This window comes from Flavobacterium branchiicola, assembly GCF_018383905.1.
Lineage (GTDB): Bacteria > Bacteroidota > Bacteroidia > Flavobacteriales > Flavobacteriaceae > Flavobacterium > Flavobacterium branchiicola.
This window is the reverse complement of sequence record NZ_JAGYWA010000001.1, coordinates 795,217-844,973: the sequence shown is the minus strand read 5'-3', so window position 1 is coordinate 844,973 and position 49,757 is coordinate 795,217. Positions and strand designations below refer to the sequence as shown.

Here is a 49,757-nt window from a genome sequence, read left to right as displayed (position 1 = left end):
CAAGCTCATTTGCAAAATCAAGTAAAATTGAAAACATGGAAAAAAATAAATCGGAACAAAAGCAATTCTGTTCCGATTTAATTAATTTTATATTATTAATTCAGTCAACCTTTTTCAGGATAACTCAATTGTATAACAAAATAAAAAATAAATGGGATATCAAGAACAACTAAACTTTAGAAATCTATGGCAAGCGGATTTATAGTATTTAAAGATGGAAGATGTTTTGGAAGAAGATGGACTGGTTATGATGAAATTTTGAAAATCGTAATTAAAGAGTTGTTATTGATTAAAAATGGGGAGGAATTAGCTAACTGGTTAGAAACTCAAATTCCAGATTTAGATGATGAAAGTGGAGAGTGTGGTTGGGGATTTTATAAAACAAGTACTGATGAATTTATAAATAGATCTTTCGATTTAAGAAGCCTTACAATAGATAATCAAAAACTATTTGGAGAAGCTATTGTAGTCGGCAGAGCTAAATTATTAGATTTCGGAGAAGAGTATTCCTGTTTAAATATTGACTTTTTTGAAATATTCTTTAAAATGTATTTGCTTTCTGAAAAGGGTGATCCGCCTTTGGAATTTTCAGATTGGGGGAGTATTAAACCATGTGATGAAAAAAATGGGCCTGGCTGGAATTGAAAAATTAAAGCTTAATTGTTTTCGACTTTAATATTTTTACAAAATGTTTAATTTATAACATTTTGTTATTTTTTGTGAATCACATTGTTTTCATTTGTATTATACTTATTTTTGCGGTACAAATTTGATTAAAGAATTATTTAAAGATATAAAAATGAGAATAGCAGTTGTAGGTGCTACCGGAATGGTTGGCGAAGTAATGCTTAAAGTTTTAGCAGAAAGAAATTTCCCTGTTACAGAATTAATTCCTGTTGCATCTGAAAGATCAGTAGGAAAAGAAATTGAATATAAAGGAACAAAATATAAAGTTGTAGGATTGCAAACTGCTGTTGATATGAAGGCTGATATTGCAGTTTTCTCTGCAGGTGGAGATACTTCATTAGAATGGGCGCCAAAATTTGCTGCTGCCGGAACAACTGTTATCGATAACTCATCTGCATGGAGAATGGACCCGACTAAAAAATTGGTTGTTCCAGAAATCAATGCTTCAGTTTTAACTAAAGAAGATAAAATTATTGCAAATCCAAACTGCTCTACTATTCAAATGGTATTGGCTTTGGCTCCTTTGCACAAAAAATACAACATTCAAAGAGTTATTGTTTCTACTTACCAATCTATCACAGGAACTGGTGTAAAAGCGGTAAAACAACTAGAGAATGAGTACGCTGGAATTCAGGGTGACATGGCTTACAAATATCCAATTCACCGTAATGCAATTCCACACTGCGACAGTTTTGAAGAAAACGGTTACACTAAAGAAGAAATGAAATTAGTTCGCGAAACTCAAAAAATCTTAGGTGATAACACCATTAGAGTTACAGCTACTGCAGTTCGTGTGCCAGTTGTTGGAGGTCACAGTGAAGCAGTAAATGTTGAGTTTACAAATGATTTTGATGTAAACGAAGTTCGTGAAATACTGCACAATACTGATGGAGTAGTGGTTCAGGATAATTTAGATACATTTACTTATCCAATGCCATTATACGCAGAAGGTAAAAATGATGTTTTTGTTGGAAGAATCCGTCGTGACGAAAGCCAGCCAAATACATTAAACATGTGGATTGTTGCTGATAACTTAAGAAAAGGTGCTGCAACAAACACCATTCAAATCGCTGAGTATTTAATTCAGGCAGGTTTGGTATAGTCGAGAGATTAAAGAAAATTGTTATAGAGAAAAGACTGTAATTGCAGTAATGTAATTACGGTTTTTTTGTGACTAGTTATTAATATCAAGCCTGTTGGTTTCGATAACTTAATAACGACAAATAAAAAAATCCAAATTCCGATAGAGCATATGATGCTTTTTGGAATTTGGATTTTAAGATATTGTAATTTATTTTTTAATATTCTGGAGCCAGTTCTAATTCCAGTCCTTCTAAATCTGTGGTAATTGGTATCTGACAGCCTAAACGACTATTAGATTTAACATAAAACGCTTCCGAAAGCATAGCTTCTTCTTCATCTCCCATTTCTGGTAATGCAACATCATTAAGAACATAACACTGGCAGGAAGCACACATGGCCATTCCGCCACAGGTTCCTTCAACAGGAAGTTCGTATGCCTTGCATAACTCCATTATATTCATTGCCATATCAGTTGGAGCCTGTAACTCGTGTATAACTCCTTCTCGATCTTTAATCTTTATTAATACATCCATTTTAAATTTTGGAATTTTATTGTGGGGATTTAATAAACGTGAAAAAATCCCGGGTTTAATATTAGCTTGCTGATTTTAAGCTGAAAGCGTATTCTTTTCTTGCATTATCTTTAAGATGCATTTTTACACCAATCATATTACCACCTTTTTCAAGTAATGTTACTGAAACTAGTATAGCATAATAATCTTTGTCTGCCTGAAAGACCAATGTTCCTTCGTAAGTTGAATTGACTACTCCTTGTTTGTCTGTTGTAACAGAAATTTTTCTCGGACGTGAAAATTCAGCAGTGCTGTAAGTGGCTTTGTTTGCAAACTTAGCTTTGCCTTCGGCGAAATCATATAAAAAATCATAATTTCCAATTCTTAAACTGCCTTCTCCGGCAAGTGTATTCGTAGAAAAAACAATTTGACCTGCATATTGAAAATCCGACCATTCTTCAGATTCGTTTACCCAGGCTTTGTCAACAATAAGCGATTGCGTTTGTTGTGCGTAATTTGCAGTAACGAAAAACAAAAATAAAAATAGAGTGTAAAATTTCTTCATAGTTATAAGATTTAGGGTTATGTTACAAATTTAAGTTAAATCTGTATTAATTCATTAACCAAAACTCTTAAAACTTTATATTGTTTTTTGTTAAATCCGCAAAAACATATACTATTTTGATTGTTTTTATGAAAACATTGATGTTAAACAATCAAAAGAACTATTATTCCTGTTAATACTTTAGTCTTGCAAAGGCACAAAAAGCACTTTCTTTTCTACATAATATTAACGACAGTTTCGATCTGTGGAGCGTACTTTTTAATTGTCGTTTCAACTCCTGCTTTCAAAGTCATTTGGTTTACGCTGCAGCTAATGCACGCGCCTTCCAGACGAACTTTTACATGCTTGTCTTCATCAATAGAAATTAGCGTAATATCTCCGCCATCGGATTTTAAAAACGGCCTGATTTCATCTAAAGCCAATAATACGTTATTTGTTAATTCTTCTGTTGTCATAATTTAATGTGTCAATTATGAAAATGTGCCAATCAGATAATGTTTAAAATTTTCTAATTGGCACATTATCTCATTATCTAATTCTTTTTTACTGCTGAACAACCTGCCATTGTTGTAATTTTTATGGCTTCTGTTGCAGGTAAGCTTTCGTTTCTGTTTACTGTTTCCTGTACAACGTTTCTGGTGATTTCTTCAAAAACCGTTTCAATTGTAGATGCTGTTTGTAAAGCTGCCGGACGACCGTAATCTCCTGCTTCACGAATAGACTGTACAATTGGAACTTCTCCTAAAAACGGAACATCTAAATCTTCTGCCAGGTTTTTAGCACCTTCTTGTCCGAAGATATAGTATTTATTATCAGGTAATTCTTCTGGTGTAAAATAAGCCATGTTTTCTATAATTCCCAAAACAGGAACATTTATATTGTCCTGCATAAACATAGCAACACCTTTTTTAGCATCGGCAAGTGCAACAGCTTGTGGAGTACTTACTACAACCGCACCTGTAATAGGTAATGATTGCATGATAGAAAGGTGAATATCTCCAGTTCCCGGAGGTAAGTCAATTAACATGAAGTCTAATTCTCCCCAATCTGCATCAAAAATCATTTGATTTAATGCTTTTGCAGCCATTGGCCCTCTCCAGATTACTGCCTGACTTGGAGCTGTAAAAAAGCCAATAGAAAGAATTTTAATTTCATAACTTTCAATTGGTTTCATTTTTGATTTTCCGTCTACTGTAGTCGAAATTGGTTTTTCGTTTTCAACGTCAAACATAATTGGCATAGAAGGTCCGTAGATATCAGCGTCTAAAACTCCAACTTTAAAACCCATTTTTGCAAGTGTTACAGCAAGATTAGCCGTAACAGTAGATTTTCCTACACCACCTTTACCAGAAGCAACGGCAATTATATTTTTGATTCCTGGAATTGCACGACCTTTGATTTCGTTTTTCTCAGGAGTTTCCACTTTTATATTGACTTTAACTTTTGCGTCTGCCGATATTAATTCGTGAATTGTTTTTTTAATATCATCTTCCGCTCTTTTTTTAATATGCATTGCAGGTGTGTGTAAAACTAAATCTACCACAACTTCGTCACCAAATGTAATAACGTTGGCAACAGCGCCGCTTTCAACCATATTTTTTCCTTCTCCAGCTATAGTGATAGTCTCCAGAGCTTTAAGAATCTCTTTTCTGTCTAATTTCATTTTTAATGTAGGGTTTTCTATTGATGAAATTTGCTTATGAACTATATTTATTTAAACTCATTTCAGACTGCAAAGATAACAGTTTATGTTCGGATTCGTACTGTTTTTAAATCGTATTTCTCGATATTGAAATTATTCAAAATGATACTGTTGCCATTTTTTACAAAGTGAGATTCAAAAAGAAAAATTGTTAGCCTTTAATTTTAAAAAAGAAAAGCAGAAATTAAATGAAAAGTATGAAAAAAGAAACCCGCCAAATACGCGATTTGGCGGGTTTCTTTAAAAAAAATGGTCTACAAGTTTATTCGTATTTTAAATATTTCAAAATATCAATTTTAGTTACCTGATAGGCTTTTGTTAAAACAATTACCAAAGTAAGAACTAACAATGAAACCAGCGCAACGCTAAACGGAACCGGAGAAATATTTATTCTAAAAGCAAAATCTTCCAGCCATTTTTGCAATAAGATATAAGCCGGTACAATTCCAACAGCAAATCCCATTAAGCAAAAAAGGATATATTGTTTTGATAATTCTTTCAATAAAATATCAGTTTCTGCACCAAGCGTTTTTCTAATGGCGATTTCTTTAAGTCTTCTTTCCATTGAAAAAGAAGCTAAAGCAAACAATCCAAAAACGGCAATAATAATTACAACTAAGTTTAGAATAAAGAATAGATTTTTTTGTTTAACCTGCTCTTCATAAGTTTTTGCAAATTCTTTGTTTACAAAATCATAGTCAAAAGGATAATCCGGATTTACGTTTTTCTCCCAATAAGCTTTTAATCCTGCAAGAGTTTCAGGCAAATTATCGGTAGAAACTTTTACAAGAACCTTATTAAAATTATTCCACTTCAGTGTTTTAAGATTGATAAAAATCATTGGCGAAACCTTGTTTTGTAAGCCGGTCAAATTAAAATCTTTTACAACGCCTAGAACTTTAAATTTCAAATTATCGCCGTCTCCAACACTCCAGCCCGACGTTATCATTGTGTTTACCGGATTTTTAAGATGTAAAGTCTTTGCAAGTGTTTCGTTTATAAGCATTCCGCTCACAGTATCTGACGCAAATTCAGGAGATAAATCGCGTCCCTGAAGGACTTTAATTTTCATCATCTCAAGAAAACCAAAATCCATTTCGATATTTTTAGGCTGAACAAAAATACCGTTGTGTTTAAAGCCTGAACTAGAACCTGAGTTGCCACCAAAAGAGCCTGCAAATGTTGTAACGCCTACAACTCCGGGTATTTTTTTGATTTCTTGTTTATCAGTCAGATATTCATCTGTTCTTTTTAAACGATCTTTTGTATTGTAAGTAACCGAAATTACCTGATCGCCGCTAAAACCTAAATCTTTGTTCATCATGTAATCAACCTGCGAATTAACAATCAGGGCGCCAATGATAAAAAATGCTGCAATACCAAACTGAAAAATAAGCATAGAATTACGAATCCAGATTCCGCTTTTGCTTCTTGAAAAATTACCTTTTAAAACTTTTAAAGTTTCAAAATTTGAAATGTAAATGGCTGGAAAAATACCCGCAAGTATGATTACTAATCCAAAAATAAATAAGAGCTGCAGATAAAATTCGCTGCCATTCATTGTCAAAGTTTTTCTTAAAAAGATATTGTAATAAGGTAATGAAAGCTCTACAATGGCAAGAGCAAACAAAATAGACATGGTTACAATTATAGCCGTTTCAAAGATAAACTGCATTATGATTTGGTTTTTTGATGCGCCTACAATTTTGCGCACGCCAACCTCTTTTGCACGTTTAATAGCCGATGCAGTGGCTAAATTAATGTAGTTTACCAAAGATAAAACTAAGATAAGTACAGATAAACCACCCATAATATAAAGTAACTTTAAGTTACCCGCACCTTCAGGAAAATCTTGTCCGCCTGAGCTTTTTGTACCATGTAAGCGAGATGTTTTCAATTGATCGAGAATGACTTTAATCTCGCCATTTTCTTTCAAATACTGTTCTACAGTCATACCGCTTGCTTTTGCATCTTTTACAGTTCTGTTTACAAAAGTTACATTTTGCATTTTCTTTAAAAGAGCGCCAGCATCAGTGCCATTTTTGGTTTTAATCATTAAGGCATAATTAAAATTTCCCCATTGAGTTTTATCACTTTCTCGCTTTATACCACTGAAAATATAATTTGGCTCAGCAGAAGACGGTCTGGTAATGCGATAAACAGCTTTTACCGTATATGTTTTATTATCGTATGAAACGGATTTTCCGATAGGATCGTCATTTTTAAAAAGAAGTTTCGCCTGATCTTCAGCTACAGCAACACTGTTTTTGTCCTTCAAAATATCTTTTTTGGCACCTTTGATAATTTCAAAAGGAAAGAAATCAAAAAAGTTTTCATCAGTAATTGTAATCTTTTTATCCAGTACAATTTGATTTTGATACTTTACAACACCTTCATCGTACCAATTATACAGAAAACAGATTTTTTCAATTTCAGGAATTGTGGCTTTACAGGTTTCGCCAAAAGGGATAGAACTGGTGGCCCAGATATCTCCGGTTGTCCCAATTTTATTCAAAACCATGTAGGTGTTTTCTTTATTGGGATTCCATTGATCGTATGCGTGTTCATTGTTCCAATACAAAATAGCGAAGATTACGCTGGCAATCCCGATGCTTAATCCTAAGACATTCAAAAACGAAAACAGCTTGTTTTGCTTTAAATGATAAATAAATATTTTAAACCAATTAGAAATCATGGTGTATGTTTTTTATAGTTAATTCAGTTATTTTAAACTGATTGTTTTTAAATAATTGCGAATACTCTGCAAACAAATTCTACCAGAATTACGATTGCAGTTACGATAAATTTTATCATTTTTTCATTATTTAGCGTCCATAAAAACATCAACATTTCGTTGATTTAATTTCTCAGAGAATATTACACCGTCTTTCATATGAATAGTTCGTTGCGAAAACGAAGCGTCATAATCAGAGTGGGTTACCATCAAAATTGTAGCGCCTTTTGCATGTAAGTCGGTCAAAAGTTCCATTACTTCATTACCGTTTTTACTATCTAAGTTTCCGGTTGGCTCATCGGCAAGAATAATTTTCGGGTCATTTACCAAAGCTCTTGCAACGGCAACCCTTTGTTGCTGACCACCTGAAAGCTGCTGCGGAAAATGTTTTAAACGATGTGAGATATTTAATTTCTCTGCAATAGCTTCAATTTTTTGCTTTCTTTCTGATGCTTTAACATTGTTGTAAAGCAAAGGCAATTCGATATTATCATAAACAGAAAGCTCATCGATTAAATTGAAATTCTGAAAAATGAAACCAATATTTTCTTTACGAACCTGAGCTCTTCCTTTTTCTTTTAGACCAATCATTTCCTGATCTAATAATTTATAACTTCCGTCTGAAGCACTGTCCAGTAGACCAATGATATTTAATAAAGTAGATTTTCCACAACCTGAAGGCCCCATGATAGTTAAAAAATCACCTTTTTTAATGTGTAAAGAAATACCGCTTAATGCTGATGTTTCTACTTCTTCTGTTCTAAAAACTTTGGTTAAATTTTGAATTGTTATCATTTTGTAAAGGTGTTAAATGTTGTTAATTACGTTTTTTGATTGATGATTGAAATGATGATTTTTTGTTTGTTTCAAGTTTCAGGTTTCAGGTTTTCTGTAACTTGAAACTTTAAACCTGAAACTAATTTATTCTTTGCTAAGCGAAAGCTCCTCAACGTCTTTGTAGTCAGAATAGGATGAGGTAACTACAGATTCACCTTCTTTTAATCCTTCCAGAACTTCATAATAAGACGGGTTTTCTCTTCCTAATTTTATAGCTCTTCTTTCGGCTTTATTTCCTTTTACTACAAAGATCCATTTTCCAGCTGTTTCCTGATTAAAACTTCCTTTTGGCAGCACTAATATTTTATTTCTTTCAGATAAAATCAGTTTTACACCAAAACTTAATCCGTCTTGTAAAGCAATATTTTCTTTAGATGTAAAAGCCAATTCTACAGTAAAATGACCACTTTTTACTTCCGGAATTACTTTGGTAACCAAAACTTCCAGCGTTTTACCTTTAAACTCCACCTGACCTTTTAAGCCTTCGCGCAGTTTTTCTAAGTAAAATTCATCTACTTCTGCAGTAAGTTTGTAGCCGCGTTTGGAATCAATTTTTCCGATGCTTGCTCCAGCCTGAAATGTTTTTCCTAAAACAGGCTCAAAAGAAGTTAATCTTCCCGTTTCCGGCGCAGTAATTAAAAAGTTCTTTTTGTTGTTTCTCAAAATATCCAAACTTTTATCCATCGTCTGAATCGAACGGTTGATTTGAGAAATTTGTAATTGATTGGACTGTTTTTCTTTCTGAATACTTTGTTGAATCGTTCTTTTGCGCTCTTCCTGAAAACGAAGACTTTCTTTAAAAGTATTCCAGTCATTTTTCGAAATCACATCTTTCTCATACAATTTCGAATTCATATCATAAAGACGTTTGGCATCATTATAATCGTGCTCGATTAAAACCAAGTCTTTGTTTAAATTCAGTTCCTGATTTCTGATGTTTAATTTTCCGGTATTCAGGTTATTGATTTGCTCAATAATGGCTGTTTCCTGAGTCAGATAATTCAATTCTGTATTTGGGTTGTACAAACGTGCCAGCGATTGCCCTTTGGTAACCATTGCACCGTTTTCTACAAAAATCTCTTTTACAGATCCTCCTTCTGTAACGTTTACAAGCATTACGTTAAGCGGTTCAACTTTCGCCTGAAAAACAACAAAATCTTCAAAAAAAGCCTTTTCAACTTTCTGAATTGAAAGCTCTTCGGTTTTTACATTTAGACTTCTTTTAGTGTTAAACGAAAAAAAGACGATTGTAGCCAAAGCTAAAAAAACTCCAATTGCTATTGTGAGATATCTAAATTTTCTATTTTTACGAGGAATTACCTTGTCCATTTTTTAAATAATTTACTGATTACCAATAGGTAAATACTGTGCCATAAAATTTATTTTTTGCAAGGCCTTGATTTTAAAGAGACTCTAAAAACGATCCAAAAAAAGAGTGTTCGATAATGAACAGTTGACCGTTCAAAATCGGACAAAAAAGAACAGCATGAGAAAAAAGCAAGCTCAAATATTAATTGTTGACGATCAGGAAGAAATTCTGTTTTCGGCAAAAATGATTCTTAAAAAACATTTTGAGACCATTTTTACCGAAAATAGCCCAAAAAAAATCATTTCGACTTTAAATGAAAATGAGATCAATGTGGTTTTATTAGACATGAATTACCGAATTGGTTTTGAAGATGGACGCGAAGGAATTCATTGGCTAAAAGAAATTAAAACACTTTCTCCAAATACAATTGTGATTCTGATGACCGCTTTTGGTAAAATTGATACCGCGGTTGAAGGAATTAAAATGGGTGCTTTTGACTATGTTTTAAAACCCTGGAATAACGAAAAATTGCTTGAAATTATTGATAAGGCTGTCGCCGAAAGCCGAAAACACAGCAAAAAAACAGTTGTTGAAAAAGCAGAAAAAAGATATTTTACCGGAACTTCTCAAAAAATAAAACAAGCTTATTCTATTGCCGAAAAAGTAGCCAAAACCGATGCTAATGTTTTAGTCTTAGGAGAAAACGGAACCGGAAAGTTTGTTTTTGCCGAATTTATACATCAAAATTCAGAAAGAAAAAAAGAACCTTTCGTACATGTCGATTTAGGTTCTTTGAGCGATAATTTGTTCGAAAGTGAACTTTTTGGTTATGCAAAAGGCGCTTTTACCGATGCGAAAGCAGATACACCGGGAAGATTTGAATCGGCACAAAACGGAACTATTTTTCTGGACGAAATAGGGAATATTCCACTTCATTTACAATCTAAATTATTGCACGTTTTGCAGACCAAAACGGTAACTCGTTTGGGCGAAAGCAAAGCAAGACCTTTGAATGTCAGAATCATTTCGGCAACCAATAATGATATTAAAGCTGAGGTGAAAAATAAAGTATTCAGAGAAGATTTGTTGTACAGAATTAATACAATGGAAATCAATCTGCCGCCTTTGCGTGAGCGAAAAGAAGATATTGTTCCGATGGCGCATTTTGTTCTGGATCAGGTGGCGGAAAAATACAATCAGAACAATTGGCGTTTTGAGGAGAATGTTGCGCCGTATTTAGAACGTTATCCGTGGAAAGGAAACGTAAGGGAAATGGAAAACAAGATCGAACGTGCTTTGATTCTGGCCGATAATAATACAATTTCTATAAACGATTTAGATATTCTGGACTTCGAAGATATTCAGGAAAACGATGATAATCCGTTATCTGAACTGGAAAAAACGGCCATCGAAAAAGCACTTTTTAAAAATCATGGAAACATAAGTAAAACCGCTGAAGAATTGGGTTTGTCGAGAGCTGCACTTTACAGAAGAATTGAAAAGTACGACTTAAAGAATTAAAGAAAATGAATAGCGTCCAGCTTTAGCTGGATGTAAATAATAAGGAAAGATAGGAGGCTTTAGCCAAACATAACATTTTGGCTAAAGCCCTGTTTCTATAAATAATTTTATCATTCCGCCAGCTAAAGCTGGAGGCAATTCAAATCAAATAATGAAGAATTGGAAGTTTTATAACGCTTTATTTGTGAGAGTCTTGTTTATCATGATTCTCTTTTTCTTTTGCGTTTTTCTCATCTATAAAGCCTTTTATTATAATGCACTTTTGGTAGGCTCTTTCGTGTTTATAATGCTGGCCGAAATGTATTTTTATGTAAAAAACCGATTGCAGTTTTATGACAGAACAATGCTTTCGATTTTGCAAAATGATTTTTCGACCAATTTTCCCGAAGAGAATAAAAAAGACAATTTCAAAAGTTTATATCTTCTTTATGAAACTTTAAAAGAGCGCCAACAAGAACAAATTTCTAAAGAGTTGATTTATCGTTCCCTTTTAAATAATATTGATACAGCAGCTTTAATCCTGGAAAAAGACAATGAAGACTGGAGTATTTTTTTAATGAACGATTGCTTTTCAGATTTGTTTAAAGTGCCAAAAGTAAGTCATTGGAAATACCTTAAAAACTATCTTCCGTCGCTTTGTTTTGAAATTGAAAAGACGGAGTTCAGCGAATTAAAATCGGCGATTTCTATAAAAATTGAAGAACAGGATTTGCAGACTTTTATGTTGCAGACTTCAAGAACTCAAACCTACAATAAAGAATATTTTATTGTTTTACTGGACAGTATTCAGCGCGTTATCGAGAAAAAAGAAAAAGAAGCGTGGATTAATTTAATGAAGATTATATCGCATGAATTAATGAATTCCTTAACGCCAATTCGTGCGCTTTCGCAGAATTTGCTTCATATCGTAGATCAGGATCAATTGGAAGAAGACGATTTTGAAGATATTAAAAGCAGTATTTCGACGATTATAAACAGAAGCGATCATTTGCAGGTTTTTGTTGATAATTACCGAAAACTCGCCATGCTGCCAACGCCAACAAAAGTGATGACGCCAATAAATGCGTTGTTTGATGATTGTTTGAGAGTGATGAGTCCGATTTTGAAATCAGAAAACATTGAACTGATAAATGATCTGCACAGTTCGCGTTCTATTTTGATTGATAAAAGCCAAATGGAACAAGTGATTATAAATCTGATAACCAACAGTATTTATGCTTTAAAAGAGAAAAACGACAAGAAAATGTTCGTATCCAGTTATACCGAAAATAATCGCTTTTTCATCACTATCTCAGACAACGGAAAAGGAATAGACAAAGAAATTCAGGACAAAGTATTTCTGCCATTTTTCACCACAAGAAAAGACGGCGCCGGAATCGGATTAACGCTTTCAAAAAACATCATCGAAGCGCACGGCGGTTATTTAAGCTACCAAACTGATGAAGATAAAACCAGTTTTGTGATTTGCTTAATTTAATTTATCGCTTTCCTGCAAGGTTTTCAAAACCTTGTAGGTATGTGAATAAAAGTATCTTTTGAGATTTAATATTTACTAAATCGAATTGTGTTATTTACTTGACTTGACAAATTGAGTAATCAAAAATTCACAATTTTTTAGTTTACGATAATGTCACCCTGAGCGGAGTCGAAGGCTTTATCGTGCAAAAGGGCTTCGACTCCGCTCAGCCTGACAAAGAAGAAATTTTAAAACTCAACTTCTGGTTGCCAGAAGTGTTTTTCGAGATCTACAATTTGATTGTTGACTACTTTAATGCCTTCACTTTCTAAAAGTTGCTGCATTAAATTGGTTCCGTCAAAATGATGTTTTCCAGTCAAAAGACCTTTTTGGTTTACGACTCTGTGCGCGGGAACATCATCCATATTATGACACGCATTCATCGCCCAGCCCACCATTCGCGCAGAGCGTGCAGTTCCTAAAGCTTTTGCAATTGCGCCATAAGAAGTAACTTTCCCATACGGAATTTGTCTGGCGACTATATAAACTCTTTCGAAAAAATTTTCTTCAGCCATTTTTAAAAATATTTTACCATTAAGATATAAAGTTATATTAAGATAAAAGCTTAATTTTTCTTAATTACTTAATGGTTAGTTTATTGCCCGAAATAGTAATTCAAAATATTAAAAAGCGTTGCAAGAGCAACTAAACCGGTGATACTACCAATAATAGTATTCATGTTACGCAACAGATAATCAGTTTTCTTTTCGATTTTTCCGAAAAAAGCAATGTAACTGTATAAAGCAGCAAACGAACCCAAAACAGACCCTAAAACAAACGTAAAAATAGTGTTGTTTTCGAATACAAAAAGATGATAAGTTGCCAAAGTAACACTTACAACAACATAATATGGAATAGGGAAGAAGTTAAGGCCAGAAAGTAACATTCCTAAAAAGAAGCGGCTTTTTTTACTGCTCTTTTTAATTTTTGCTTTTTTCTTGGCTTTTGGCTCTTTTGCAATAAATAAAAAATAAATGGTGAGGATCGAGAAAGTAACAAAGCCAATTTCTCTTAAAAGCGTTACAACATCAGGACGATTGTCGATTACTCTGGCGAATAAAACCGCAACATAAACCTGAAAGAAAATAACCAAAACCGCTCCGATTACAAACCAAAGTGCATTCTTTTTTCCTTCTTTAAGGTTTATTTTGGCTGCCGTCATGTTGATTAAACCCGGAGGAATAATCCCAATTGCAGCAGCAATAAAACCAGAAAGTAATGGGGTAAGTAATGCCATTCAGTTGTATGATGGGTTATGAAAAACGTGTTTTAAAATTAAATTATACCATTTACATTTATGTTTTAACCGAATGTTTTCTGGTATAATGCCGATGTAATATGAAAATAGTACAATGTAATTGGACTATATTGAATATATAATCGGTATTAGTCTTTAATTTTGAAACGAATATACGTAATTGCCTTGTTAATTTCTAAATATTGTTTTTCATAAAAAGTCTGAAAAGCAGTAACTTCTTCAGGACTTCCTTCATTTTTGTATACATTATGATTAGCGTATAAAACCTCGTGTCCTTCACCATGAAGCAAACCAAGCGTATAACCGTGCATAAATTCACTGTCCGTTTTCAGGTTTACAACACCGTCTTTTTTAAGGATTTTTTTATACAATTGTAAAAACTCAGAATTCGTCATTCTGTGTTTTGTTCTTTTGTATTTAATTTGAGGATCCGGAAAAGTAATCCAGATTTCATCTACTTCGCCATCAGCAAAAATATGATTGATCAATTCGATTTGAGTTCGAACAAAAGCAACATTGTGCAATCCGTTTTCAACAGCGGTTTTTGCACCTCTCCAGAAACGCGCACCTTTAATGTCAATTCCGATAAAATTTTTGTTGGGATATCTTTCTGCCAGTCCAACAGAATATTCACCTTTTCCACATCCTAATTCTAAAACTAAAGGATTATCATTTTTAAAGAAATCAGAATTCCATTTCCCTCTCAAAGGCATTAGGTTGCCTACAACTTCTTCTCTGGTTGGTTGAAAAACGTTTTCAAATGTTTCGTTTTCTCTGAATCTCTTAAGTTTATTTTTACTTCCCACTTGTACAAAAATTTTTTGCAAAATTAAGGAATATAAACGAATGAAAATAGCGGAATTGCGTTTTAAAGTTTTCCAGCCACGAATTACACGAATTTGCACTAATTTCTGTCTTAATAAACATATTAGCTATGCTGATATGCTACAAAATAATTAGTGAAAATTGGTGTAATTCGTGGCAAACCAAATATTACCCGTAATGCGGTTCTGTAATTGGTTTTGATTTTGGGTCAAGGGTTTCGTCGTGTTGCGATAAATCCAGTCCCATATGTTCTGACTCTTCTGAAACTCTTAGCGGAATAATGAAATTTGTTACTTTAAATAAGAAATAAGCCCCGAAGAAAGTGAAAATCGAAACAAGTACCAACGCCATCATATGATGTGCAAAAACGTTCCATCCGCCATGTAGTAAACTTGCGTTTTCACCATGCGCGAAAATGGCAGTTAAAATCATTCCCATGATTCCGCCCACACCATGACAGGCAAAAACATCAAGAGTATCGTCAAACTTTTTAGAAAAACGACAATTTACAGCAGAGTTTGAAACTAAAGCCGTTATAAATCCGAAAAACATACTTTCAGGAACTGATACAAATCCGGCTGCCGGCGTAATGGCAACTAAACCTACAACGGCACCGATACAAGCGCCTAAAGCCGAAACTTTTCTGCCATTCATTCGATCAAAGAAAATCCAGGTTAACATGGCTGCGGCCGATGAAGTTGTGGTTGTTGCAAAAGCCATTGCAGCAGTTCCGTTGGCTGCAAGCGCAGAACCAGCGTTAAATCCGAACCAGCCAAACCACAACATTCCTGTTCCTAATAATACAAACGGAATATTAGTTGGAATATGCTGACTGTTTTTTCTTTTGCCTAAAACAATAACTCCCGCCAAAGCAGCAAAACCGGAACTCATATGTACTACAGTTCCTCCGGCGAAATCTTTCACACCAAAATAACTTCCTAAAATTCCTGTTGGATACCAAACGGCATGACATAAAGGAGCGTATATAAAAAGGGTAAATAAGCTGATAAATATTAAATACGAAATAAAGCGAACACGTTCTGCAAACGAACCTGTAATAATAGCCGGAGCAATTATGGCAAATTTCATTTGAAACAAAGCAAATAACATAAACGGAATCGTGCTTGCTAATTTTTTATGAGGCAAAACGCCCACATAATCCATAAATGCAAAAGTCGTTGGATTACCAAAGAAGCTATAAAAATGATCTCCGGACCCAAAACCAATCGGATCTCCAAAAGCCAAACTAAAAGCGACTACAACCCATAAAAGTGTTACAACGCCCAAACAAATAAAACTTTGAAGCATGGTTGAGATTACATTTTTCTTGCCCACCATTCCGCCATAAAAAAAAGAAAGTCCGGGCGTCATGATCAAAACCAGACAAGAAGAAGTTAACATCCACGCCACATCTGCCGGAACAATATGATCTGTCGTACCAAATTCAGACAATACATAACTATTTTCGGTCATTGTTGGCCAAAAAGCACCCGTAATACAAACTATACTTATAATAATAAAGGAAATGATCCAGCGTCTTTCTATTTTCATTTTTCAAATACTTTATTGAACCCTATTTTTTTTGGGGTCAAAGTTAAAAAAAAATAAAGATTTTGATTTTTAGGGCTATAAAAATAGTGGTCAGTATTTTATTTTAGTCAATTTTGTAAATTATGGAGGCGTTTTTTGAGAGTATTTGATTTTGAACTTCCAAAATATGCCTAATATTGTCAATTGTGTTATAATTGTTTTGTTAATGACCTTTGTAAGTCGCTCTAAAAGTTAGGATTATAAGAATAAAACATGAAAATGTTTATTTTTTCTGAAGCTTTGTAATCAATGCGTCTTCAATTGGCGCTTTTATTTTGATCGCAGCTTCGACTTCATCATTCGGAATTGTCATCGATAAAACATAATGCTGAATTTTCCATTCTTTACCTACTTTCACCAAAACGCCAGAACCACGACAGATTTTCATTTGTGTATCAAGCAACTCATCAAACCACGCTATTTTTCCAGTTGGGTCAAAATATATATTACGTTGCAATGCTTTAAAATTCCAGGTGGTTCCTTTTTCGAAAAATGGTTTTGCCCAGGTATAAAAATCATCTTTAGACCAGTTTTCTGTTGCATCGGTTCCAATATAAATAGCATCTGGCGCGAGAGTATTAAAGTAAACGTCCATTTTTACTTCGGCGGCAGCCTTATGCCAGGTATCTAAAGTTTGATTGATTTTGTCTTTTTCGGCTTTTTGAGCATTTGCAAAAGACACAACAAATAAAAGAAGTAGAATTGTTTTTTTCATAATAGATCTGTTTTATGTTTAAAGGTATTAATTTTTTTAAACCAGAGATAATAGCACACGGATTTTACGGATAAAACAGATGAAACACAGATGGATTATTGGAAGTTTCTTTTTACTTTCTGAATAGCACAGCAATAAAAAAAATCTGCTCAATCTGCGAGAGGTAAAAAAGACTCCAAAAGAGAGAACATTCGTTCTATAAAAAAACACCACAAAACCAATACTTAAATTATCTTATATAACTTATATGGTAGAAAACCCAAAAACAAGTATATTTGAGTGCTTTAAAATACCACAATTATGAATTCAAAAATCCTTATAAGTTCGCTGGCCTTTTCTCTAGTTTTTATTTCCTGTAAAAAAGAGTTAGAACCACAAGAAACAACCGCAACATCTGAATTAGTAAGACTAGGACTTGCAAAAGACACCGCAAAAGTTGCTCCGGTTATGCAGGCACAACCTCAAACCAATCCAAATACGGTTTTAGGAGAAACAAAAGGATTAAATCCGGCACACGGACAACCGGGACACCGTTGTGATATTGCCGTTGGAGCGCCGTTAAATTCGGCTCCGCTACAACAAGGACAAGTTACAACAACTCAAACGCCGCAAATGGTTCAGGTAAATCCGAATCAGAAAAATGTGGTTACGACGACAACAGTTGCACCGGTAAAAGTTGGAAAAGGAATGAATCCGTCGCACGGACAACCGGGACACAGATGTGATATTCCTGTTGGAGCGCCTTTAAATTCTCCGGTTGCAAAAGCTGGTACAACAGCAACAGCGCAAAGCGGATCGACATCTCAAAGTTTTACCGTATCACCGCCACCTGCAAACAATCCTGTTCCGGCTTTATTAAGTACCGAAACAACTCAAACAGTAGCCGAGGGAATGAATCCGGCGCACGGGCAACCGGGACATCGCTGCGATATAGCCGTTGGAGCTCCGTTACCAAAATCATAAACACAAAAAAACCGAATACAATTTGTATTCGGTTTTTTGTTTAATAAAGAAATCAAAAAGAAATTTATTTCTTTGATATAGATAAGCTATGTGAATTAAAACAAGTGAAACGCCTTTTTGATTTAAACTGAACTATGTTTTTATGTGTTAAAATAGTAGACCCTAAAAGCTTCATCTTTATTCTATTTCAAAAACAGCCTGAATTTCTACAGCTGAATTGATCGGTAACGAAACCGCACCAATTGTAGCTCTGGCATGTTTTCCTTTTTCTCCAAAAACCAATGCAGTCAAATTTGAAGCCGAATTCATAAGCGCAGCATGTTGCGTATATTCCGGCGTAGTATTAAAATATCCTGTTAATTGCACACATTGTTTCACTTTATTCAAATCGCCACCGCAAGCTTCTTTTAAAACCGCAATTACATTTAGCATGGTTTGGTACGTTGCTTCTTTAGCCTGATCGTCTGTAACCGTTGCGCCAACTTTGCCCGGATTTAAAATCTTTCCGTCTTTTAAAGCTACCTGATTAATAAAGACTTTATGATCTGAAATCGTGTACGGAACATAATTGCCAACCGGTTTAGGCGCTTCCGGAAGTACAATATTATTGTCTTTTAGCATTTTGTAAACGTCGGTTTTAATTTCTGTCGAAGTTGTTTTTACCGTTTTTATATTCTCTGTATTTTTTAATCCCGATGCAACTCTTGCCAAAGCTTTCCCTTGTTCTTTAGCCAAATTCAATTCGCTTTGCGACGGACGTGTTCCTGTTGATCCCGCTAACGAAGTTGCTCCAAAAGGTGTATTTCCCTGCGGAACCGTTTTGTCTAAAGTAGCCGTCCCCATAATTCCTGTAGGCACGATTACCATTCCGTGAGAAGCTAGAATATTCCAGAAAGATAAAATTGCAGCTTCTTTTCCTGCTCCGGATCCTGCAGACATAAATACAGTTGCCGGTTTTCCTTCTAAAGCTCTCGATGTCCAAAGCGGAATACTCTGGCTGAAAAAGGAATTCATATCAGCGCTGATATTGGCAAAATGTACCGGACTTCCAAATGCGATTCCGTCGTAATTGGCCAATTCGTCAATGGTCGCGATGGGTAATTTTTCTACTTCGGCAGTAAGTTTTTCTTTCGAATTTATAGATGGAACCCTCTTTAAGATTGCTTTTGTATTTGGATATTCCTGAATTCCTTCAGCAATAGATTTTGCCATTTTGTAGGTTCCGCCGTTTTGAGAATAAATCAAAACCAAAACATTAGTTTCAGTCGATTTTACTTGTGCATTAACACCAAAACCTAAAAGAACTGCGATTAATAATACGAGTAATTGCTTTTTCATGAATGTAATTTTATGTGATATTGTAAATAATCCCAATCAAAACGCCTGAGTTTTTAAAGGTCAGGCTTCTTTTTTTGGGACTGCAAATTTACTTTTTACAATCCCGAAAAGCGTTATTATTATCTTAAATTCGGTTTAGTGTAATTGACGCAAGTTTAATTTTAGTGCAATAAAAAATGGCATTATCCTGATTAGAGATAATGCCATTTTTTTAAATATTGTATATCAATTAATACTCTTTGATTTTTTCGAAAGTAGTAGTCAATGATTTTTTAATTTTTGCTAAAGCGCCGCTAAAAGCTTTTTCAAGCGTATCGGCGTGTTCTGTTACGGTTATGGGTTGTAATTTTTGAGGGCGAACTTCGATTACACATTTTTTGTCCTGTAAGCTAAACTTCTCTCCATTTTCATCACCAAAGTGAACTTCTATACGGGTAATTTTGTCTTCAAAACGTGCTAAACCTTTTTCTAATTCTCCAGAAAAGTAGCTTTCTAATCTTGCATGTCCTTCAATGTTTTTGTCTGTGTTGATTTGAATCTTCATAATGGTTTACTATTTAATGATTGTTTCTCAAAGCTATCTTTTTTTGAATGAAAAGCCAAGCGAGTTAATAAAAGATTATGAAAAATTTAGAGCCATCTTAAGCATTTTTACGCTTTCGCGAAAGAAGAAATGGCTACGAGTATCTGTAGAAGAAAGAGAAGTTAAAAACAAAGAAAAGTACGCCCAAATTTTTTGCTTTTCGTATGTTTGCAGTCCTAAAACTTTCAGACTATGATATTAAAAATATTCTCCCGTGTGGTATGCTGGCGGTATTGGAAACAACCGCAACGCTCTGAAAGGCGTAGGACAGCTAACCTACGCGGGTTTTATATTATCCCTAACCTTTCAGATTATGAGTACAAACACCCTTTCAAAAGAAACAGAATTGAGATTAACTGAATTTTTCAACAATTCAATTGACTCCAAAAGCATGGCCAAATCAATTCGCCAGGTAAATTATCTTCTTGCCTTAAATGTGATGCGCGAACAGGAAACCCTGCAAACCGAAAACATCAACCTCGAAGACAATTTCTATTGGCTGAATAAATTAGCCGAAATTCTGGATCCTTATCTGGAGAATTAAAACTCAAAAAGCTACTGTAAAAAGTAGCTTTTTTTATTTTGTGGGTTGTCTTTCGTTTATAGCGTTTTTAAATAAAAACCCGACTATACTCCGTTGTTTTAAAGTCTACATTTTGCAATTTTTGTTAGTATGGATATTAAGCAAAAATTCGGACTTAAAATTAAGGAGCTTAGAAAACTCAAAGGATTATCTCAAGAAAAACTTGCAAATTTAGCGGAGATAGATAGAACATATTTGCCAACAATTGAAAAAGGTGAAAGAAATGTTTCTATTGAAGTTGTTGAGAGATTAGCAAATGCTTTACAAGTTAAAGTAAAAGACTTGTTTGATGAGTAGGGCTTATTATTCAAATTCCATTACCAATTTTATTATTGAAAAAAATAGTAGCATTTATGGAAAAATAGCAGGAAACTATGATTTAAGGAAATTGATTCTTCAACAATCAGATGCGTGGAAAATTCAAATTGAGATTCTAAAAAAAACGCTTCTAAATTTTCAAGGACAGATATATTTCGAATTTTCTATTCCACGAATGGGGAAAAGAGTTGATAATATTTTAATTATTGAAAGTTGTATTTTTGTTTTAGAGTTTAAAATTGGCTCAAAAACTTATGATAAATCGGCAATAAACCAAGCTTTTGATTATGGTTTAGATTTGAATAATTTTCATGAGGGAAGTCATAATAAAAACATTATACCAATTTTGATCGCAGAGAAAGCGATTAATTTTAGAAATTCTTATAGAAATTCGTGCGATAATTTATATGAAACTATTGTAGCAAACGAGAATAATCTAGTTGATGTTATATCGGAAACATTATTACATTTTAATAATTCTAACAAAATTGATGGTCAAAATTGGGAGAACTCCATTTACAGGCCAACGCCAACAATTATCGAGGCCGCTACAGCATTATATAAGAAACACAATGTTTCGGAAATTTCGAGAAGTGATTCTGGTGCAGAAAATTTATCTATAACATCGGCTTGTATATCTGAAATTATTGATTTTTCAAAAGATAAAAACAGAAAATCAATTTGTTTTATTACTGGAGTGCCAGGAGCAGGGAAAACTTTGGCTGGATTAAATATTGCGAATTTAAGATCTAATTATAAAGAAGAAGAGCATGCTGTTTTTCTTTCAGGAAATGGTCCGTTGGTAGATGTTTTAAGGGAGGCATTAGCTGAGGATAGATTTAAAACTGCAAAAGAGGAAAATTCAAGTATTAAAAAATCTCTAGCTAAGTCACAAGTAAAATCATTTATTCAAAATATTCATCATTTTAGAGATGCTTCAATAAAAGATGAGAAAGCTCCGATTGAAAAAGTAACTATTTTTGATGAGGCCCAACGCGCGTGGACAAAGGAACAAGCTTCAAAGTTTATGAAAAAGAAAATTCCAGATTTTAATAAATCTGAACCTGAATTTCTTATTGAAGTGATGGACAGGCATAAAGATTGGTGCACAATTATTTGTTTGATTGGTGGCGGACAAGAGATAAACACAGGAGAGGCTGGCTTAGAAGAATGGATTAGGCCATTTTTAAATAGGTTCGAGGATTGGGATATTTATTATTCCTCTAAAATTTTAGAAGATGAAAATTACATTAAAGATAAGGGTACGTTAGATATTTTGGATAGTAAAGAAGCGATAAAGAAAAATGAGCTTCACTTATCTATTTCTTTGAGATCATTTAGAAGTGCTCAATTATCTAATTTTATTCATAATGTGATAAATAATAATATTGAAAGTGCTAAAAGTTTATATGATGAATTTATAAAAAAAGATTATCCAATTAAGATAACTCGTGATTTAGATAAAGCCAAGAAATGGTTGAAAATGTCTGCTAAAGGTTCTGAAAGGATTGGGATTATTGCCTCTTCGGGTGGAATTCGTTTAAAACCTTTTGGGTTAAATGTAAAAGCTGAAATAGAAGCTCCAAAGTGGTTTTTAAATGGGAAAGACGATATTCGTTCTTCATGCTTTTTAGAAGAAGTAGCGACGGAATTTCATGTACAAGGATTAGAGTTAGATTGGGCTTGTGTTGCTTGGGATGGGGATTTATATTATGATAATGGTGAATGGAATCACAAAAAGTTTTGGGGGACAATTTGGAAAAATATTAATGATCCTAAAATTAAAAATTATTTAATTAATTCATATCGAGTTTTGTTAACTAGAGCAAGACAAGGAATGATAATTTATATTCCTCATGGAAACCATGAAGATATCACAAGGCCTGAATTTATGTATGATGGAACATTTGATTTTTTTATATCATTAGGAATTGAGGAAATTTAAATTATCTCATGTTAGTATTATAAAAATTCCCTAAAAAAGTTAAAGTTTTTGGGGAAGGTTTATGAAACAATTGTATTTAAATATCCTGATTTTCAGGATAATCAATAATAAAATAATTTTCAAAAGCCTTACAAAGTAGTTTTTTATCTATTTTAAATAATTCATTCCTAACATTCCAGTCTTTGATATATTCCTCATCACTTTCGCAAATTTCTTCGCCATAAAATTTTCTAGTTAAAATGTCGCTTAACAAGACATCATCACAATGATGATATTTTGGATAATATTTTTCAATGAATGACCAATAATCAAATATATCTTCATCTTCTTTTTCTGGAGTTATTTTTTCTTCGAATTCTTTAATTACTTCAAATTCAAGCCAGCCCATTGCTTCGCCGATTCCTTTGTAAAATGCATTTCTTTCTGCTTGTGACTCAAAACTGTATTTTTTTAGATTGATGATTTTTTCATAATCATTTAAAGGTTCATTATTTTGAAATTTCCTTACTTGATCTTTTCCAAATATTATTTCTGCTAAATATTTCATTTTTTGACAATGTATTTTGTTGCTATTTAAAAAAAAATTAAGTTCAAATTTAGCTTTTAGAGTACAATTGACCCGAGGACAATTGGCCTCATTGTTGTTAAAGTTTTCAACTTGATATTAACTGTTTAGATCCTTTTAGAAAAAAAAACGCCAATCATTTGTGACTGGCGTTAATAATATTTTAAAAATAATCTATTGAAACCAAATGCCCTAGCCCTGATGGGAGGGAAAATCCTTTTGTGCCGGTGTTTGGCATAAAAGATTTGGAAGGACAGCAGGAAATAGCTCCTTATCATTAAGGCTGGAAACTCTTCTCTCGAAGCTTCGGGATCGCTTAGAGAGACAGGTTGTAAACGTTATTTTTCTTTATCTTTCTTCCCACGCTTAATTTTCATCTTCCCATTCTCTTCAACGGCAACTAAATGCAGTACAATACCTTTTTCGCGTACAGCATCGCGTTCGGCTTTGGAGGTTAGTTTGGCGTCGTTTTTAGAATTTCGGAGTGGGATTGTCATGGCTAAATTGGTGCCGTGCCCAAAGGAATAAACGCCTTTGGCATCGAAATTTAAAACACTCGAACTTATAGTTAGTTTATTGACATCGACCATTTCGCCGCGCATTTTAAAATCGCCGGACAAATCGCTGAAAGTGATATTCTCAACATCACGAAACGGAAAAGCATATTTCCCGACTTTCATAATGGGTTCAAATTTTACCAAAGCGCCCTGATTGACATTAAAATTCAGCGTTCCGTGGATAGAATTGGTAATCAGTTCGCCATTGCTGTTGATAAAACCGGTTACATTGGCAGAACTGGTGAGTTTTCCGTGAATGTTATTTGGTGTAAATGATTTGATACCAAAGTTGTTGAACGATTTTAAAAAACTTGCAATATCAACCCGATTTACCTGCGCGTTAGAACCAACGGCAAAGTTTTTTCCGCTTGGCGAAACTTCGGCATTAAAAGCAATATTTCCGCCGGAAGTTTGAAGCGATCCGTTTTTTAGAATCAACTTCGAATCTATCATCTGAATCCTCACATTGGTATTTGTCGCCGTTAGTTTGTTGTACACTATTTTGTCGGCCTTAAAGTCGATTACTACAGCGCATTTTTCGATTACCGTGCGCAAATGGTTTGACATTGTGGGTTTCTTGTTGGTTTTGGCAACGGTTTTCTGTTTTGTAGAAGAAGCCATAACGCCCAAAAATTGCTTAACATCAATATTTGGACAATAAATATTCCAGTTTACGACCATTCTTTCTGGAGCATCATAATAGAGATTCAGGAAGTTGTCTATTTTTCCGTCTATAAAAATGGTGTTGTTTTTATGTTTGTAGGCAATTTTTTTAATAATTAAAGCTTCTTGGGTAAAGTTAAGCTGCACATTTACTTTTTCGGCATGCACATTTTTCGGAATAAAATGAAACGATGTATTGGTTACATTTACATCTCCGATAAATTTTGGTTTGTTGATATAAAGATCAACAATATCAAACTGAAATTTTAAATTGGCCGTGGCGTGACCTTCAGAAAACTGAATCCATTTATCATTGCTGATTTCGTTCAGTTTAGTCACATCAAAATCGGAGTTTACGGTTCCGGTTGCCAACGGTTTTTCGAGATTATTGATTGATAATTGCGGAATTTTCAACGGAATATTTTCATAATTGGCCGTAAAATGGGTTAGAATAACCGCAGAATTGGCATCGCTAAAACCTTCTTTTGGTTTGAAATTATTGGTAAAAATTCCTTTAAAACTACAATCGGTCAGTTGTCCGTCGGGAATGCTCAGTTCGTTATCTTTTATTCCGGCCTGAACGACTATTCTGGGATCGCCTTCGGCATTAAAATCTCCTTTTATGTCGCAATTTACATCGATAGTTTTTTTTAGATTAAAGTGATTAAGCTTAGAACTTATGTTTGCCGAGAGTAAATTGGAAGCGTTTTGCCATAAAATTTTAGTGCCAATATTAATTCCGAAAAGGCCATTTCCTTTGGCTAAATTAAAAAAGGCAACAATATCAAAAGAGTCGGTTCCTATTTTTAAACCATCGGTTTTTACGTCGATTTTTTCTTTTTGAGAAGAATAAGAAACATTAAAAGTTCCTTTAAGTTGTTTTTGTTTGGCAAAACTTCCGTGAACGGTATTAAAAGCGAGACTGTTTATTTGAGTGTCCAGAAAAACATCGGTTTGCCAATCGTCTCCGTCGTAATTTACCGTAGATTTTAAACTCGCCACAGCAAAATCAAATAGTTTGTGTCCGACTTGGTTGTCTAATGTAAAATGAACATTACTAAGGTCGACCTGATCAATTGTAGTTTCGGGTTTGTCTTTGTTTTCGGGTGTTTTTTTCTTTTTGGGTTTAAAGATATTAGCGTTAGAATAGCCATCTTTGGCCTTGTACACATAAATCTGTGCATCGTTTATAAGGATTTTATGTATGTTGATTTCCTTTTGCAGCAAACTCCAAACGTTTAAACGCACTTCGATTTCTTGTGCTTTTAGTAAAGTATGTTTGTGAGTAGCCCATTGATTGTCTTTTAGTTCTACATCTTTTAAGGCGAGTGTAAAATTTGGAAGCCCCGATAAAAACTTATAGTGAAAATCGCCAATATGAAATTTTCCGTTTATGTTTTCATTGATCTTGGTATTGATTTTTGCCATTATTTCGGTTTTATTTCGATTGAAATAAATCGACAATCCTCCGCAGGCAACTAAAATCAGGGCGACAAGTCCCAAAATAAAAAAGCCAAAACGTTTGGCATATTTTTTAAATCCGGCCGATTGTAAAAAGAGTTTTATTTGATGTAAAGTTTCTTTCATTAGGACAATTTTTTTGGATGATTAAAGATAGTGTAAAAAATAATCATAATTAAAAAATTGATTTTCAAATTAATACAGCGTTAAGGTTCTGTACTGATTGTATTTTTTATGATATAATTATTTACAATACATTTATAATCAAAACTAATTTAGAGATGGTGTATCATTTGTATTTAATTTCTAACTTTGTACTTCAGTTTTGAGAATATAAAAAACTTGTCTTTTGGGACAAAAGCTGAAATAACATTTAAAGAAAATTATTATGGCATTAGCAATAACAGATGCTACTTTTGATGAAGTAGTTTTAAAATCAGATAAACCGGTAATGGTAGATTTTTGGGCAGCATGGTGCGGTCCTTGTAGAATGGTTGGTCCAATCATTGACCAATTGAGCGATGAGTACGCAGGTAAAGTAGTTGTTGGTAAAGTCGATGTAGATGCAAACCAGGAATTTGCTGCAAAATATGGTGTGCGTAACATACCAACCGTTTTGGTGTTTCATAACGGTGAAGTAGTAGGAAAACAAGTTGGAGTAGCTCCAAAACAAACCTACGCAGATAGTTTAGACGCTTTATTGTAATCGTAAGATTATGATTTATATAAAGAAGGTTTGGCGAAAGTCAAACCTTTTTTATTTTTATTTTTTTTCCGCCACGAATTCACGAATTAATTAAAGCAATAATTCGTGAATTCGTGGCGGAATTTTTATTTTTACGAATCTTATTTCTAAAAAATGAAAATTTTCTACAGCCTTCTTTGCTTTTTTTTAATGTCGACGATTTGTTTTTCTCAATCAAAACAAAAGGGAAATAATCTTATGATCGAAAATGGGGTTTCAGAAGAATTGGCTCATTTTCGGAAAAAGCAAATCTCAGAAGTTCAATACAGTTTATTGTTTGAAATTCCCAATCAGAAAAGTGAAGATATCAATTCAAATCTGAGTTTGAATTTGATAGTATCCGATTTGAGTCAGCCTTTGTTTCTTGACTTTAAAGAGAAATCTCAAAACATAAAATCAGTTTCAGCAAATGGTAAAAACATTGCAATTGTTCATGAAAAAGGACACATTGTAATTCCTTCTGCGGCTTTAATTTCTGGGAAAAACACAATCTCAATTTCATTCATTGCTGGCAATTTATCTTTAAATAGAAACGACGATTTTCTTTATACTTTATTGGTTCCGGATCGTGCAAGTACTTTATTTCCTTGTTTTGATCAGCCGGATATAAAAGCAACGTATAAACTCAGTCTTTCTGTTCCTAAAGATTGGTCGGTTTTGGCTGCAGCCGATGTAAAAGAGAAAGTCGAAAAGGGCGATTTTACTTTGTACACTTTTGGAGAATCAGATAAAATGAGTACGTATTTATTCTCTTTTGTGGCTGGAAAATTCAAAAGCGTTACTCAGAAACCGGGAATGGAAATGACAATGTTGTATCGCGAAAATAATCCCGAAAAGATAAAAACAAGTACCGATACCATTTTCAATTTACATCAGCAATCTTTAGATTTCTTAGAGAAATATACCAATTATAAATTCCCTTTTCAGAAACTGGATTTTGCTTCAATTCCTGTTTTTCAATATGGCGGAATGGAACATGTTGGTGCGATTCAGTACAGAGAATCAACTTTGTTTCTGGACAACAGCGCGACGGACAGCGAGAAATTAAATCGTGCAAAACTCATTGCACACGAAACCTCGCACATGTGGTTCGGCGATTTGGTCACCATGAAATGGTTTGATGATGTCTGGATGAAAGAAGTTTTTGCCAATTTTATGGCAGATAAAATCATGAACCCGATTTTTCCGAAAGTCAATCATAATTTGCAGTTTTTTACATCGCATTATCCAAGCGCTTACGCGGAAGATCGATCGCTGGGAACACATGCTATAAAGCAACATTTAGAAAATCTAAAAGATGCAGGTTCGCTTTACGGTGCTATTATTTACAACAAAGCGCCAATTATGATGCGCCAGTTAGAAGCTTCAATGGGAAAGGAAGCTTTTCAGAAAGGAATTCAAAAATACATTCAGAAATACGCCAACGATAATGCCGACTGGAATAATCTGGTAGAAATTCTTGATGCCGAAACGCCTCTCGATATGAAGAAATGGAGCGAGGTTTGGGTAAATAAATTTGGAAGACCCATTTTTACAGATATAATCGAATACGACGCTCAAAACCGAATTAAGGAGTTTATGATTGTGCAGGAAGCAGAAGGTAAATCGGTAAATATCTGGCCTCAGATTTTCCAAATTGGTTTTGTTTATGCAAATGAAGTAAAAGTTGTGACCGCAAATATTATTAATAAAGACTTAATTATAAAAGAAGCCGTTGGACTCGAAAAACCGCTTGCCATTATTTACAATTATAATGGTTTTGGGTACGGTGTTTTTCCGCTTGAAGGGAATGATTTAAATTATATTGCCGGATTAAAAGATGAGGTTGCAAGAGCTTCGGCTTATAGTAATCTTTATGAGAACATGTTGATTGGGAATAGTGCGCCAGATAAAGCTTTTGATTGTTTTTTTAAAGGAATTCAAACGGAGGAAAATGAATTGGTTTTGCGAATGATTTCCAATAATGTGAATACTATTTATTGGAGATTTTTGACAGAAAAACAACAAAAGAAAGTTCAGAAACAACTTGAAGAAATTTTGTACAGTCGTTTACAGACTAATTTATCAGCCAATATTAAAAAGACATTATTCGGATTGTTTAGTTCGATTGGATATTCTGATTCGGCGAAAGCCAAATTATATCAGATTTGGAATAAAGAAATGGTGATTCAGAATTTGAAATTAAACGAAGACGATTATACCAATCTGGCAATGAATCTGGCGATTTTTGAACATGAAAAAGCTGATGAAATTTTGGAGAAAACCAGAACAACAATTACAAATCCGGATAAAAAGAAACGATTTGAATTCCTGCTTCCGTCTTTATCAAAAGACGAATCGGTTAGAAATAGGTTTATAGAATCTTTAAAAGACGATGCCAATCGCGAGAAAGAATCTTGGGTTTCGGTTGGTTTATCGAGTGTAAATCATCCGCTTCGTCAGGAAAGCGCGCAAAAGTATCTTAGATTTTCACTAGATTTGGTTGATGAAATCCAGCGTACGGGAGATATTTTCTTTCCGAAAGACTGGTTGGATAATACCGTTGGACGATATTCGTCGAAATATGCTTTTGATGAAGTACAGCGATTCTTAAAAGAAAACCCTAATTTTAGTCCGATTCTGAAACGTAAATTGTTTCAGGCGACAGATTTGCTATACAGGGCACAAAAAATTAAAAAAGAAACCGAATGAAAATTGAATCGGAAATAGAGAAAGTCTCCAGTTTTCAGCATCTTGAAATGCTGGCAAATCAGGTTGTAGAAGGTTTTATATCCGGAATGCACAAGAGTCCGTTTCATGGATTTTCGGCCGAATTTGCCGAACATAAAGTTTATAATGCCGGCGAAAGCACAAAACATATCGATTGGAAATTGTTTGCCAAAACAGATCGTTTATACACGAAACGTTTTGAAGAAGAAACCAATTTGCGTTGTCATCTTATTGTAGATAATTCGTCGTCGATGCATTATCCCGAACTCAAATCAAATCAGCCATTTTATGAAAAGAAGATTGGTTTTGCGGTTTTGGCTTCGGCAGTTTTAATGAATATATTAAAGAAACAGCGCGACGCCGTTGGCCTAAGCGTTTTTTCTGATAGCTACGAATATTATGCTCCGGAGAAAGGAAGTGATCGCCACCATAGAATGTTGCTCAATAAACTGGAACAATTATTAGAACAGCCAAAAGTTAAAAAAAGCACGGATACGATTACCTATTTGCATCAGATAGCAGAGAAAATGCATCGTCGCTCGATGATTATTTTGTTTACAGATATGTTTCAGACCGCAGATGATGAAAAGCTTTTTAATGCTTTGCAGCATCTTAAACATAATAAACATAAAGTAGTTTTGTTTCATGTGGTTGATAATCAAACGGAGTTGAAGTTTGATTTTGATAATGCACCAAGAAAATTTATTGACGTAGAAACAGGCGAAGAGGTTTCGATTTTTGCCGATAATGTAAAAACTGCCTACGAAGAAAGGGTAGAAGCGTATTTTAAAAACCTGGCTTTAACCTGCGCAAAGAACCAAATTAAGTACGTTCCGGTAAATGTTGGTGATAATTTTGAAAAAATATTGACAACTTATCTGGTTGAAAAACAAAACTTTGGATAATTAATTAAATAAATATTTGATTTTTTTTATAAAAACACTTGCAGAAATGAAATTCTGTACTATCTTTGCAACCGCAATAACGCAGAGGTTTGGTAGTTCAGTTGGTTAGAATACATGCCTGTCACGCATGGGGTCGCGGGTTCGAGTCCCGTCCAGACCGCAATATTGGGGAAAGCCTTTCGTAACAGAAAGGCTTTTTTGCCCAAATACGGTATCTAAAATAGTTGTGTTGTTTTGCTACGACTTTGTAACTCGTAGCTGGTTTAGTAGTTAGACCAATGAAAAGCTTTCCACTTTTGTGGATGGCTTTTTTGATTTAAGACCTTTTGTGAAAAGGTAAATTCCAATGATTTTGAATTCTCAAAATTTAAATTGCTTTGCCTGTTCGCTATCGCTCGGGTCCAAATTCCAACTTGCCACACAGTTTGTCATTTCGACCGCAGGGAGAAATCGCACACGTAATTCCACACAGATTTAACCGCATAGCAAGCAAAGATTTACGCAAAGTCCGCAAAGTTTTTTATAAGCTTTGAAGACTTTGTGTTTTAAGCTGCCTATATTTTAATTCAATTGTTTGAAATTAATAAGAATGGCGCTTGCTGAAAATAATAGAGAGGGAATTAATTCCCTCTCTATTGTAATTCAAATGGATGAATTTGAAATATTGCTGTTTATTGAAGATCACTATCCTTAACGCAAATTGGTAGTTTGCCTGGGTTAGGACAATGAGATGGTCCGGAAAAACAGTTTCTAGAGGTGTCTGCAATTGGACACTCTGGATAATTAACTCCGCCGTTGATAGATTTTAATTCATTTACAGTTAATTCTACAGCGCCATTTAGGCATAATTTTTTCAACATAATTTGTGGTTTTTTTGTTTAGTTGATATTCCAATCATATTAAGACACTTGGAACTTATGTCTGTAACATCAAATAGGTATTCAGCTATTTAGGAAAACTTAATACTTATCCTTACAAATATTGAGTTTTATTCTGACATAAGTGCTTTATTTTTGTGAATTATAAATTATAACATAGATAATTTATAAATTATTGATGAAATGAAAAAGTTGTAATTGATTAAGTGTTAGGGTTTTGTTTTTAAATTGCGATGGTAGAAAAATCTCGTTGTTTTGTATTTGATAAAGAGGGGTATTTGTGGTAAGTTGTTTGTGAATTACTTCATCCTGTGGTTTCTACTGATGACTTTTTTTGATATAAAAACATATAGTACTTTTAGTTTAACTATAAAAGGCATTAAGATTTGCACAAAGTCCGCCAAGTTTTTTACGATTGGTCGATTTTGCTTATGTAGTTTGATTGGAAAGAATGCTATGATTTAGGTAAAGAACGCGAAGTTTTTCTAAGCTTTTCATTTTTTTAGCTTTTCATTTTTGCGTTTTTTATTACTATTGAGAAAGAAAATTCTGTTTTTTTAGTAAAAAAAAGAGGTTTTAAAATATTGGAGTTTAACCAATTAAAAATTAATCGATTTTTATTTGAAAAAAAAGCTTGCAGAAACGAAATTCTGTTGTATTTTTGCACCCACAATAACGCAGGGTTTGGTAGTTCAGTTGGTTAGAATACATGCCTGTCACGCATGGGGTCGCGGGTTCGAGTCCCGTCCAGACCGCCTAAGTTTGTAAAATGCCTCTCATTACGAGAGGCATTTTTTTTTTGTCATTAAATTTGATTTATGTTTTACGTGTATATAATTTATTCTAAGACTTTTGATGTTTATTACAAAGGCTTTAGTGAAGATATTTCTCAGAGGTTATTATATCATAATGAAAATAGAAGTAGATATACTTCTAATAAAGGACCATGGGAGTTGGTTTATTCCAAAATATTTGAAACTAAAAAAGAAGCTTTGATTGAAGAATTAAGATTGAAAAAGTTAAATAGAAAGTCGCTTGAAACTTTAATTCGTGAACAAAAATAAGAATGATAAAATGGGTTAGAATGCATGTCTGTCATCTCGTCTAGGGACGAGACGGGTTCGAGTCCTCTCGTTTCAAGAACGAGACAAAGTTTGTAAAATGCCTCTCATTATAAGTGATGTTTTTTTTATTAGAGTTTTGATTTATGTTTTACACGTATAGAAAAAACGCTTCAATGTTTTTCTGCTTTGCGGAAAATGGATAAAACAAAAAAAGGCTGCTAAAAAAGAAAGCAGCCCTTTGGAAAATATATTAAAAGTAAGATTAATTAGTTACCGACTGTACGGCTTGTAGCAAATCGACAACATATTTGTCAAGCGATTTTTTGTCATTTGCATCTATCTTTTCTTTTGCTATTTTTTTATTGTACTCGTCTTTTAATGCCGTTAATTTGTTTGCGTATTCTGTAGCTTTTTTTCCTGAATTTGCATTTACTAATCCAGAAAGATCTTTATGAAAAGATTCTGCTAATGATTTTGCATTGTTTTTGGTAAATTTAGGCATTGCAATTTTTGACATAGCCTGGTCAATATTGGCCTGGATAGCATTTGTAACTGCAGTTACTGCATTTACGTCACTTGCTTCTTCTTGTTCTGTAGATAATTCTGCTGCGTCTACAGCTTGTTCTGTTTTTTCCTGAGCGTTTTGTTCATCTTGTTTTTGCGTGTCTTTACAAGAAAATAACATTGCAGCCATAGCGGTCGCTAGTACTATATTTTTTTTCATAAAATAAATCTTTAATAGTTTATAAATTGTAGCGTTTTTAGTCAATGTAAATCAAGTACAATTGTTTGTTTGTATTTTGATTTTGAGATGTTTTATGGCAGAAGTTTATGTAGAAATAACTTCTGCCATACAATTATATAGGCTTAATACAATTCTTCATTGTAAGTTTCCTGTAATGTTTTAATCTTTTCTTCTGCGAGATTTTTGATTTCTGCTTTAAGTTCATTCAGTTCTTTCATCAATTCCTGATAATGATTTTTGGATGCTTCCGGAAGAGAATCATAAAAGTGTTTGGCTTTTTCTTCCAGTCTGTCAAAAGATGCTTTTCCACCAGAGGAAAGGCTTGTCTTAACATCTTCTATAAACTTCTTAGAATCTTTTTCTGCATTTTGCAGATCTTTACCGACATTTCTTAGAGAATAAAGTGCCAGTTTTCCGTAAATCTTGGATTTAAAATCATTCATTTTCATGTTGTTTGAATTTAGGTTAATAATTAATTTTTGTATTTCACCTTCTTTAGTAACAATCATTATTTATAAACTAATTTTGCTGGAATTTTTCCTTAGCTTAATATTGAGTATGTTTTTGAATTAAGGAAAAACTCAGCTGTTTTTAATGCCTGTTGCCCAGTGTCGACGTCCTGCATGTTTAAACAATTAGTAACAATTGGTATTAAATTGTGTGTGTTTTGTCAAAATATGATTGTATAAGCTTTCGCTTTGTACAGTGCTGACTTTACTGTTTTTGCAATTTGAAGTAAGAGAGGAAATTTTTACTTGGTTTGATGTGTTAGTTCCAGTAGTTTATTATTATCATCTTTCAATTTTTTCAGATCAAAAGAGATCATGATTCGTGTCATGCCCATAGAAAGAAAAGCAAAAGCTGCAATATAAACCACAGAAAAAGCACCGCCCGCCGGAAACCAAATTATGGTTAATGAGCATAAAATAATTAATATTCCGCTTACGAGTATCCAGCCCCAGCCTTTAGAGCCGTATCGTTGTAAATCCATAGAAAAACCAATCATAGAAAAACCACGAAACATAAACCAGAAAGCAACAATAAAAGGTAGTATTGCCATACTCATTTCGGGGTAATACATAAGGTATAATCCCATTAATAAATCAATGATTCCGCCGATTAAATACCATCCCCAGCCGGAAAGATTGTCCTTGTTTGAAACGGAAAAGAGAATTTCAAACATACCACATACAAACATGTTAATGCTAAACATAATACTTAATGTTGCATAACCGTCAAGCGGATAAAACATTAGCAATAAAGCCATGCCTACAAACAGGATACCTACTAAAAGAGATACCCACCAATTTTTCACTTCGTTTTTTAGTTCTTCTACAATTACTGATTTCATTTTTTCTTTTTTAAGTTGTTAATATTTGCATGCGTATTTTATAGATGATGAGGTTTTTACGGTCTCATAAATCTTAAACTTCAATCTCAAATTTTCAAACTATTTACAAGGTAAATTAGGTGTCAGTGTAAAAAAACACGTGTTTGATCTATGTCATTTTTAATGTCATTCTTAAACTTTTTGTATATCGTTATAACAAATCTGATTATAATAATTAGAGCATGCAATACCCGTTTTTAGTGATTTTTTTGAAATACCAGATTTGTGGTATGCTGAAAAATATTGGTTAATAGAAATAAAAAAAGAGGTTAAGTAATTAGTGCTTTTGCTGGAATAAGTACACAGAATGTATCGATTTTTGAGTTTTGATTCTGTACCTTTATGCTGAAAAAACAGCTGTATTTAGCATCTAAATGGAACAATCAACATTTAAAGTAGACAAGTATTATATTAAGAAAGTAGATGCCGATAAAAAAAGCATTTATTGTCATCATGATATAATGGGCGAATTACTTGTTCCAACGCATAAACACGACAAAGCGCAAATGCTCTACGCAGAAGGCGATGTGGTTTTTGTGACAACCGAAACGAAATCGTATTTTTTACCGGCAAGACATTTTATCTGGATTCCGGCTGGATTGGAGCACAGTATTGAGCCAAAATCGGAACATGTGATGATGCGAAATCTGTATTTTCCGGTTGAAAAAGATGAAAATGAATTCTATAAAAGCGAAGGCATTTATCCAGTCAATAATCTCCTACTTCAAATGATGATGTTTACCAATCAGTGGAATGGAGATTTGAAAAAAAACACTCCGAATTTTGTGATTGCAAAAGCCATAAAAGCAATTCTTCCTCAAATATGTCATAATACTTTACCTTTAGAATTGCCTCAGCCTAAAGATGCCCGTTTGGGTAAAATCCTTCGATATATCGAGAATAATTTGGGAGAAACTATTCTCTTTGCCAATGTGGCACATGAATTTGGTTATAGTGAACGCTCTTTGTATCGTTTGTTTCAGAAAGATCTCAAAATGTCATTTATTCAATATTATACCATCAGAAGAATTCTTAAAGCGATTGAACTTTTATTGGAAAGAAAGCTTTCTATAAAAGAGGTAGCCCAAGAAGTTGGTTATAACAGTGTACCCACTTTTAGTAACACTTTTTTCAAAATTTTAGGACAAAGACCATCGGATTACTTAAATGGAGAAGAGATTTTGGAGCGTGGTAAATAGATTTTGTTTCACGCAGATTTAGACAGATTTAAGCTGATTTTGCAGATTTTCTTTATTCGAAGCTGAAATTTTCTCTCGCAGATTCCGCAGATTTTAGAGATTTTTTTTTGAAATGCGCTGAGTGAATGTTTCACGCAGATCTGTTTAGATTTAAGCTGATTTTCTTTATTCTGTACTAAAAATTTTCTCTCGCAGATTTTGGAGATTTTAGAGATTTTTTTAAATGCTTAATAATCTGCTCAATCTGCCAAATCTGCGAGAGTAAAAAATAAATCTGCGCCCATCTGCTAAAATCATTTTAAATCTGCGTGAAATAATTTTGTTTTTAATCACTTGTCTTTCAGTGTTTTAATATAACGTTTTCGGGAAATAGAATTTTAACATTTGTCCGAAATGAATATGTTATTGACTTTTTATGATTATCAGTCAATAAAAAAATGCAGGAACTTTGCATCATAAAATATTTATGTATTCATGTTCCTTAAAAAACCAATTTCTACAGTAAATTGTTTTCTTAAAAAACTATTATTATTTCTAATTTTATTAGCATTCAGTAGTTTACAAGCTCAGGAAGTTCATTCGGTTTCGTTAAACGAGGCGTTGAAACTAGCTAAAGAAAACAATAAAAAGATTCTTAAATCTCAATTGGAGATTACGCTCGCTGAGCAAAACATTAAAGAAAGAAAAGAACTGCGCCTGCCGGACATCGAATTAAACGGCATGTACTCCAGAATTACCAACATTACAGAGTTTAAAGGAAGCGGTTTTCTAAAAGACAAGGAAGTAACGCCTGCAATTCCGGAAATCTACGAGGTAAATTCGACTTTTAAAATGCCAATTTACGCCGGAAATAAGATTAACAACGCCATTAAAATTGCAAATCAGGAAAACGAAATTGCCAAAATAAAAACCGAAAAGACTGAAAATGATGTCGAATTGGAAGTCGTGGCAAACTATCTGGCGATTTATAAAATGATGGAACTTCAGAAGATTTTTGAAGAAAACATCAAAGAAGAAAAGAGCCGATTAAAAGAGGTTCAGTCGCTGTCAAAACACGGAACGGTGACCAAAAATGAGGTTATTCGTGCCGAATTACAGCTTTCAGATCGTGAGTTGAATGCGCTTACAAATTCCAAAAACATAAAAATTGCGCTTCACGATTTGAAGACTTTAATTCAGCTTCCGGAAAATGAGGAAATAGCAATCGATACCACTGCAAATCTGGATGAAACGAACAGTCTGGATCCGTATGATTTTTATCTGAACAAAGCTTTACAGAATGAAGAAATGCGAATTGCAAGCCAGGAAATCAAAATTAGTAAAACAGAGCTAAAACTTGCAAAAGGAAATTATTTGCCAACAGTAAGTTTCTTCGGTAATTATGGTTTTTATTATCCAAACTATAAATTCTTTCCGCCAAATCCGTATTTGTACACTTTAGGTCAGGTGGGTATCGAGGCACGTTTTGATATTTCGGGTTTATATAAAAATAAAACGAAAGTAGAGCAGGCCAACACCAAAATCGAATGGCAGCAAATGCAGTCTGAGATTATAAAAGATGAAGTTCAGGATAAGTTGTATAAAGATCATACACAATATCAGGAAATCCTTGAAAAGTTTGTGGTAGTCGATAAAGCCCTGGATTTAGCCAATGAAAACTACCGAATCGTAAAGCTGAAATATCTAAACCAATTGGTTTTAATTACCGAAATGGTCGATGCAGATAATGCTTTGCTTCAGGCAAAATACAATAAAATTTCTACCCATTTGGATGCTGTTTTAAAACATTACGAGATGCTGCATACGGCGGGGATTATGCCTCAAATTTAGATTAGGCTGAAGCCTTAGAAGAAAGAAGAAAGAGAAAAGACTTTAAAAAAAACTAAGATAAAGAGATAAAGATGGTCAAGATAAAAAATGAAACTCGTAGAAATAGAACGTTTCATATATTAATAACAGTTATTGCGTGTGTGCTTGTGGCGAGCGGTGTTGTTTTGGGAGTTTGGTTTTATGTGTTTAATAAGAACCACGAAGAAACCAATGACGCTCAGGTTGAGCAATATGTTACGCCAATTATGTCGCGAATTACAGGTTATGTGCAGGAAATTCGTTTTGATGAAAACCAGTTTGTGCATAAAGGCGATACTTTGGTGGTGATTGATAACCGAGAATACAAGTCGAAACTGAATGTGGCTTTGGCCGATGTGCAGAGTGCAAAACAAAATAGCGTTGTGGCTGAGAAAAATGTTGCCAATACAGCAAGTGCGACCGCGATTAATGTATCGCAACTAGATGCTGCAAAATCAAATCTTTGGAAAACCAAATTAGAATACGAAAGGTATATGGCTTTGGTAAAAGAGGAAGCAGCTACATCGCAACAATTAGAAAAAGTGAGAGCAGATTACGAATCGGCACAAGCTCATTTTCAGGAAATGAAAAACAGAATTCATTCGGCTACTTTAAGTACGACGGTTGCAGAGGCAAATGTTCCTACAACGCAAACTAATATTGCATCGAGACAAGCTGTTGCAGACAATGCGGCATTGTTTCTTTCGTACACTGTAATTACAGCGCCTTATGACGGCTGGGTCGGAAAAAGAACTTTACAACCAGGACAAATGGTAAAAGAAGGACAGTCATTGCTTTCTATAGTAAGTAAAGAAAAATGGATTACAGCCAACTTTAAAGAAACGCAATTACAATATTTAACTGTTGGTCAGGAAGTAGAAATCAAGGCCGATGCTTTGAGTGATAAAGTTTTTACAGGAACAATAGCTTCGTTATCGCCTGCAAGTGGCGCGAGATTCTCGTTGCTTCCTCCAGACAATGCGACAGGAAACTTTGTGAAAATTGAACAGAGAATTCCGGTTCGAATACAGTTAAAAGAACAAGACAAACAAACCGATTTTTTAAGAGCAGGAATGAACATTACGATTGTTGCTGCACACAAATAAAATGGAAGATAAAAGTATATTTAAATCCTGGGTTCCAAAATGGGCGATCATTATTATTTTATTCGTTTGTTTGTTGCACTCTATGATTTTATTGGGAGTTTATACGTCAAACGTAACCTATGCGGCGAGTTTTCTGGACATTGAGCCCGAAGATTTGCAGTTTGCAATGTGCGTTACGTACGGAACGCTGCTGGCAACGATTTTAATCGAAAGCAGATTTTCGAGTTTTTTCCCTGCAAAAAATTACCTGATGGCAGTTTATTCCTTAATTGGAATAACGATTGTGGCATCGGCTTATATAACCAATTTTGCTGTTTTTTTATTGATGAGAGTTGCCGAAGGAATCCTGATGGCGCTTCCGGTAATCACGATCAGACAATTGCTTATTGAGCAGTTTAAATCTAAAAATGCCATAATTATTGGGTTTTCATTTTACTACGGCTCGCTGTTGTTGTCTACGCCGTTTATTATGAATATTGCCGTGTGGTTTCTCGATCATTACGACTGGAAATACATGTTGTATGTTTCGGGAGGACTTCAGGTTTTGAACGTTTTTTTAATCTTAGTTACTTTCAGGGGGCACCGAATCACGAAGAAAATTCCGTTGTATCAAATCGACTGGATGAGTTATTTTTTGGTTTTAACTGCGATTCTTTGCGGTGCCTACTTTTTTGTTTATGCCGAAAAGAAATACTGGTTTCAATCTTCAGAAATGGTTCTCATGCTAATGATTTCTTTGATCACGGCAGGATTATTTATCTTTAAAGAACGTTTGGTAAAAAGACCCACTTTTGATTTTGAAGTCTTTCGATATGCCAATCTTCGAATCGGGTTTTTATTGTTTTTCCTTTTCTACATTAGCAGAGCAACACTAAGTCTTTGTCATTCGGCAATGTATTCGATCTGGAACTGGGACCCTTCGCGTGTGGCAGGCGTGCAATATATAAACGGATTAGGAAACGCAATCGGACTTATTTTAGCCGCTTTTTTCCTGATGAAATCCGTTTCTACTAAAATAATTTTCATGATTGGTTTTACGCTCATTGCTATTTTCCACTTCTGGTTTACGTTTCTTTTTGTGCCAGATGTTGCGTTGAGTGATATTATCATTCCCTATATTTTGCAAGGAATCGGTGTTGGGTTTTTATTTGTTCCGCTCATTTTATTTACCACATCATCGGTTCCGGCAAAAATGGCGGTTTCTTCGGGAATTGTAGGAGTTTCGGGGCGTTTCTGGGGAAGTACAATTGGTTTTTGTGTTATGCAGAATGCGATGGTTTTCTTAAATAAAAAACACTTTCTGAAACTAAGTCAATTTGTAATAAACGAAAATCCCGAAGCGCAGGAAACGATTGCTAAAACCACACAAAGTTTTATCGCCAAAGGATATTCCGCAGATAATGCCAGTGTTTTGGCTATGAAAAAGCTTTTCGGTACAATTTCGAAACAATCAACTTTACTCGCCGATATGGAAATTTATACGATTGTGGGTTATAGTCTCGTGGTTTTGATTATTCTGATAGCATGTAATCAGCATTTGAGACAGACAATGACTTTGGTGAAAAGTAAAATTTGGATAGGGTAAATTTGTTTCAGGTTTAAAGTTTCAAGTTTTTGTAGATTTTTGTAGATTAGTCTCGCAAAGACACAAAGTCGCAAAGTTTTTTTTTGCCACAGATTATAAGATTTAAAAGGATTTTTTGCGTGTAGTTTGTCATTCCGAGGAACGAGGAATCTCACGCGGGATTCGTCACAGATTGGGAAGTTACTTTGCGGAATTTCTAGTGTGATTCCTCGTTCCTCGGAATGACAAACTGGACGTTTAGTGTAATCTTAAAATAAAAACTTAGCGACTTTGTGTCTTTGCGAGATTAAAAAAATCTTAGCGAATCTCTGCGAGAAACCTCCGCGCATCTCCGCAGAAAAACCCTTATCTTGCATCCGTTAAAAAAACAAAATAAAATTATGAGCCAGCAATGTGTAATTTTTGATATGGACGGCGTGATTTGTCACACCAATCCGCATCATGTAATCGCTTTTGAAGCCTTTTTCGATAAATATAAGATTCCGTATACCAATGAAGAATTTGAAGAACATATGTACGGAAAACACAATAGTTATATCATGTCGCATTTCTTCAAACGTCCGATTACGGGAGAAGAATTAATAAAGCTGGAATACGAAAAAGAAGCCCTGTTTCGGGAGATTTATAAAGACAAAGTCGAAACGATTCCACATTATTTGGAGTTTTTAAGCGAACTAAAATCACGCGGATTCAAAACGGCTGTTGCAACATCGGCGCCACGTGCCAACTTAGATTTAATCGCCAATTTCCTGAAACTAGACGAAAAAATGGATTCGATGATGTCTAGCGAAGACGTTACGTTTCATAAACCAAATCCCGAAGTGTATTTAAAATCGGCAGAACGTGTTGGCGTTTCTCCTTCGGATTGTGTGGTTTTCGAAGATTCTTTTTCGGGCGTTACAGCAGGATTAAATGCCGGAATGAAAGTCGTCGGTGTTTTGAGCACACATACAAAAGAAGAACTTCCGCCATGCGATTTTTATATTAATGATTATAGCGAAGTAAATGTGGATAAAATAATTGCATTATTAAATTCTAATAAATAAATTGCTTCGCCTGTTCGCTATCGCTCGGGTCCAAATTCTTAGTGATACGAGACCTTTGTCAAAGTTTTAAACTTTGACAAAGGTTTTTTTGTGCAAAGTCATTTTGGCGAAAAGATAAATCTTCGCAAGTAAACCCGACAGGTTTTTTAAAACCTGTCGGGTTTTAGACTTTTCTTTCGATGAACAAATCTCTGCAAGAATCTCCGCAATAGTTTTAAGTATAGTAACCACAAAGTAATGTCATTCTGAGGAACGAGAAATCTTCGTAATTAAACCCGACAGGTTTTAGATGTTTCTTCCAAAAATAAATTTTCGCAAGAAACTCCATAATAGTTTTAGAAACAGTAACCACAAAATTTGTCATTCTGAGGAACGAAGAATCTTCGTAAGTAATTCCGCAACAGTGCGTGCTCAGCGCGTGAAGATCCTTCGTTCCTCAGGATGACAAACAAGACGAATTATTTCATTTTAAAATATCAAACAGTATGAATTGCCTCCTGCTTTAGCTGGAGGTTTTTATCTCATCCAGCCTTCAATTTTATAATTTTTAGAAAACAGTTTTCTTTCCTTTTTACCATTATCAGGTTTAAACCAAACTTCAAATCTTGCAGCATAAGGTTGTCCCCAGTCACCTTCATAAATTGTAAAATCATCAGCTGTGCTGAATTTTTTTATTTTATCACTTGAATTATAAACTTTAAGAGAACTACTTTTAGGTAATCTGGTTGTAGAAAGTGCTTCATTATTAGTTATTTCAAAAGCTTTTAAATAGATAGTTCCGCTTTCGATTTTTCCAATCCAAAAATCATATTCATAAAGCCCTGGTTGGAATGAATTGTAAAGTTGGAATTCTGTATTTTTTACTAATTTATTTGTTATACTATCAGGTCTTTTGGTGTTAAAATTATCATCAAAATCCATGTTAATAGGATTATCAATTTTAATGTTTTTTGGAATTTCTAAATTGACTGCAAATGTATCTGGCGTGATTTGATCAATAAAAAAAGAAATTAAAAAGTAAAATAGAAATGAAAATATTGATCCGCCAAATAAAACGAAACTAACAAGACTTTTGATCCATTTTTTTTGTGATAACTGATAAATTGCAGAAATTAATAGAATGAATAGTCCTAATCCAAACAAGGAAAGACTAATATGTTGAAAGATGGGGCTTTTTGAGAAATCTGAAATAATTAAGATTACGATTGTTAAGAGCCAAAAGTATACTGGCTTCTTCCAATTATCAAAAAAACTAAAAAAAAACTTTTTCATAGATTTTTTACTTCAAAGGAAAATCAAGCAATTCTTTAGGTTCAATATTTAAACCATTAGCAATTTTTACAAGGGTTTTTACAGAAGTATTGATTTTAGCAGTTTCAATTCTTGCTATTTGAGATTTGCTCATGCCAGAATCGTCAGCTAAATCTTGCTGTGATAAGTCTTTTTTTTCACGTAATTGTCTAATGTGAATGCCAAGATTTACAATATAATTTTCTTCTGAAATATTCATATTTCAAAAATGGAAAGATTTATTTCGGAATCGATAGCATACATGCCTACAAATTATTATATTTGGCTCGAATAAAAAATAAGACAATGGCTACAGAAAACCTTTCAAAAGAAACCGAAGAAAAACTATTAGATTTTTTTAATAATGTTATTGATGCTAAAGATTTGGCAAAATCTATACGGCTATTAAATTATGCAATTGCCTTAGTTGTTATGAGAGAAGATGAAAGTGGACATGTCTACGCTCAAAAAGAAAACTTATTAAAAGGTTTTTATTGGCTGAATGAATTGGCAGAAATTTTAAATCCTTATTTGGAGGATAAATAAAGTAAATAGTGTTTTAAACAATGTTCATTTCGACGAAAGGAGAAACGAAAAAGTAAACCGGCAAAAATTGAGATGTTTTCATGATTTTTATACTGTACAAACCGTCGGTAATACTGAAATCTCCTTTCGTCAAGATGAATGGAAAAATAGATTTTCTACAGATTTTGTCATTTCGACGAAGGAGAAATCTCACGCGGGATTTGCGCGCTGTTGTCGAGTTTCTAGTGTGATTTCTTCTTTCGTGTAAATGACAAATTACCGTATAAATCTTAGTAATCTTTGCGGTTTCTAAATCGAAAATTCCTAACTTTAAATTACATTAAACAAATCAATTCAATGAAAAAAGAGATTTTAGAACAGATTAAAAAATTAGGCGGAAACATCGATAATGTAAAAGGCAATTCGCTTCAGGAAGATTTGCTGTCTATAACTTTTGATACTGTTCTATATCCAAGACGCGAAGATGCGCCTTGGGCTTCTGCCGAAGAGCAAGAACCTATTTACGGAATTGGAGATTTCATCAACGAAAATGAAGCGCTTTTTAAAGAAAACAAAAAGACTTTTTACGAGAAACTCCTTCATCAATACTTCCGATTAACAATTGAAGGATTTGGACAAATGTTTTGGGAAGTCAGCTCTTTTACACCCTTTAAAGAAGGCACACCCGATTACGACGAATGGAATGATGATTTTGCAGACGAAGAAACAGATCTATCCGAAATCATAAAAGTAACCAACGACCCAACTCCAGATTTTATTCTGCTCGCGACAAGCTACGGTTTTCCCGATAACTACTACATCGCATTATCTGACCCAAATCCCGAAAATCCAACTTTATTTGGCACCGATCACGAAGTCTTTTTCAGAGAAGTTTCCAACGAAGGAAACCTCGAAGATTTCATGAATTCGTTTATGACAAAAGAAGAGGTTTTGGAGATTGTGAAGAAGAGGGTTGAGGGGTGAAGAAGGGATTAAATTTAATCCCACTTTGTTTCTTTGGCTATTTTAGTCATTTTATCATAAACAGCTTTTAATCCATAAGTTCCCTGATAGCCATAATCTTTGATTTTTTTGATGCTTCCATCTTTAAATTTAATTTCAAGCCAAACTGTCGAGAAATCAAACGCATCTTTTAGTGTATATTCATTTGATAAATCTCGCACATTAATATATTCAAGCAGCTTTTTTATAGTATTAAAATAAGCTTTGTCAATTTTTTTTCTTGATTGTCCTTTGAAAAAATGGCCTTTCATATTTGAAAAACTAAGAGAATCTAAACAATTATAAGATGCATCTTGGTCTTTATTGATTTCAATCTCAAAATTGTTATCAGAGATATACTTTATTGATTCGATATCATAATTAGTGTTTTTGTTGCTTATTTCTATAAAAGAATCGAATTTATAGGTCAATGTATCTAAGAAATGAATCGTTTTTTCCGTTTCTATGCTTTCAATATCTGTTTTATGATTATTTACCAGAAGTTCATTCTTGTTATTAACGACTATAGGTTTTATAATTTTACAAGCATAATCTATATCGTGAGAAAGGGATAGTAAAGTAAATTTATTAGAATCTGTTTCTACTATAGCATATTGAGAATACGTGCTATACCAATAAGCCGTAAAAAGTAAATCTGTTTTTCCGTCATTATTAAGATCAATTTTTTGCCAATTTTGAATATTCCAACTCTTATATAAATCACAATTTTTTAATTCTTTAATGATTATATCAGTTGGTTTTATCTGCAATTCACCAACATTCTCTTTTGCAAAATCAGGATTTATAGATTTAGCAAATTTGATAACATCCTCTGTTGTTTTTAGATTATCTATTTTATTTGTAGTCTTGGCTGTAGAGGTGTTAATAAAACAAACTATAAGTAGGTATGTAATAATTTTTTTCATGGTTTAAATTTTACAAGGTTTTCCAATTGCAGTTTGACTTCCAGATGTTCCGCCATTTGACTCTGCAGCATATCTTGCTTCTATTCTGTTGTAGTCTGCACTACCGACAGGAAAAGTTTGGTCATATATGGGAGTTCCTCGTAAGCCTCCCCATGCTAAATCTGTATATATTTGATTTGGGGTTTCTCCGCTTCCAACAGGAATTCCAGTTTGAAATTCTTGCAATGCCCCTGCCATAGCTTTTACATAGGTATCGGCCATTTCTTTGTGGTGTAAATTTGGTGATTCACTTGCTTTTGGGGGATATTTTTTATCGCAATATGCTTGAAAAAGTGTTGGAGTGTCAACAAATACAACTGGATTTCCGGTTGAGTTGTAATCATCGATTAAACTCATAAAATAAGCATGAGTTAATTCATGTAAAATGTTTGATGCGCGAAATAATCTAGTTGCTGATGTATAATCAGGACTAATACGAACAGTATAATTATATCTTGTTTGGGGATTTGTTCTCACTGTTTGCGCGGGTTTATTTCCTTCCGGAGTTTCGGTTTTTATTATAACGGTAATTGCTCTAGAGGCTCCTAACTTGGTTAAAACATTTGCGATATCACAATTGGTTGCATTTTTTAATTCTTCCAAAACTTCTTTAGGACATGGGTTCAATTGATCAGAATTAATGTTTTTTTTGATTTTTTGAACTAATGTCAAAGTTGTATTTTCTGTTGATCCTGATGGTTTACCACCACCACCACCTCCGCCATAACCTGGCTGATCTCTTACGTCTCCTTCCGGGCTTCCGTAGCACCCCATTTCTACCAATGGCTCAAAATGCCCATCTTCATACCAGTAACCGTAATATAAACACATTTTCTGGTCACTCTTTGCGGTTTGTGAAGAAGAGTTGATTTTATTGCCATTTTTGAATTCTAGTTTGCTTGAGATATTTGTTGATAGTTCCTTTATATATACCGCTCCATCAAAATCATCCTGTAAGTTATAATAATTATAACTCTTATCTAAGGTTTTTTCACTTTTTTGATCGGTAAAAATCTGAACGTAAAAAACCTTGAATTCATTTTGTTTATTTTTTATAAACATCAAACGATGTTGATTATTAAATAAATCTGCTGAGCTATTAGAAACGCTTAAACCATTTTTAAGAACAAAAGGAACTTCGATAACCTCTCCTGAATCTCCATCAGTAACAATCGTGTTTTGCCATTGCAGCTCTTTTATATAGTTAAGTACTGTGGCATTGTAATCTTTTTCATGTTGATCAAACCAGGTTTTAGCCTCGCTTGAAGAAGGGGTAGAGTTTTGGTTTCCCGTTTCCTCTGTTGCGCAATTTGTCATTAAGAGAATAAAAGTAACAAAAAGAGCGGATTTAATAAATTGGGGAGTTTTTTTCATGGATTATATAGTTATATATAATGCGAACTTACAAATCAAAAGGAATATAAAAAAGGAAAAAACCTACATAAATTAAAATTTAACACTTGTATTGTAATGTTTTTAAGTGTTTATTTAAAGAAATGTCAGTAATAGTAAGGTTTCTTTCGTTTATTGTCTTAGATACAAGTGGAAATAAAAAATGAGAATTTACAATAACGAATACATGGAAGCAATCCAAAAACAAAAAAGCTTCTGAAAAAAAATATTCAGAAGCTTTTTTTGGTGCGGATAATAGGACTCGAACCTACACGCCTTGCGGCACCAGATCCTAAGTCTGGCATGTCTACCAATTTCACCATATCCGCGTAATTGTGGGTGCAAAGATAGGCATACTTTTGAATTATCAAAGCATTTTTTGAAAATTTTTTTAATTCTCTTTTTTGTACTTTTGGGTTTCTATAAAAATTATTTAAATGGAAAATATTAAGTCCTACGTTCAACAACATAAAGATCGGTTTATCAATGAATTGATCGAATTATTAAAGATTCCGTCGGTTTCTGCCGACACTGCATACTCACAAGATGTTATTGATACAGCAGAGGCTGTAAAAGAAAGTTTATCAAAAGCAGGCTGCGATTTTGTAGAAACTTGCGACACTCCGGGTTACCCAATTATCTACGGAGAAAAAATAATCGACCCAAATCTTCCAACGGTTTTAGTTTACGGACACTACGATGTGCAACCGCCAGATCCATTAGAATTATGGACTTCGCCACCATTTGAACCTGTTATCAAAACTACAGACATTCACCCAGAAGGTGCCATCTTTGCCCGTGGAGCTTGTGACGATAAAGGACAAATGTACATGCACGTAAAAGCGCTTGAATTAATGGTACAAAGCAATACTTTGCCTTGTAACGTAAAATTTATGATCGAAGGAGAGGAAGAAGTTGGTTCTGCAAGTTTAGCCTGGTTCGTAGAACGCAATCAGGAAAAACTGAAAAACGATGTGATTCTTATTTCAGATACCGGAATGATTTCTAACCAACAACCGTCTATCACGACAGGTTTAAGAGGTTTAAGTTATGTTGAGGTAGAAGTTACTGGTCCAAATCGCGATTTACATTCAGGTTTATACGGTGGAGCTGTAGCAAACCCAATTAATATTCTGGCAAAAATGATCGCTTCTCTTCACGATAAAGACAATCATATTACAATTCCGGGATTTTATGATAAGGTTCAGGAATTATCTGCAGAAGAAAGAGCTGAAATGGCAAAAGCGCCTTTTAACTTAGAAAAATATAAAAAAGCCTTAGACTTAAACGATGTTTATGGTGAAAAAGGATATGTAACCAACGAAAGAAACTCAATCCGTCCGACATTAGACGTAAACGGAATCTGGGGAGGTTATACGGGAGAAGGTGCAAAAACAGTTATTGCGAGTAAAGCTTTTGCTAAAATCTCAATGCGTTTGGTTCCAAATCAGGATTGGGAAGAGATTACAGAACTTTTTACTAAACATTTCACAAGCATTGCTCCGGCTGGAGTTACTGTAAAAGTAACGCCGCACCACGGAGGTCAGGGTTATGTAACGCCAATTGACAGCATTGGGTATCAGGCAGCAAACAAAGCTTATACAGAAACTTTTGGAGTTCCTGCAATTCCGGTTCGTTCAGGAGGAAGTATTCCAATTGTGGCTTTATTCGAAAAAGAATTAAAAAGCAAAACAATCCTTATGGGATTCGGTCTGGACAGTGATGCAATTCACTCGCCAAATGAACATTTCGGAATCTTTAATTACTTGAAAGGTATTGAGACTATTCCGTTGTTTTATAAGTATTTTGTGGAGCTTTCTAAATAAAATTCAACCGCAATCCCGATAACTATCGGGAGGAAAGACGCTAAGTTTTTTTAAGCTTTGTCAAAGTTTTGAACTTTGACAAAGCTGGTTTCAATACAAATCCGTTCAGAAATGAGCGGATTTTTTTGTTTACAGAGTTTTGGAATTTGGGTTTTAAAAATTTAGAATTTATTTATGGGCGTTGCCTTCGGCCGGGCTATCCGCTATATTCCCGATTAACAAAAACTACGGCTAAAAAGCCTTGTTTTTCTAAATCGGGAGATGCCGCTTCTATCCCTAACGCAAAAAAAGAGACTAAGTTTGTTAATTCAAAATCTTAGAACCTTAGAATCTTAGCCTCTCAGAAACTTTAAAAAAAAATTTGCCTATTTAAAATTTAATTCTACATTTGTAGAACAACATCTATAATTGTAGAATTAAACGATAACTATGAAAAACCTTTTTTTACTATTGTTTTGCGGATTAGTGTTTTTGGGATGCAAAAGCAAACCCATTAATCAAAAGATTGATCATAAAAAAGAAGGTGTCTGGATGGATGATTACACTCAGGACGGAACAAATTATAAATCGTATGAATATTACAAAAACGATCAGCCGGTTAAGAAATGGAAATCTTATATTAACGGTAAAATTTACAAAACCGAAAAATACAAAAACGGAATTTGTATTGTAAAAAGTTATTACGAAAACGGAAAATTAGAATCAAAAGGCAAAACAAAATTAGAAACCAATTCGGTTGAAACACATTGGTTTTATTTTGGAGAATGGAAATTCTATTCGGATAAAGGAAAGCTTAAAAACATTAAAAACTACGACAAAGGAGAATTAATCTCAGAACAAAAAATAAAGTAAACCACTAACTTTAAATCTATGAAAAAACTATTTGCCTTCTTTTTTATTCTAATGAATTTATGTCTTTCGCACGCTCAGACTTATAAAGAATGGGTTCATAAAGCAGATTCCTGTTATACGGCAGAAAATTATAAAATGTCTGTTGATTATTATGAAAAAGCTTTTAAAATAGAAAAGAAATCAGCAACAGATTTATACAATGCAGGCTGTTCTGCATCTATGGCAAAAGAAAATAAAAAAGCATTTAAATGGCTAAATCTAGCCATTGATAATGGTTACGAAAATATTGCTCACATTCAGATTGATGGTGATTTAAAAAGGCTGCATTCAGAAAAAAATTGGACAAAAACCATTGAAAAACTTCAGAAGAAATTAGCGATTCTTGGAGCAAATTACGATAAAGTACTCGAAAAAGAACTTGCATTGATTTATACCGATGATCAGGAAATTCGTGGAGAATTTATGAATGTTTATAAAACTCAAAACCCGGATAAAAAGAAAATGGACAGTATTGGTAAAATTATGGGAAGGAAAGATAGTATTAACCTTATTAAGGTTATGAAAATTCTGGACGAAAAAGGTTGGGTTGGAAAAAATGTTGTGGGGACACAGGGAAATCAAACGCTGTTTTTGGTTATTCAGCATTCTGATTTAAAATACCAGCAAAAGTATTTGCCGATGATGAGGGAGGCAGTTAAGAATGGTAATGCAAGTGCAGCAAATCTGGCTTATCTGGAAGACAGAGTAGCTTTGAGAGAAGGGAAAAAACAAATTTATGGAAGTCAGTCTTCAAAGAATAAAAAGACGAATAAAATTTGTATAGCGCCAATGATAGATCCGGATAATGTAGATAAA

Annotated in this window: 45 protein-coding genes and 3 tRNA genes (1 of these 48 running past the window's edge); 24 read left to right on the top strand and 24 right to left on the bottom strand. The window is 33.9% G+C overall.

The window, feature by feature from the left end; all coding sequences use genetic code 11:
- The first annotated feature begins 186 nt into the window (after positions 1-186).
- Together KHA98_RS03595 and KHA98_RS03590 are read left to right on the top strand one after the other, a co-directional pair.
- A complete protein-coding gene (locus KHA98_RS03595; RefSeq protein WP_213255364.1) occupies positions 187-645 on the top strand; it encodes a hypothetical protein in 459 nt (152 codons plus the stop codon).
- A gap of 154 nt (positions 646-799) precedes the next feature.
- A complete protein-coding gene (locus KHA98_RS03590) occupies positions 800-1,789 on the top strand; it encodes an aspartate-semialdehyde dehydrogenase (protein WP_213255362.1) in 990 nt (329 codons plus the stop codon).
- 196 nt (positions 1,790-1,985) lie between these two features.
- Here KHA98_RS03590 and KHA98_RS03585 read toward each other — a convergent pair whose 3' ends face one another.
- The 7 genes from KHA98_RS03585 to KHA98_RS03555 all read right to left on the bottom strand — a co-directional run bounded on the left by KHA98_RS03585 (position 1,986) and on the right by KHA98_RS03555 (position 9,449).
- Complete coding sequence (locus tag KHA98_RS03585; RefSeq protein ID WP_047777672.1) at positions 1,986-2,303, bottom strand: 2Fe-2S iron-sulfur cluster-binding family protein; 318 nt, start codon at positions 2,301-2,303, stop codon at positions 1,986-1,988.
- A gap of 61 nt (positions 2,304-2,364) precedes the next feature.
- A complete protein-coding gene (locus tag KHA98_RS03580; RefSeq protein WP_213255360.1) occupies positions 2,365-2,847 on the bottom strand; it encodes a hypothetical protein in 483 nt (160 codons plus the stop codon).
- 215 nt (positions 2,848-3,062) lie between these two features.
- Positions 3,063-3,302, bottom strand: a complete 240-nt coding sequence (locus KHA98_RS03575) for a NifU family protein (RefSeq protein ID WP_026727037.1) — start codon at positions 3,300-3,302, stop codon at positions 3,063-3,065.
- A 77-nt stretch (positions 3,303-3,379) separates the two neighbouring features.
- A complete protein-coding gene (locus KHA98_RS03570) occupies positions 3,380-4,510 on the bottom strand; it encodes an Mrp/NBP35 family ATP-binding protein (RefSeq protein ID WP_213255358.1) in 1,131 nt (376 codons plus the stop codon).
- A gap of 301 nt (positions 4,511-4,811) precedes the next feature.
- Positions 4,812-7,244, bottom strand: coding sequence for an ABC transporter permease (locus KHA98_RS03565; RefSeq protein ID WP_213255356.1), 2,433 nt, complete (start codon positions 7,242-7,244; stop codon positions 4,812-4,814).
- A 126-nt stretch (positions 7,245-7,370) separates the two neighbouring features.
- Complete coding sequence (locus KHA98_RS03560) at positions 7,371-8,078, bottom strand: ABC transporter ATP-binding protein (RefSeq protein ID WP_213255354.1); 708 nt, start codon at positions 8,076-8,078, stop codon at positions 7,371-7,373.
- Positions 8,079-8,204: 126 nt separating this feature from the next.
- Positions 8,205-9,449: an efflux RND transporter periplasmic adaptor subunit gene (locus KHA98_RS03555; RefSeq protein ID WP_213255352.1), complete on the bottom strand. Its 1,245-nt coding sequence runs from the start codon at positions 9,447-9,449 to the stop codon at positions 8,205-8,207.
- 157 nt (positions 9,450-9,606) lie between these two features.
- Between KHA98_RS03555 and KHA98_RS03550 the strand changes: the two genes are divergently transcribed.
- Entirely contained in the window at positions 9,607-10,950 is a 1,344-nt protein-coding gene (locus KHA98_RS03550) for a sigma-54-dependent transcriptional regulator (protein ID WP_213255350.1), read from the top strand.
- Positions 10,951-11,101: 151 nt separating this feature from the next.
- Positions 11,102-12,427 carry a sensor histidine kinase gene (locus KHA98_RS03545; protein ID WP_213255348.1) on the top strand — a complete coding sequence of 442 codons (1,326 nt, stop codon included), beginning with the start codon at positions 11,102-11,104 and terminating at the stop codon, positions 12,425-12,427.
- Positions 12,428-12,654: 227 nt separating this feature from the next.
- Here the strand turns inward: KHA98_RS03545 and KHA98_RS03540 are convergent, their stop codons facing one another.
- The 5 genes from KHA98_RS03540 to KHA98_RS03520 all read right to left on the bottom strand — a co-directional run bounded on the left by KHA98_RS03540 (position 12,655) and on the right by KHA98_RS03520 (position 16,854).
- Entirely contained in the window at positions 12,655-12,981 is a 327-nt protein-coding gene (locus KHA98_RS03540) for an MGMT family protein (protein WP_213255346.1), read from the bottom strand.
- Positions 12,982-13,061: 80 nt separating this feature from the next.
- Complete coding sequence (locus KHA98_RS03535; protein ID WP_213255344.1) at positions 13,062-13,703, bottom strand: LysE family transporter; 642 nt, start codon at positions 13,701-13,703, stop codon at positions 13,062-13,064.
- Positions 13,704-13,852: 149 nt separating this feature from the next.
- Positions 13,853-14,530, bottom strand: coding sequence for a tRNA (guanosine(46)-N7)-methyltransferase TrmB (gene trmB, locus KHA98_RS03530; protein WP_213255342.1), 678 nt, complete (start codon positions 14,528-14,530; stop codon positions 13,853-13,855).
- A gap of 187 nt (positions 14,531-14,717) precedes the next feature.
- Entirely contained in the window at positions 14,718-16,100 is a 1,383-nt protein-coding gene (locus KHA98_RS03525; protein ID WP_213255340.1) for an ammonium transporter, read from the bottom strand.
- Positions 16,101-16,362: 262 nt separating this feature from the next.
- Entirely contained in the window at positions 16,363-16,854 is a 492-nt protein-coding gene (locus KHA98_RS03520) for a nuclear transport factor 2 family protein (RefSeq protein ID WP_213255338.1), read from the bottom strand.
- 300 nt (positions 16,855-17,154) lie between these two features.
- On the opposite strand from KHA98_RS03520, the gene KHA98_RS03515 reads away from it, so the two are divergent.
- On the top strand, positions 17,155-17,817 hold the full coding sequence (locus KHA98_RS03515; RefSeq protein ID WP_213255336.1) for a hypothetical protein: 663 nt from the start codon (positions 17,155-17,157) through the stop codon (positions 17,815-17,817).
- 177 nt (positions 17,818-17,994) lie between these two features.
- On the opposite strand, the gene wrbA is transcribed toward KHA98_RS03515, so the two are convergent.
- Complete coding sequence (wrbA, locus tag KHA98_RS03510; protein ID WP_213255333.1) at positions 17,995-19,155, bottom strand: NAD(P)H:quinone oxidoreductase; 1,161 nt, start codon at positions 19,153-19,155, stop codon at positions 17,995-17,997.
- Positions 19,156-19,384: 229 nt separating this feature from the next.
- Positions 19,385-19,699, bottom strand: a complete 315-nt coding sequence (locus KHA98_RS03505; protein ID WP_213255330.1) for an HPF/RaiA family ribosome-associated protein — start codon at positions 19,697-19,699, stop codon at positions 19,385-19,387.
- 352 nt (positions 19,700-20,051) lie between these two features.
- Here KHA98_RS03505 and KHA98_RS03500 point away from each other — a divergent pair, with 352 nt between their 5' ends.
- The 3 genes from KHA98_RS03500 to KHA98_RS03490 all read left to right on the top strand — a co-directional run bounded on the left by KHA98_RS03500 (position 20,052) and on the right by KHA98_RS03490 (position 22,584).
- Positions 20,052-20,282: a hypothetical protein gene (locus KHA98_RS03500; protein WP_213255327.1), complete on the top strand. Its 231-nt coding sequence runs from the start codon at positions 20,052-20,054 to the stop codon at positions 20,280-20,282.
- Between the two features lie 129 nt (positions 20,283-20,411).
- Positions 20,412-20,618, top strand: a complete 207-nt coding sequence (locus KHA98_RS03495; protein WP_213255324.1) for a helix-turn-helix domain-containing protein — start codon at positions 20,412-20,414, stop codon at positions 20,616-20,618.
- The gene (locus KHA98_RS03490; RefSeq protein WP_213255321.1) at positions 20,611-22,584 is read left to right on the top strand and encodes a DUF2075 domain-containing protein; all 1,974 of its coding nucleotides are present in this window, start codon (positions 20,611-20,613) and stop codon (positions 22,582-22,584) included. Before KHA98_RS03495 ends, KHA98_RS03490 begins: the two co-directional genes overlap by 8 nt.
- A 76-nt stretch (positions 22,585-22,660) precedes the next feature.
- Here the strand turns inward: KHA98_RS03490 and KHA98_RS03485 are convergent, their stop codons facing one another.
- Positions 22,661-23,131: a hypothetical protein gene (locus tag KHA98_RS03485; RefSeq protein ID WP_213255318.1), complete on the bottom strand. Its 471-nt coding sequence runs from the start codon at positions 23,129-23,131 to the stop codon at positions 22,661-22,663.
- 356 nt (positions 23,132-23,487) lie between these two features.
- Positions 23,488-25,956, bottom strand: coding sequence for an AsmA family protein (locus KHA98_RS03480; RefSeq protein WP_213255316.1), 2,469 nt, complete (start codon positions 25,954-25,956; stop codon positions 23,488-23,490).
- A 262-nt stretch (positions 25,957-26,218) separates the two neighbouring features.
- Between KHA98_RS03480 and trxA the strand changes: the two genes are divergently transcribed.
- From trxA to KHA98_RS03450, 6 genes are all read left to right on the top strand, one after another.
- Positions 26,219-26,536: a thioredoxin gene (gene trxA / locus KHA98_RS03475; RefSeq protein ID WP_012023423.1), complete on the top strand. Its 318-nt coding sequence runs from the start codon at positions 26,219-26,221 to the stop codon at positions 26,534-26,536.
- Positions 26,537-26,689: 153 nt separating this feature from the next.
- Positions 26,690-29,266 (top strand): M1 family aminopeptidase, encoded by a 2,577-nt coding sequence (locus KHA98_RS03470; protein ID WP_213255314.1) that lies wholly within the window; start codon positions 26,690-26,692, stop codon positions 29,264-29,266.
- Positions 29,263-30,189: a DUF58 domain-containing protein gene (locus tag KHA98_RS03465; protein WP_213255312.1), complete on the top strand. Its 927-nt coding sequence runs from the start codon at positions 29,263-29,265 to the stop codon at positions 30,187-30,189. Before KHA98_RS03470 ends, KHA98_RS03465 begins: the two co-directional genes overlap by 4 nt.
- 86 nt (positions 30,190-30,275) lie before the next feature.
- Positions 30,276-30,349: transfer RNA gene (locus tag KHA98_RS03460), tRNA-Asp, on the top strand.
- A gap of 1,399 nt (positions 30,350-31,748) precedes the next feature.
- Positions 31,749-31,822, top strand: a tRNA-Asp gene (locus KHA98_RS03455).
- A 63-nt stretch (positions 31,823-31,885) separates the two neighbouring features.
- A complete protein-coding gene (locus tag KHA98_RS03450; RefSeq protein ID WP_213255310.1) occupies positions 31,886-32,131 on the top strand; it encodes a GIY-YIG nuclease family protein in 246 nt (81 codons plus the stop codon).
- 262 nt (positions 32,132-32,393) lie between these two features.
- Here KHA98_RS03450 and KHA98_RS03445 read toward each other — a convergent pair whose 3' ends face one another.
- The 3 genes from KHA98_RS03445 to KHA98_RS03435 all read right to left on the bottom strand — a co-directional run bounded on the left by KHA98_RS03445 (position 32,394) and on the right by KHA98_RS03435 (position 34,227).
- Positions 32,394-32,855 carry a hypothetical protein gene (locus KHA98_RS03445; RefSeq protein ID WP_213255308.1) on the bottom strand — a complete coding sequence of 154 codons (462 nt, stop codon included), beginning with the start codon at positions 32,853-32,855 and terminating at the stop codon, positions 32,394-32,396.
- A 143-nt stretch (positions 32,856-32,998) separates the two neighbouring features.
- A complete protein-coding gene (locus tag KHA98_RS03440; RefSeq protein WP_213255306.1) occupies positions 32,999-33,319 on the bottom strand; it encodes a hypothetical protein in 321 nt (106 codons plus the stop codon).
- 308 nt (positions 33,320-33,627) lie between these two features.
- A complete protein-coding gene (locus tag KHA98_RS03435) occupies positions 33,628-34,227 on the bottom strand; it encodes an HdeD family acid-resistance protein (RefSeq protein WP_213255303.1) in 600 nt (199 codons plus the stop codon).
- Positions 34,228-34,640: 413 nt separating this feature from the next.
- Here KHA98_RS03435 and KHA98_RS03430 point away from each other — a divergent pair, with 413 nt between their 5' ends.
- The 5 genes from KHA98_RS03430 to KHA98_RS03410 all read left to right on the top strand — a co-directional run bounded on the left by KHA98_RS03430 (position 34,641) and on the right by KHA98_RS03410 (position 41,050).
- Entirely contained in the window at positions 34,641-35,465 is an 825-nt protein-coding gene (locus KHA98_RS03430; RefSeq protein WP_213255300.1) for an AraC family transcriptional regulator, read from the top strand.
- A 474-nt stretch (positions 35,466-35,939) separates the two neighbouring features.
- On the top strand, positions 35,940-37,295 hold the full coding sequence (locus tag KHA98_RS03425) for a TolC family protein (RefSeq protein WP_213255299.1): 1,356 nt from the start codon (positions 35,940-35,942) through the stop codon (positions 37,293-37,295).
- A gap of 71 nt (positions 37,296-37,366) precedes the next feature.
- Positions 37,367-38,419 carry an HlyD family secretion protein gene (locus tag KHA98_RS03420; RefSeq protein WP_213255296.1) on the top strand — a complete coding sequence of 351 codons (1,053 nt, stop codon included), beginning with the start codon at positions 37,367-37,369 and terminating at the stop codon, positions 38,417-38,419.
- A 1-nt stretch (position 38,420) separates the two neighbouring features.
- Entirely contained in the window at positions 38,421-40,004 is a 1,584-nt protein-coding gene (locus tag KHA98_RS03415; RefSeq protein WP_213255294.1) for an MFS transporter, read from the top strand.
- 380 nt (positions 40,005-40,384) lie between these two features.
- Complete coding sequence (locus KHA98_RS03410; protein ID WP_213255292.1) at positions 40,385-41,050, top strand: HAD family hydrolase; 666 nt, start codon at positions 40,385-40,387, stop codon at positions 41,048-41,050.
- Positions 41,051-41,566: 516 nt separating this feature from the next.
- Here the strand turns inward: KHA98_RS03410 and KHA98_RS03405 are convergent.
- Together KHA98_RS03405 and KHA98_RS03400 are read right to left on the bottom strand one after the other, a co-directional pair.
- Complete coding sequence (locus KHA98_RS03405) at positions 41,567-42,322, bottom strand: hypothetical protein (protein ID WP_213255290.1); 756 nt, start codon at positions 42,320-42,322, stop codon at positions 41,567-41,569.
- A gap of 7 nt (positions 42,323-42,329) precedes the next feature.
- A complete protein-coding gene (locus KHA98_RS03400) occupies positions 42,330-42,560 on the bottom strand; it encodes a helix-turn-helix domain-containing protein (RefSeq protein WP_213255288.1) in 231 nt (76 codons plus the stop codon).
- Positions 42,561-42,646: 86 nt separating this feature from the next.
- Here KHA98_RS03400 and KHA98_RS03395 point away from each other — a divergent pair, with 86 nt between their 5' ends.
- On the top strand, positions 42,647-42,886 hold the full coding sequence (locus tag KHA98_RS03395; RefSeq protein ID WP_213255285.1) for a hypothetical protein: 240 nt from the start codon (positions 42,647-42,649) through the stop codon (positions 42,884-42,886).
- Between the two features lie 336 nt (positions 42,887-43,222).
- The gene (locus KHA98_RS03390; RefSeq protein WP_213255282.1) at positions 43,223-43,849 is read left to right on the top strand and encodes a hypothetical protein; all 627 of its coding nucleotides are present in this window, start codon (positions 43,223-43,225) and stop codon (positions 43,847-43,849) included.
- Positions 43,850-43,863: 14 nt separating this feature from the next.
- Here KHA98_RS03390 and KHA98_RS03385 read toward each other — a convergent pair whose 3' ends face one another.
- The 3 genes from KHA98_RS03385 to KHA98_RS03375 all read right to left on the bottom strand — a co-directional run bounded on the left by KHA98_RS03385 (position 43,864) and on the right by KHA98_RS03375 (position 46,553).
- Positions 43,864-44,793, bottom strand: coding sequence for a DUF6438 domain-containing protein (locus KHA98_RS03385; protein WP_213255279.1), 930 nt, complete (start codon positions 44,791-44,793; stop codon positions 43,864-43,866).
- A gap of 3 nt (positions 44,794-44,796) precedes the next feature.
- Entirely contained in the window at positions 44,797-46,206 is a 1,410-nt protein-coding gene (locus KHA98_RS03380) for a hypothetical protein (RefSeq protein ID WP_213255276.1), read from the bottom strand.
- Positions 46,207-46,468: 262 nt separating this feature from the next.
- A tRNA-Leu gene (locus KHA98_RS03375) sits at positions 46,469-46,553 on the bottom strand.
- A gap of 108 nt (positions 46,554-46,661) precedes the next feature.
- Between KHA98_RS03375 and KHA98_RS03370 the strand changes: the two genes are divergently transcribed.
- The 3 genes from KHA98_RS03370 to KHA98_RS03360 all read left to right on the top strand — a co-directional run.
- Positions 46,662-48,050 carry a dipeptidase gene (locus KHA98_RS03370; protein ID WP_213255273.1) on the top strand — a complete coding sequence of 463 codons (1,389 nt, stop codon included), beginning with the start codon at positions 46,662-46,664 and terminating at the stop codon, positions 48,048-48,050.
- Positions 48,051-48,479: 429 nt separating this feature from the next.
- The gene (locus KHA98_RS03365) at positions 48,480-48,902 is read left to right on the top strand and encodes a toxin-antitoxin system YwqK family antitoxin (RefSeq protein ID WP_213255270.1); all 423 of its coding nucleotides are present in this window, start codon (positions 48,480-48,482) and stop codon (positions 48,900-48,902) included.
- An 18-nt stretch (positions 48,903-48,920) separates the two neighbouring features.
- Positions 48,921-49,757, top strand: partial view of a DUF6624 domain-containing protein gene (locus KHA98_RS03360; RefSeq protein WP_213255267.1) — the 5' portion only. Its footprint extends 126 nt past the window's final position; 837 of the gene's 963 nt are visible here — the first part of the coding sequence; its start codon is at positions 48,921-48,923; its stop codon lies off the right edge, out of view.

What these genes read in the sequence shown, in the direction of transcription:
- KHA98_RS03425 (WP_213255299.1), top strand. Translation starts at nt 35,940, where the DNA reads ATGTTCCTTAAAAAACCAATTTCTACAGTAAATTGTTTTCTTAAAAAA.
- KHA98_RS03445 (WP_213255308.1), bottom strand. Translation starts at nt 32,855, where the DNA reads ATGAAAAAAAATATAGTACTAGCGACCGCTATGGCTGCAATGTTATTT.
- KHA98_RS03490 (WP_213255321.1), top strand. Translation starts at nt 20,611, where the DNA reads ATGAGTAGGGCTTATTATTCAAATTCCATTACCAATTTTATTATTGAA.
- KHA98_RS03395 (WP_213255285.1), top strand. Translation starts at nt 42,647, where the DNA reads ATGGCTACAGAAAACCTTTCAAAAGAAACCGAAGAAAAACTATTAGAT.
- KHA98_RS03385 (WP_213255279.1), bottom strand. Translation starts at nt 44,793, where the DNA reads ATGAAAAAAATTATTACATACCTACTTATAGTTTGTTTTATTAACACC.
- KHA98_RS03505 (WP_213255330.1), bottom strand. Translation starts at nt 19,699, where the DNA reads ATGAAGATTCAAATCAACACAGACAAAAACATTGAAGGACATGCAAGA.
- KHA98_RS03430 (WP_213255300.1), top strand. Translation starts at nt 34,641, where the DNA reads ATGGAACAATCAACATTTAAAGTAGACAAGTATTATATTAAGAAAGTA.
- KHA98_RS03410 (WP_213255292.1), top strand. Translation starts at nt 40,385, where the DNA reads ATGAGCCAGCAATGTGTAATTTTTGATATGGACGGCGTGATTTGTCAC.
- KHA98_RS03450 (WP_213255310.1), top strand. Translation starts at nt 31,886, where the DNA reads ATGTTTTACGTGTATATAATTTATTCTAAGACTTTTGATGTTTATTAC.
- KHA98_RS03590 (WP_213255362.1), top strand. Translation starts at nt 800, where the DNA reads ATGAGAATAGCAGTTGTAGGTGCTACCGGAATGGTTGGCGAAGTAATG.
- KHA98_RS03435 (WP_213255303.1), bottom strand. Translation starts at nt 34,227, where the DNA reads ATGAAATCAGTAATTGTAGAAGAACTAAAAAACGAAGTGAAAAATTGG.
- KHA98_RS03415 (WP_213255294.1), top strand. Translation starts at nt 38,421, where the DNA reads ATGGAAGATAAAAGTATATTTAAATCCTGGGTTCCAAAATGGGCGATC.
- KHA98_RS03560 (WP_213255354.1), bottom strand. Translation starts at nt 8,078, where the DNA reads ATGATAACAATTCAAAATTTAACCAAAGTTTTTAGAACAGAAGAAGTA.
- KHA98_RS03405 (WP_213255290.1), bottom strand. Translation starts at nt 42,322, where the DNA reads ATGAAAAAGTTTTTTTTTAGTTTTTTTGATAATTGGAAGAAGCCAGTA.
- KHA98_RS03365 (WP_213255270.1), top strand. Translation starts at nt 48,480, where the DNA reads ATGAAAAACCTTTTTTTACTATTGTTTTGCGGATTAGTGTTTTTGGGA.
- KHA98_RS03465 (WP_213255312.1), top strand. Translation starts at nt 29,263, where the DNA reads ATGAAAATTGAATCGGAAATAGAGAAAGTCTCCAGTTTTCAGCATCTT.
- KHA98_RS03520 (WP_213255338.1), bottom strand. Translation starts at nt 16,854, where the DNA reads ATGAAAAAAACAATTCTACTTCTTTTATTTGTTGTGTCTTTTGCAAAT.
- KHA98_RS03380 (WP_213255276.1), bottom strand. Translation starts at nt 46,206, where the DNA reads ATGAAAAAAACTCCCCAATTTATTAAATCCGCTCTTTTTGTTACTTTT.
- KHA98_RS03585 (WP_047777672.1), bottom strand. Translation starts at nt 2,303, where the DNA reads ATGGATGTATTAATAAAGATTAAAGATCGAGAAGGAGTTATACACGAG.
- KHA98_RS03595 (WP_213255364.1), top strand. Translation starts at nt 187, where the DNA reads ATGGCAAGCGGATTTATAGTATTTAAAGATGGAAGATGTTTTGGAAGA.
- KHA98_RS03555 (WP_213255352.1), bottom strand. Translation starts at nt 9,449, where the DNA reads ATGGACAAGGTAATTCCTCGTAAAAATAGAAAATTTAGATATCTCACA.
- KHA98_RS03500 (WP_213255327.1), top strand. Translation starts at nt 20,052, where the DNA reads ATGAGTACAAACACCCTTTCAAAAGAAACAGAATTGAGATTAACTGAA.
- KHA98_RS03370 (WP_213255273.1), top strand. Translation starts at nt 46,662, where the DNA reads ATGGAAAATATTAAGTCCTACGTTCAACAACATAAAGATCGGTTTATC.
- KHA98_RS03570 (WP_213255358.1), bottom strand. Translation starts at nt 4,510, where the DNA reads ATGAAATTAGACAGAAAAGAGATTCTTAAAGCTCTGGAGACTATCACT.
- KHA98_RS03565 (WP_213255356.1), bottom strand. Translation starts at nt 7,244, where the DNA reads ATGATTTCTAATTGGTTTAAAATATTTATTTATCATTTAAAGCAAAAC.
- KHA98_RS03420 (WP_213255296.1), top strand. Translation starts at nt 37,367, where the DNA reads ATGGTCAAGATAAAAAATGAAACTCGTAGAAATAGAACGTTTCATATA.
- KHA98_RS03485 (WP_213255318.1), bottom strand. Translation starts at nt 23,131, where the DNA reads ATGAAATATTTAGCAGAAATAATATTTGGAAAAGATCAAGTAAGGAAA.
- trxA (WP_012023423.1), top strand. Translation starts at nt 26,219, where the DNA reads ATGGCATTAGCAATAACAGATGCTACTTTTGATGAAGTAGTTTTAAAA.
- KHA98_RS03550 (WP_213255350.1), top strand. Translation starts at nt 9,607, where the DNA reads ATGAGAAAAAAGCAAGCTCAAATATTAATTGTTGACGATCAGGAAGAA.
- KHA98_RS03545 (WP_213255348.1), top strand. Translation starts at nt 11,102, where the DNA reads ATGAAGAATTGGAAGTTTTATAACGCTTTATTTGTGAGAGTCTTGTTT.
- KHA98_RS03575 (WP_026727037.1), bottom strand. Translation starts at nt 3,302, where the DNA reads ATGACAACAGAAGAATTAACAAATAACGTATTATTGGCTTTAGATGAA.
- KHA98_RS03515 (WP_213255336.1), top strand. Translation starts at nt 17,155, where the DNA reads ATGAATTCAAAAATCCTTATAAGTTCGCTGGCCTTTTCTCTAGTTTTT.
- KHA98_RS03580 (WP_213255360.1), bottom strand. Translation starts at nt 2,847, where the DNA reads ATGAAGAAATTTTACACTCTATTTTTATTTTTGTTTTTCGTTACTGCA.
- KHA98_RS03400 (WP_213255288.1), bottom strand. Translation starts at nt 42,560, where the DNA reads ATGAATATTTCAGAAGAAAATTATATTGTAAATCTTGGCATTCACATT.
- KHA98_RS03495 (WP_213255324.1), top strand. Translation starts at nt 20,412, where the DNA reads ATGGATATTAAGCAAAAATTCGGACTTAAAATTAAGGAGCTTAGAAAA.
- KHA98_RS03525 (WP_213255340.1), bottom strand. Translation starts at nt 16,100, where the DNA reads ATGAAAATAGAAAGACGCTGGATCATTTCCTTTATTATTATAAGTATA.
- KHA98_RS03480 (WP_213255316.1), bottom strand. Translation starts at nt 25,956, where the DNA reads ATGAAAGAAACTTTACATCAAATAAAACTCTTTTTACAATCGGCCGGA.
- KHA98_RS03440 (WP_213255306.1), bottom strand. Translation starts at nt 33,319, where the DNA reads ATGAATGATTTTAAATCCAAGATTTACGGAAAACTGGCACTTTATTCT.
- KHA98_RS03390 (WP_213255282.1), top strand. Translation starts at nt 43,223, where the DNA reads ATGAAAAAAGAGATTTTAGAACAGATTAAAAAATTAGGCGGAAACATC.
- KHA98_RS03470 (WP_213255314.1), top strand. Translation starts at nt 26,690, where the DNA reads ATGAAAATTTTCTACAGCCTTCTTTGCTTTTTTTTAATGTCGACGATT.
- KHA98_RS03535 (WP_213255344.1), bottom strand. Translation starts at nt 13,703, where the DNA reads ATGGCATTACTTACCCCATTACTTTCTGGTTTTATTGCTGCTGCAATT.
- KHA98_RS03540 (WP_213255346.1), bottom strand. Translation starts at nt 12,981, where the DNA reads ATGGCTGAAGAAAATTTTTTCGAAAGAGTTTATATAGTCGCCAGACAA.
- wrbA (WP_213255333.1), bottom strand. Translation starts at nt 19,155, where the DNA reads ATGAAAAAGCAATTACTCGTATTATTAATCGCAGTTCTTTTAGGTTTT.